At 71.7% G+C, this 55,948-nt stretch carries 53 protein-coding genes and 2 pseudogenes (2 of these 55 only partly in view); 29 read left to right on the top strand and 26 right to left on the bottom strand.

Annotated features, from left to right (window positions below; translation table 11 throughout):
* The 5 genes in view from ACIA5C_RS33730 to ACIA5C_RS33710 are tightly spaced (at most 53 nt apart) and all read left to right on the top strand, a layout consistent with a single transcriptional unit that may run on beyond the window.
* Window positions 1–887: the 3' portion of a phosphatidylglycerol lysyltransferase domain-containing protein gene (locus ACIA5C_RS33730; protein WP_396062253.1), read on the top strand. It extends 763 nt beyond the left edge of the window; 887 of the gene's 1,650 nt are visible here — the last part of the coding sequence; its start codon lies beyond the left edge, outside the window; its stop codon occupies window positions 885–887.
* A complete protein-coding gene (locus tag ACIA5C_RS33725) occupies window positions 884–2,209 on the top strand; it encodes a hypothetical protein (RefSeq protein ID WP_396062251.1) in 1,326 nt (441 codons plus the stop codon). The genes ACIA5C_RS33730 and ACIA5C_RS33725 overlap by 4 nt, the downstream gene beginning before the upstream one ends.
* Window positions 2,206–3,255, top strand: a complete 1,050-nt coding sequence (locus ACIA5C_RS33720; protein WP_396062249.1) for an alpha/beta hydrolase — start codon at window positions 2,206–2,208, stop codon at window positions 3,253–3,255. Before ACIA5C_RS33725 ends, ACIA5C_RS33720 begins: the two co-directional genes overlap by 4 nt.
* Before the next feature lie 53 nt (window positions 3,256–3,308).
* Window positions 3,309–4,499, top strand: coding sequence for a cytochrome P450 (locus ACIA5C_RS33715; protein WP_396062247.1), 1,191 nt, complete (start codon window positions 3,309–3,311; stop codon window positions 4,497–4,499).
* Window positions 4,496–4,690, top strand: a complete 195-nt coding sequence (locus ACIA5C_RS33710; protein ID WP_396062246.1) for a ferredoxin — start codon at window positions 4,496–4,498, stop codon at window positions 4,688–4,690. The genes ACIA5C_RS33715 and ACIA5C_RS33710 overlap by 4 nt, the downstream gene beginning before the upstream one ends.
* A gap of 783 nt (window positions 4,691–5,473) precedes the next feature.
* Here the strand turns inward: ACIA5C_RS33710 and ACIA5C_RS33705 are convergent.
* Window positions 5,474–6,223: a DUF2267 domain-containing protein gene (locus ACIA5C_RS33705; protein ID WP_396062244.1), complete on the bottom strand. Its 750-nt coding sequence runs from the start codon at window positions 6,221–6,223 to the stop codon at window positions 5,474–5,476.
* A 171-nt stretch (window positions 6,224–6,394) separates the two neighbouring features.
* Between ACIA5C_RS33705 and ACIA5C_RS33700 the strand changes: the two genes are divergently transcribed.
* Window positions 6,395–6,706, top strand: coding sequence for an STAS domain-containing protein (locus tag ACIA5C_RS33700; RefSeq protein WP_396062242.1), 312 nt, complete (start codon window positions 6,395–6,397; stop codon window positions 6,704–6,706).
* Here ACIA5C_RS33700 and ACIA5C_RS33695 read toward each other — a convergent pair.
* The 8 genes from ACIA5C_RS33695 to ACIA5C_RS33660 all read right to left on the bottom strand — a co-directional run bounded on the left by ACIA5C_RS33695 (window position 6,681) and on the right by ACIA5C_RS33660 (window position 14,963).
* Window positions 6,681–7,409 (bottom strand): copper homeostasis protein CutC, encoded by a 729-nt coding sequence (locus ACIA5C_RS33695; RefSeq protein ID WP_396062240.1) that lies wholly within the window; start codon window positions 7,407–7,409, stop codon window positions 6,681–6,683. The two genes, ACIA5C_RS33700 and ACIA5C_RS33695, sit on opposite strands and share 26 nt — an antisense overlap.
* 18 nt (window positions 7,410–7,427) lie before the next feature.
* Window positions 7,428–9,113, bottom strand: a complete 1,686-nt coding sequence (locus ACIA5C_RS33690) for a methyl-accepting chemotaxis protein (protein WP_396062238.1) — start codon at window positions 9,111–9,113, stop codon at window positions 7,428–7,430.
* A 102-nt stretch (window positions 9,114–9,215) separates the two neighbouring features.
* Window positions 9,216–10,466, bottom strand: a complete 1,251-nt coding sequence (locus tag ACIA5C_RS33685; RefSeq protein ID WP_396062236.1) for a styrene monooxygenase/indole monooxygenase family protein — start codon at window positions 10,464–10,466, stop codon at window positions 9,216–9,218.
* A 23-nt stretch (window positions 10,467–10,489) separates the two neighbouring features.
* A complete protein-coding gene (locus tag ACIA5C_RS33680) occupies window positions 10,490–11,053 on the bottom strand; it encodes a GTP-binding protein (protein WP_396062234.1) in 564 nt (187 codons plus the stop codon).
* Between the two features lie 16 nt (window positions 11,054–11,069).
* The gene (locus tag ACIA5C_RS33675) at window positions 11,070–11,435 is read right to left on the bottom strand and encodes a DUF742 domain-containing protein (RefSeq protein WP_396062232.1); all 366 of its coding nucleotides are present in this window, start codon (window positions 11,433–11,435) and stop codon (window positions 11,070–11,072) included.
* Window positions 11,436–11,449: 14 nt separating this feature from the next.
* Window positions 11,450–11,896 (bottom strand): roadblock/LC7 domain-containing protein, encoded by a 447-nt coding sequence (locus tag ACIA5C_RS33670; RefSeq protein ID WP_396062230.1) that lies wholly within the window; start codon window positions 11,894–11,896, stop codon window positions 11,450–11,452.
* A gap of 8 nt (window positions 11,897–11,904) precedes the next feature.
* Window positions 11,905–13,080: an ATP-binding protein gene (locus tag ACIA5C_RS33665; RefSeq protein ID WP_396062228.1), complete on the bottom strand. Its 1,176-nt coding sequence runs from the start codon at window positions 13,078–13,080 to the stop codon at window positions 11,905–11,907.
* Between the two features lie 338 nt (window positions 13,081–13,418).
* Entirely contained in the window at window positions 13,419–14,963 is a 1,545-nt protein-coding gene (locus ACIA5C_RS33660) for a beta-N-acetylhexosaminidase (RefSeq protein WP_396062226.1), read from the bottom strand.
* Between the two features lie 736 nt (window positions 14,964–15,699).
* On the opposite strand from ACIA5C_RS33660, the gene ACIA5C_RS33655 reads away from it, so the two are divergent.
* From ACIA5C_RS33655 to ACIA5C_RS33630, 6 genes and pseudogenes are all read left to right on the top strand, one after another.
* On the top strand, window positions 15,700–15,831 hold the full coding sequence (locus ACIA5C_RS33655; RefSeq protein ID WP_396062224.1) for a hypothetical protein: 132 nt from the start codon (window positions 15,700–15,702) through the stop codon (window positions 15,829–15,831).
* Window positions 15,832–16,428: 597 nt separating this feature from the next.
* A complete protein-coding gene (locus ACIA5C_RS33650; protein WP_396062222.1) occupies window positions 16,429–19,071 on the top strand; it encodes a glycoside hydrolase family 48 protein in 2,643 nt (880 codons plus the stop codon).
* Between the two features lie 55 nt (window positions 19,072–19,126).
* The gene (locus ACIA5C_RS33645) at window positions 19,127–19,672 is read left to right on the top strand and encodes a DUF5565 family protein (protein WP_396062220.1); all 546 of its coding nucleotides are present in this window, start codon (window positions 19,127–19,129) and stop codon (window positions 19,670–19,672) included.
* Between the two features lie 145 nt (window positions 19,673–19,817).
* A pseudogene (locus ACIA5C_RS33640) lies at window positions 19,818–20,693 on the top strand (putative Ig domain-containing protein); the annotation flags it as partial.
* Window positions 20,673–22,589: pseudogene (locus tag ACIA5C_RS33635) on the top strand (ExeM/NucH family extracellular endonuclease); the annotation flags it as partial. The pseudogenes ACIA5C_RS33640 and ACIA5C_RS33635, both read left to right, overlap by 21 nt.
* Window positions 22,584–22,904, top strand: coding sequence for a carbohydrate-binding protein (locus ACIA5C_RS33630; RefSeq protein WP_396062292.1), 321 nt, complete (start codon window positions 22,584–22,586; stop codon window positions 22,902–22,904). The pseudogene ACIA5C_RS33635 and the gene ACIA5C_RS33630, both read left to right, overlap by 6 nt.
* 285 nt (window positions 22,905–23,189) lie before the next feature.
* Here ACIA5C_RS33630 and ACIA5C_RS33625 read toward each other — a convergent pair whose 3' ends face one another.
* The 3 genes from ACIA5C_RS33625 to ACIA5C_RS33615 are packed head-to-tail and all read right to left on the bottom strand — an operon-like array spanning window position 23,190 to window position 25,785.
* A complete protein-coding gene (locus ACIA5C_RS33625; RefSeq protein WP_396062218.1) occupies window positions 23,190–23,762 on the bottom strand; it encodes a GerMN domain-containing protein in 573 nt (190 codons plus the stop codon).
* The gene (locus ACIA5C_RS33620; protein WP_396062216.1) at window positions 23,759–25,111 is read right to left on the bottom strand and encodes an ATP-binding protein; all 1,353 of its coding nucleotides are present in this window, start codon (window positions 25,109–25,111) and stop codon (window positions 23,759–23,761) included. Before ACIA5C_RS33620 ends, ACIA5C_RS33625 begins: the two co-directional genes overlap by 4 nt.
* Entirely contained in the window at window positions 25,108–25,785 is a 678-nt protein-coding gene (locus ACIA5C_RS33615; protein ID WP_396062214.1) for a response regulator transcription factor, read from the bottom strand. Before ACIA5C_RS33615 ends, ACIA5C_RS33620 begins: the two co-directional genes overlap by 4 nt.
* A 153-nt stretch (window positions 25,786–25,938) precedes the next feature.
* Between ACIA5C_RS33615 and ACIA5C_RS33610 the strand changes: the two genes are divergently transcribed.
* Complete coding sequence (locus ACIA5C_RS33610) at window positions 25,939–26,241, top strand: STAS domain-containing protein (RefSeq protein ID WP_396062212.1); 303 nt, start codon at window positions 25,939–25,941, stop codon at window positions 26,239–26,241.
* On the top strand, window positions 26,238–26,615 hold the full coding sequence (locus ACIA5C_RS33605; RefSeq protein WP_396062210.1) for an STAS domain-containing protein: 378 nt from the start codon (window positions 26,238–26,240) through the stop codon (window positions 26,613–26,615). The genes ACIA5C_RS33610 and ACIA5C_RS33605 overlap by 4 nt, the downstream gene beginning before the upstream one ends.
* Before the next feature lie 314 nt (window positions 26,616–26,929).
* Here ACIA5C_RS33605 and ACIA5C_RS33600 read toward each other — a convergent pair whose 3' ends face one another.
* A complete protein-coding gene (locus ACIA5C_RS33600) occupies window positions 26,930–28,180 on the bottom strand; it encodes a collagen-like protein (protein ID WP_396062208.1) in 1,251 nt (416 codons plus the stop codon).
* 166 nt (window positions 28,181–28,346) lie between these two features.
* On the opposite strand from ACIA5C_RS33600, the gene ACIA5C_RS33595 reads away from it, so the two are divergent.
* Both ACIA5C_RS33595 and ACIA5C_RS33590 read left to right on the top strand, forming a co-directional pair.
* Window positions 28,347–29,465 (top strand): sensor histidine kinase, encoded by a 1,119-nt coding sequence (locus ACIA5C_RS33595; protein ID WP_396062206.1) that lies wholly within the window; start codon window positions 28,347–28,349, stop codon window positions 29,463–29,465.
* Window positions 29,444–30,091, top strand: a complete 648-nt coding sequence (locus ACIA5C_RS33590) for a response regulator (protein ID WP_396062204.1) — start codon at window positions 29,444–29,446, stop codon at window positions 30,089–30,091. Before ACIA5C_RS33595 ends, ACIA5C_RS33590 begins: the two co-directional genes overlap by 22 nt.
* A 489-nt stretch (window positions 30,092–30,580) precedes the next feature.
* On the opposite strand, the gene ACIA5C_RS33585 is transcribed toward ACIA5C_RS33590, so the two are convergent.
* Together ACIA5C_RS33585 and ACIA5C_RS33580 are read right to left on the bottom strand one after the other, a co-directional pair.
* Window positions 30,581–31,150 (bottom strand): alpha/beta fold hydrolase, encoded by a 570-nt coding sequence (locus ACIA5C_RS33585; RefSeq protein ID WP_396062202.1) that lies wholly within the window; start codon window positions 31,148–31,150, stop codon window positions 30,581–30,583.
* A gap of 144 nt (window positions 31,151–31,294) precedes the next feature.
* Entirely contained in the window at window positions 31,295–31,663 is a 369-nt protein-coding gene (locus ACIA5C_RS33580; RefSeq protein WP_396062200.1) for a VOC family protein, read from the bottom strand.
* A gap of 25 nt (window positions 31,664–31,688) precedes the next feature.
* On the opposite strand from ACIA5C_RS33580, the gene ACIA5C_RS33575 reads away from it, so the two are divergent.
* Entirely contained in the window at window positions 31,689–31,985 is a 297-nt protein-coding gene (locus ACIA5C_RS33575; RefSeq protein WP_396062198.1) for a hypothetical protein, read from the top strand.
* 123 nt (window positions 31,986–32,108) lie between these two features.
* On the opposite strand, the gene ACIA5C_RS33570 is transcribed toward ACIA5C_RS33575, so the two are convergent.
* Window positions 32,109–32,477: a hypothetical protein gene (locus ACIA5C_RS33570; protein ID WP_396062196.1), complete on the bottom strand. Its 369-nt coding sequence runs from the start codon at window positions 32,475–32,477 to the stop codon at window positions 32,109–32,111.
* Window positions 32,478–32,641: 164 nt separating this feature from the next.
* Here ACIA5C_RS33570 and ACIA5C_RS33565 point away from each other — a divergent pair, with 164 nt between their 5' ends.
* Window positions 32,642–34,492 carry a hypothetical protein gene (locus tag ACIA5C_RS33565; protein ID WP_396062194.1) on the top strand — a complete coding sequence of 617 codons (1,851 nt, stop codon included), beginning with the start codon at window positions 32,642–32,644 and terminating at the stop codon, window positions 34,490–34,492.
* Here the strand turns inward: ACIA5C_RS33565 and ACIA5C_RS33560 are convergent.
* The 3 genes from ACIA5C_RS33560 to ACIA5C_RS33550 all read right to left on the bottom strand — a co-directional run bounded on the left by ACIA5C_RS33560 (window position 34,489) and on the right by ACIA5C_RS33550 (window position 38,257).
* Window positions 34,489–35,280, bottom strand: coding sequence for a hypothetical protein (locus tag ACIA5C_RS33560; RefSeq protein WP_396062192.1), 792 nt, complete (start codon window positions 35,278–35,280; stop codon window positions 34,489–34,491). The two genes, ACIA5C_RS33565 and ACIA5C_RS33560, sit on opposite strands and share 4 nt — an antisense overlap.
* A 96-nt stretch (window positions 35,281–35,376) precedes the next feature.
* Window positions 35,377–37,191 (bottom strand): family 16 glycoside hydrolase, encoded by a 1,815-nt coding sequence (locus tag ACIA5C_RS33555; protein WP_396062190.1) that lies wholly within the window; start codon window positions 37,189–37,191, stop codon window positions 35,377–35,379.
* A gap of 208 nt (window positions 37,192–37,399) precedes the next feature.
* The gene (locus tag ACIA5C_RS33550; RefSeq protein WP_396062188.1) at window positions 37,400–38,257 is read right to left on the bottom strand and encodes a helix-turn-helix transcriptional regulator; all 858 of its coding nucleotides are present in this window, start codon (window positions 38,255–38,257) and stop codon (window positions 37,400–37,402) included.
* Window positions 38,258–38,306: 49 nt separating this feature from the next.
* Here ACIA5C_RS33550 and ACIA5C_RS33545 point away from each other — a divergent pair, with 49 nt between their 5' ends.
* From ACIA5C_RS33545 to ACIA5C_RS33535, 3 genes are read left to right on the top strand one after another with little or no spacing between them, the layout of a single operon-like run.
* On the top strand, window positions 38,307–39,080 hold the full coding sequence (locus ACIA5C_RS33545; RefSeq protein ID WP_396062186.1) for an alpha/beta fold hydrolase: 774 nt from the start codon (window positions 38,307–38,309) through the stop codon (window positions 39,078–39,080).
* Window positions 39,077–39,808, top strand: coding sequence for an MBL fold metallo-hydrolase (locus ACIA5C_RS33540; RefSeq protein WP_396062184.1), 732 nt, complete (start codon window positions 39,077–39,079; stop codon window positions 39,806–39,808). The genes ACIA5C_RS33545 and ACIA5C_RS33540 overlap by 4 nt, the downstream gene beginning before the upstream one ends.
* A 35-nt stretch (window positions 39,809–39,843) precedes the next feature.
* Entirely contained in the window at window positions 39,844–40,305 is a 462-nt protein-coding gene (locus ACIA5C_RS33535; RefSeq protein ID WP_396062182.1) for an SRPBCC family protein, read from the top strand.
* Here ACIA5C_RS33535 and ACIA5C_RS33530 read toward each other — a convergent pair.
* Window positions 40,279–41,625, bottom strand: coding sequence for a serine hydrolase domain-containing protein (locus ACIA5C_RS33530; protein WP_396062180.1), 1,347 nt, complete (start codon window positions 41,623–41,625; stop codon window positions 40,279–40,281). The genes ACIA5C_RS33535 and ACIA5C_RS33530 overlap by 27 nt on opposite strands.
* Before the next feature lie 131 nt (window positions 41,626–41,756).
* Between ACIA5C_RS33530 and ACIA5C_RS33525 the strand changes: the two genes are divergently transcribed.
* From ACIA5C_RS33525 to ACIA5C_RS33505, 5 genes are all read left to right on the top strand, one after another.
* Window positions 41,757–42,140, top strand: coding sequence for a tautomerase family protein (locus tag ACIA5C_RS33525; RefSeq protein WP_396062178.1), 384 nt, complete (start codon window positions 41,757–41,759; stop codon window positions 42,138–42,140).
* A gap of 216 nt (window positions 42,141–42,356) precedes the next feature.
* Window positions 42,357–44,102: an MOSC domain-containing protein gene (locus ACIA5C_RS33520; protein ID WP_396062176.1), complete on the top strand. Its 1,746-nt coding sequence runs from the start codon at window positions 42,357–42,359 to the stop codon at window positions 44,100–44,102.
* Window positions 44,103–44,165: 63 nt separating this feature from the next.
* Window positions 44,166–46,502, top strand: coding sequence for a hypothetical protein (locus ACIA5C_RS33515; protein WP_396062174.1), 2,337 nt, complete (start codon window positions 44,166–44,168; stop codon window positions 46,500–46,502).
* 490 nt (window positions 46,503–46,992) lie between these two features.
* On the top strand, window positions 46,993–47,889 hold the full coding sequence (locus ACIA5C_RS33510) for a LysR family transcriptional regulator (RefSeq protein WP_396062172.1): 897 nt from the start codon (window positions 46,993–46,995) through the stop codon (window positions 47,887–47,889).
* Between the two features lie 62 nt (window positions 47,890–47,951).
* Window positions 47,952–48,428, top strand: coding sequence for a VOC family protein (locus ACIA5C_RS33505; protein ID WP_396062170.1), 477 nt, complete (start codon window positions 47,952–47,954; stop codon window positions 48,426–48,428).
* Here ACIA5C_RS33505 and ACIA5C_RS33500 read toward each other — a convergent pair.
* Both ACIA5C_RS33500 and ACIA5C_RS33495 read right to left on the bottom strand, forming a co-directional pair.
* The gene (locus tag ACIA5C_RS33500; RefSeq protein ID WP_396062168.1) at window positions 48,394–49,110 is read right to left on the bottom strand and encodes an SDR family NAD(P)-dependent oxidoreductase; all 717 of its coding nucleotides are present in this window, start codon (window positions 49,108–49,110) and stop codon (window positions 48,394–48,396) included. The genes ACIA5C_RS33505 and ACIA5C_RS33500 overlap by 35 nt on opposite strands.
* 22 nt (window positions 49,111–49,132) lie before the next feature.
* Entirely contained in the window at window positions 49,133–50,254 is a 1,122-nt protein-coding gene (locus ACIA5C_RS33495) for a 5-methyltetrahydropteroyltriglutamate--homocysteine S-methyltransferase (RefSeq protein ID WP_396062166.1), read from the bottom strand.
* A 38-nt stretch (window positions 50,255–50,292) separates the two neighbouring features.
* Here ACIA5C_RS33495 and ACIA5C_RS33490 point away from each other — a divergent pair, with 38 nt between their 5' ends.
* On the top strand, window positions 50,293–51,015 hold the full coding sequence (locus ACIA5C_RS33490) for a sulfite exporter TauE/SafE family protein (RefSeq protein ID WP_396062164.1): 723 nt from the start codon (window positions 50,293–50,295) through the stop codon (window positions 51,013–51,015).
* Window positions 51,016–51,033: 18 nt separating this feature from the next.
* On the opposite strand, the gene ACIA5C_RS33485 is transcribed toward ACIA5C_RS33490, so the two are convergent.
* A complete protein-coding gene (locus ACIA5C_RS33485; RefSeq protein WP_396062162.1) occupies window positions 51,034–51,609 on the bottom strand; it encodes a TetR/AcrR family transcriptional regulator in 576 nt (191 codons plus the stop codon).
* 54 nt (window positions 51,610–51,663) lie between these two features.
* Here ACIA5C_RS33485 and ACIA5C_RS33480 point away from each other — a divergent pair, with 54 nt between their 5' ends.
* Both ACIA5C_RS33480 and ACIA5C_RS33475 read left to right on the top strand, forming a co-directional pair.
* Window positions 51,664–52,107 (top strand): SRPBCC domain-containing protein, encoded by a 444-nt coding sequence (locus tag ACIA5C_RS33480; RefSeq protein WP_396062160.1) that lies wholly within the window; start codon window positions 51,664–51,666, stop codon window positions 52,105–52,107.
* A 239-nt stretch (window positions 52,108–52,346) separates the two neighbouring features.
* Complete coding sequence (locus ACIA5C_RS33475; RefSeq protein WP_396062158.1) at window positions 52,347–53,267, top strand: TIGR03619 family F420-dependent LLM class oxidoreductase; 921 nt, start codon at window positions 52,347–52,349, stop codon at window positions 53,265–53,267.
* 10 nt (window positions 53,268–53,277) lie between these two features.
* Here ACIA5C_RS33475 and ACIA5C_RS33470 read toward each other — a convergent pair whose 3' ends face one another.
* The 3 genes in view from ACIA5C_RS33470 to ACIA5C_RS33460 are tightly spaced (each overlapping or abutting the next) and all read right to left on the bottom strand, a layout consistent with a single transcriptional unit that may run on beyond the window.
* The gene (locus ACIA5C_RS33470) at window positions 53,278–54,603 is read right to left on the bottom strand and encodes a GH1 family beta-glucosidase (protein ID WP_396062156.1); all 1,326 of its coding nucleotides are present in this window, start codon (window positions 54,601–54,603) and stop codon (window positions 53,278–53,280) included.
* A complete protein-coding gene (locus ACIA5C_RS33465) occupies window positions 54,603–55,754 on the bottom strand; it encodes a sugar ABC transporter permease (protein WP_396062154.1) in 1,152 nt (383 codons plus the stop codon). Before ACIA5C_RS33465 ends, ACIA5C_RS33470 begins: the two co-directional genes overlap by 1 nt.
* Window positions 55,751–55,948 carry the end of an ATP-binding cassette domain-containing protein gene (locus ACIA5C_RS33460; RefSeq protein ID WP_396062152.1) on the bottom strand. It continues 564 nt past the right edge of the window, so 198 of the gene's 762 nt are visible here — the last part of the coding sequence; its start codon lies off the right edge, out of view; the stop codon is at window positions 55,751–55,753. The genes ACIA5C_RS33465 and ACIA5C_RS33460 overlap by 4 nt, the downstream gene beginning before the upstream one ends.

Here is a 55,948-nt window from a genome sequence, read left to right as displayed (position 1 = left end):
TCGTGGCCTACCGCGTGGTCAACGGGGTGAGCCTGGCCTCCGGCGACCCGATCGGGCCCGAGTCGGCATGGCCCGAGGCGATCGCGGCCTGGCTCACCGACAGCGCCCGCCACGGCTGGACCCCGGCCGCCCTGGGCTGCGGCGCGGCGGCCGGCCGGGCCTACCGGAAGGCCGGCCTCGACGTCATCGAACTCGGCGACGAGGCGGTCGTCGATCTGACCCGCTTCACCCTCGACGGCCGGCCGATGCGGTCGGTGCGGCAGGCGGTCAACCGGATGCAGCGGGCCGGATACACCTGCGAACTGGTGCGCCAGCGCGACATGTCGCCGGCCCTGCTGCTCGGCGTCATGCAGGCGTCCGACGCGTTCCGGGAAGGCTCGGTCGAGCGCGGCTTCTCAATGGCCTTGTCGCGCATGGGCGATCCGCGCGACGGGGACTGCCTGTGGGTGCTGTGCCGCGACGGCGACCGGCGGCTGCGGGGCCTGCTGCGGTTCGTGCCCTGGGGCCGCGACGGCTTCTCGCTCGACCTGATGCGCGGCGACCGGACCGCCGACAACGGGCTCACCGAGCTGATGGTGGTCTCCGTGCTCTCGGCCGCGGGCGAACTGGACATCCGCCGGGTGTCGCTCAACTTCGCGGTGCTGCGGTCGGTGTTCGCGCGCGCCGAAGACCTGGGAGCGGGCCCGGTGCTGCGGATCTGGCACCGGATCCTGAAGTCGGCGTCCCGGTTGTGGCAGATCGAGTCGCTCTACCGGGCCAACGCGAAATACCAGCCCGACTGGCACCCGCGCTACCTCTGCTTCCCGGTCGCGCGCGACCTGCCCCGCATCGCGATCGCGGTGCTGAGCGCCGAAGCCTTCCTCCCGTCCCGTAAGTCGGCCGCATGAGGCTGACCGGTCTGTCCCTGATCTCCGTGACCGCCCTGCTCGCCCTCCTCGTCATCGCCGGCACGGTCCTGCTGTGGTCGCGGTTCGGCCGGTGGCGGCTGCTCACCCGCACCGTGGGCGTCGTGCTCGCCGAGGCGCTGGTGGTGCTCGCGGTCGGCCTGGTGGCCAACCGTTCCGAAGGGTTCTACCCGTCCTGGCAGGCCCTGCTCGGCGACACCGGAACGGCGTCGTCGACGGCGACGGTCGCGGCCGGCCGCCTCGACGCGTCGCTGGCGAACGGGCAGTCGAGCCTTCCCTGGAAGCCGGACGCCCTGCCGTCCTGGCACCTGGCCGGGACGCCGACCGTGTTCCTGCCCTCCGACTACCGCGGCCGGCCGTCGACCACGTACCCGGTGGTGCTGGTGCTGGCCGGGAGCGCGGCCGAGGCGGTCACGGCGGCCTCGGGGCAGGCCGACGGGGTGGTCACGGTCTTGGCGACGCCGACGGTCGCGACCACCGTCGCGGCCCTCGGCGAGATCGGGGTTGCGCTCGGGGAGGACGTGCGGGTCACCAGGTACGGGTGGGGGCTGGTCGCCTCCACGCGTACGGCGGCACTCGCGGCCGGCCTGGTCGACGCCGTCCCCGGGCGGTTCGCCGGGGAGGCGCTGATCGGCTCGGGGGCGCGCCCGCACGGGCCGGCGGCCTTCGCCACGGTGCGGATCGGCCCCGCGATGTCCACGGCGCCGGGGGTCTCGCCGTCGGTGAAGCCGCCGCGACCGGGCAAGTCGTCCCCCGCGGGGAAGGGTTCCCAGCCGGGTAAGTCCACGCCGTCGGGCAAGGTGCCGCCGTCGAAGAAGCCGTCCACGCCCGCGGGTAAGCCGACTCACAAACCGAAGACGACGCCGCGTAAGCCGCTCCCGCCCGGCAAGCCGAAGGTGCCGGCGAAGCCGACGCTGACGGTGCCCGCGACCACGCTGACCGCCCCGGCGGGGTCGCTGTGGGTGGTCGCCACCCGGTGGGCGGCCGAACAGACCAGTCAGCCGTTGCAGCCAGCGGTCCGGCTCCCGGTGGGTGCCAACTCCGCCGGCGGGCCTCCGCCCAGCGCGCCCCCGAGCGGTGGAGCCCCGGCGGGCGGCCACCCGAACGGCCGGCACGCGCCGCACGGGCACTCGACGGGCGGTCCCCCGGGCGGTCCCCCGGCGGGCCTGCTGTCGGGTGGCGCGCATGCGGCGGGCCGTCCGGGCCGTCCGACGGCCGCGCTGGTCCCGGGCGTCGATCAGGCTACGGACGCCCCGGCGGTCGGCTCGACGTCGGGCGGAGCGAGTTCGGTGGGTGGGCAGTGAGGATCGATCAGCCGGGGCTGGTGCTGCTCGGAGCCGTGGCCGTGCTCGGCATCGCGGTTCTGCTCGCGCTCACGTGGGACCGGCGGGGCAAGATCTGGCGGTCGGCCCTGATGGCGGTCAGCGTGCTCGTCGTCGCCGCAACGGCCGGACTGCAGCTGAATCGCATGACCGAGGCGTACCCGTCCTGGGCGGCCCTCGTCGGCCAAGCGCCGCGGCACCCGGCGCAGGCCGAAGCGAAGCTCGCGGACGGTGGTGGCGCCGCGTCCTCGCCCGAGGTGAGCGGCGGCAGCCGGATGGTCACGCTGACCGTGCCCGGGCCGGCGAGCGGGCTCAACCTGACGATGTACGTCTATCTTCCGGTCGGCTACGCCCAGTCGCCGCGGACCGCGTTCCCGGTGATCGAGGCGACGCACGGGTACCCGGGCACCGCCGTGACCTGGGTGCGGAAACTGCGGGTGCAGCACTACCTGGACACCGAGATCGCCGCCGGCCGGATGGCGCCGACCGTGGTGATCTTCCCGATGCAGACGCCGCGGGCGCTGCTCGACACCGAATGCACCAACCTCGTGCACGGGCCGCAGACCGAGACCTACCTGACGACCGATGTGCCGGCCTACGTGCGCGCACACTTCCACGTGCGGACCGACCGTGGCGGGTGGGGGCTGATCGGCTACTCGGCCGGCGGCTTCTGCACCAACAATCTGCTGCTGCGGCACCCCGACCGCTATGCCGCCGGGGCGAGCCTGTCCGGCTACGCCTCGCCGGGGATCGCGGTCGGCGACGGGTCGGAGAAGACGTACAACAATCCGGCCTGGCGTCTGCAGCACCTGCCGCAGCCCCCGGTGTCGCTGTTCCTGGCCTGGGCGAACGACGACAAGACGACCCGGCGCGACTCGCTGCGCCTGGCCGCCCTCGCCCACTCGCCGGTCCAGGTGACCACCGCGACCGTCGCGCACGGCGGCCACAGTCACGCCGTCTGGGAGCAGATGGAGGCGCCCGCGTTCGACTGGCTCTCGGCCCATCTGGCACGGCCGGCGACCTCCTGAACCGAAGTTCTTCACTTAAGGTGGGGTTTTGACTACCCACAGTGGAGGATGCGATGTCGTTGCCCGCCCTCCCGCTCCCGCGGGAATGGGAACTGCCGTTCGACCCGCCCCCGTCGTTGACCCGGCCCGGGTCCCACGTCGTCAAAGTCGCGTGCCCGACCGGGCTGACCGCCTGGCTGGTCTCCGACTACGCGGGCGTGCGGGAAGTGCTCGGCGACGGCCGGCGGTTCTCGGCCCGGCCCGGACAGGCGTCGCACATGCTGACCGCCTTCGACCCGACCTCCGAACCGGACGGCTTCACCCGCATGGACGGCCCGGAACACGTGCGGATCCGGCGCAACTTCGCCCCGCAGGTCTCCCACGCCCGGCGGCTGGCCGAGCTCAAACCGCTCGTCGAAGACATCACCGACCGGGCGATCACCCGGATGCTGGCGTCGCCGCAGCCGTTCCCGCTGCACACCGCGTTCTCCACGGCGATAACGACCGAGGTGATCGCCGAGCTGATCGGGGTGCCGCCCGCACAGCGTCACCTGCTGCGCGACGCGGCCGGGGCATTGTTCACGACCACCACCACCGCGGCCGCCCTTCAGGAGGCGCTCGAACCGCTCTTCCGCTACCTCTACCAGGCGGTGGCGTCCCGCCGGGCCGCGCCCGGCGACGACGTGCTCAGCCGGATGATCCGGCAGGGCGAGACCAGCGACCGCCCGCTCACCGACGCCGAACTGGTCGACATGAACGCCGCCCTCCTGATCGCCGGCTTCGACACCACCGCCTCGATGATCACGTTCGGCCTGGTCGCCCTCCTGAACACGCCGGGAGAATGGGACAAGCTGGTCGCCGACCCGGCGGTGGCGGTGCGGGCCACCGAGGAACTGGTGCGCTACCTGGGCGTGGGCACCGGCCTGATGCGGCAGGCGACCGAGGACACGAAGCTCGGCGGGCAGGAGATCCGGGCCGGCGACTACGTGGTCGTGTCCGTGCAGGCGGGCAACCGGGACGCGGCGCTCCACCCGGACGCCACGGTGCTCGACATCGCCCGCAAACCGGGGCCGCACATTGGTTTCGGGCACGGAGCGCACGCCTGCGTCGGCCAGCAGGTCGCCCGGATGGAACTCAACACGGTGCTGGCCGCGCTGGCGACCCGGGTGCCGACGCTGCGGCTCGCGGTGGGCATCGAGGAGATCGAGTGGAAGCGCGACACCGTGGTCCGCGGGCCGGCCGAACTTCCGGTGGCGTGGTCATGAAGGTCACGGTCGACCGTGACCGCTGCATCGGGGCGGGCAACTGCGCCCTGCTCGCCCCGTCGGTCTTCGACCAGCGGATGGACGACGCGGTGGTGGTGCTCCTCGACTCGTCGCCGCCGGACGACTCTCGACCGGCCGTGCAGGAGGCGGTGGATCGGTGTCCGGCGGCTGTGATTGCTTTACAGCCTTGACTCGAAACGAGTGGGCGTTGTCCACAAGGGTGGGTTGTCCACAGGGGCGCTTCGCAAGATCGGCGCTTTCTCGAGAGAATTGAAATCGGGGGAGGGCCCCGGCGGCTGGGGGCATCGGGGCTGGGTGCAGCGGCTCGGCTGGGCCGGCTCCGCTCGGCTCGGCTCGGCTCGGCTCGGCCGGGGCGGCTGGGGGCGGCTGGGCTTGGGCGGCCCAGCTAGGGCGGCCCAACTAGGGCGGCCCAACTCGGGCGGCTCGGCTCAGGCGGTTCCGCTCGGGCGGCCCAACTCGGGCGGTTCCGCTCGGGCGGTTCCGCTCGGGCGGTTCCGCTCGGGCGGGTCGGCTCGGGCGGTTCCGCTCGGGCGGGTCGGCTCGGGCGGTTCCGCTCGGGCGGCTGGGTTCAGCGCCGGTGGCTTCGGGCAGCCGGCGCAGAGTGGGTGGCTGGCTTGGGCGCGGGTGATAGGGCGGCCTGGTCAGACGGGCGCGGTTGTCGGCTGGTTCGTCGAACCGGCGGCGGCGATGGTCGGCGCCTGCACCAGGCCTGCGGTCGCGACCGGGTCGGCGGGCGGCCGGCTGGCTGTGGCTGCGGCCGCGGAAACGGATGACTGGGCGGTGGAGGCCGCAGCGGAGACGACGGCCGGGCGGGTGCTCGTCGCTGTGACGGGCACGATGGCCGGGTGGGTACATGGGGCCGCGGCGGGGCTTACGGCCGGGCGGGTGCCTCAGGCCGGGGCCGTGGCCGCGGGTGGCTGAGGTTGCGGCGGGGCTACAGCCGGGCGGGTGCCTCAGGCCGGGGCGGGGGCCGTGGCCGGGCGGGTGGCTGAGGTTGCGACGGGGGCTACGGCCGGGCGGGTGGCTGAGGTTGCGGCGGGGGCTACGGCCGGGCGGGTGGCTGAGGTTGCGGCGGGGGCTACGGCCGGGCGGGCGGCTGAGGTTGCGGCGGGGGCTACGGCCGGGCGGGTGGCTGAGGTTGCGGGGGCCGTGGCTGGGCGGTTGGCTGCGGTTGCGGCCGGAGCGATGGCCGGGCGGGTGGCCGAGGTTGCGGCCGGCGCGGCCGGGCCGGTTGCCGGGGCCGCCGGCGGGCGGATGTGTGCGGGGCTTACGCGGATGATGCGGCGTGGGGCCGGGTTGGTCTCGTCGGCCGTGATCGGGGCGCGGCGGGCGCACAGGAGCGGGCGCAGGTCGGCCTCGACCAGGTGGGCGAAGCGGGCCGGGGTGATGACGCGGCCGGTGGCGTTCAGCTCCTCGAGGATGATCCGCGTGGTGAAGGCGGCGTCCGGGCCCTCCATGAGGAGGCGCGCGGCGATGCCGGCCAGGAAGGTGCGGGCGTCGGGGCGGGCCATCACTGAGGAAGCCGAGTCGCGGACCAGGTGACGGACGGGGTCCGGCAGCTGGTCGGTCAACAGGTGGAACGCTCGGGGGGAGAGGAACTCCCCGAGTGCCTCGACCACGGCGCAGACCGCGCGGCGGGCCTCGTTGCGGCCGTGAAGCCGGCCACGGTGCTGGACCCGGGCGAGAAGATCCTCGTCGTTCACCTGGTTGCGTCCTCCCCCTCGAGCAACGACCGCGGGCCAGGGTTACCCGCGAAAGTGACACCCAAACGGGAGAATCGCGGCGCATTCGGCAAACAGGAGAAGGCGGCTTGGCGGCCGGCGGGCAAAACGGGAGGTAGCCTGGCTGCACCATCACTTGTGGACGGGCCTGACATGACGCGTGTCACCCTCGTGGATTCCCGGGGCGGCTGGTGCCGGCTGCGGGCGGTCGGCGAGTTCGATCGGGACGACTGCGATCAGTTCGCGGCCGCGACGCGGGTCGCGCTGGCCGGTTACTGCCGCGAGGTCGTCGTCGACCTGGCTGAGGTCACGTTCGTCGACGCGGCCACCGTGGGCGCTCTCCTCGCTTGCCGTGCGAGCTCGGTCGCGAGCGGCTGCGACTTCCGGATCGCCAATGCTCGCGGCGTGGTCGCGCGGGTGCTGGAGATCGCCGGCGTCGTCACTGCGGTGCCCGCAGCGCGGTGACGAACCGGGCCGCCTCGGCCTCGTCGGTGGTCTCGAAGCCGTTCTCGCCGGCGCGGGCGGCCGTGCCCAGCGTGACGCCGACCGTCGACGGGACCGTCCGTTTCGCCGAGGCGTGGATGGCCGGCACGCCGGTCCGTACGATCTTCTCGACGTCGTCGGGGCGGACGCCGCCGCCGGCCATGATCTCGATGCGGTCGCCGGCCGCGGCGACCAGGTCGGCCAGGGCGGGGAGCGCGTCGGCCACCGAGGCGGCACCGGCCGAGGTCAGGATGCGGCGTACCCCCAGCGCGGCGAGGGTGCGCACGGCGGCCGCCGGGTCGGGCAGCGTGTCGAACGCGCGGTGGAACGTGACGGCGGCGGCGCCCGCGGCGTCGAGCACCCGGCCGACCAGGTTGTCGTCGACGCGGCCGTCGCGCACTCCGCCGATCACCACCCCGGCCACGCCCGCCGCGAGCGCGTGCCGCACGTCGCGCACGATGAGCGCCACCTCATCGGGCGAGTAGTCGAAGCCGCCGAGGCGCGGCCGGACGAGCACGTGCACCGGCGGCATGCCGGGTGTCGCGACCGCCGTCTCGACCAGGCCGAGCGACGGGGTGATGCCGCCGACCGGCAGCGCGGAGCACAGTTCGATGCGGTCGACGCCGAGGCGGGCCGCAACCGTCAAACCGTGCACATCCTGGACAGCGAGTTCGAAGGCGACCATCGGGGACGAGTATATAGATCATTCCAATGCGGCGAGCCGGTCGATGGCCTGGCCGACCTGACCGGTCAGCGCGCCGATCGTCGCGGCCTGGTCGGCGGTCAGCGAGCGCGCCTGGAGGGTCGTCCGGCCGATCTCCTCGATCGCCTCGGTCATCGTGGTCGTGATGCGGACGACCGCGCTGACGTCCTCGCCGAGCCGGTCGAGCGTCGCGGTGATGGTCTGGGTGGAGTCGGCGGTCGTCGCGGCCAGCCCCTTCACCTCGCCCGCGACGACCGCGAAGCCGCGGCCCGCCTCGCCGGCCCGGGCCGCCTCGATGGTCGCGTTGAGGGCCAGAAGGTTGGTCTGCCGGGCAATGGTGCCGATGAAACGGGCCACCTCGTCGACCTTCTGCAGGCTGTCGTGCAGCGTGCCGACCGCGGCCCCGGCCTCGGTGTTGCCGGTGAGCAGCCGGTCGGCCGCCGTGCTCACGTCGCCGACCTGGGCCTCGATGCGGCCGGCGGCGACGCCCACCGAGGAGGCGCGGGCCGAGACGTCGGCGAGCTGCTCCGCGATCAGCGCCGACGTCTTCCCGACCAGCCGTCGCGCCTCCTCCTGGGCCTGAAGTTGGGCGGCGATCTGCCGCTCGTGCGCCTCCAGCGACTGGGCGGCCCGCGACGCCTGTTCCTGTTCGAGGCGGCGCTCATTGGTGGCGATCATGTCGAGCATCTCGTCGATCGCGTGCCCGAGCGACGCGATGTCGTCCGACCCGCTCGCACCGATCCGCATGCTGCGGTCGCCCGAGGCGACGATCTGCTCGGTCGTACGCCGGAGCGGCCGCACCCGGCGGCGGACGGCCCGCCGGGTCGACCAGGTCAGCCCGGCGACGAGCAGGATGGCGGCGACGGCGACGAGGCCGAAGAGCTTGTACGCCGTGCCGGTCGCGGCGGCGTGGATGGGCCGCGGCCGCACCGACTCGAGAACGAGGGTGCCGCCGTCGACGGTCGGGATGCTCGCGTCGAGCGCCATCCGGTCGCTGCTCAGCGACGTGGTCCGCACCGGGAACGTGCCGACCAGACTGGTCAGGTCGGTGTGCGCGACACCGCCCGTCCGCGGCCCCCCGACCAGGCTGAGGGTCAGCCCGATCCGGCGGCCGAGGCTCTGCAGCATGGCCGGGGTGAGCTGTTCGAGCAGCACGAAGCCGCCCGACGAGCGGCCGGAGCCGCTGCTCGGGAAGGTGCCGAGGCCGCAGAAGAGATAGGTGGCCACGACGCCGCAGGTGGCGACGCCGGCCCCGGCGGCCGGGTCGTAGAGGCGGCGCAGCAGGGCCGGGTCGGAGAGCGCGGCCGGCAGCGCGCCGTAGGCGGGGGCGCCGGTGGTCAGGCCGCCGGCGATCAGCGTGCCGTCGGCCGCGACGCCCAGCACGCCGTCGAGGTGGTTCACGGTGTGTTGGGCGTCGGCCGGGAAGTCCTCGGCGAACGCCGCCGGGTCGCGGCGGGCCAGGTCCTGGTACGCGTCGTCCCACACGGCGTTGGTCGCGCCGAACCCGGTCAGCAGCCGCGCGTCGGCGTCGAGGCCGATCCGGATCCGGTCGGCGTCCTGCGCCACCTGACGCGCCTCGAGCCCGTCGAACGAGCCGGTGGCGACCTGGCGCAGTACGAGAAACCCGGCGCCGCAGGCGAGCAGCACGGCGAGAATCGGCGCTGTTCTCCGGGCAATTTTCGGCATGCCCGGCTAATCGTCAGACCAACGGAGCGTCTGAGTGTCAGCCGGGTTAGCCACGTCACGCGACGGGGCCACGCCTGAAGAATCGGCGGGAACGGGGGGCCGTCAGGCCGCGCCCACCTCGGCCAGATAGGCCGCCGCCTTGTCCGGATCCATCAGCCAGTTGCCGAAGTCGTTGGGGTCGGAGAAGCCGTTCGCGAACCGCCGGGCGACCTCCTGGTTGCCGGCCGCCGCTCCCAGCAGCTGCTGCACGTGCGGGGGCAGTGGCTGGAGCATGGCGTTGGTCCAGCCGGTCACCGCCGCGCCGTGCGCCGTCCAGAAGCCTTCGAACGTCGCGTTCATCCACGTCTCGTCGAACGGGTGGGTGCCGCGGGCCAGGATCGACTTGAGGTAGAAATCGGCCGCCTTCGCCGCCGTGTTCGACCCCTGGCCGGTGATCGGGTCGTTGGCGATCACCACGTCGGCCAGCCCCAGCGCGAGCCCGCCGCCCGGCAGGTGGGCGACCGGCCGCCGGATCGTCGGCGTGTAACGGCCGTGCAGCGTCGCCTTCGCGTCGGTCAACTCGACCGCGGCCGCCCGGTCGGAGACCCAGGGCAGATATTGCCGGATCAGGTCGAGGGTGATCTGCAGGTGCACCTGGGGCGCCATGCGGCCGGCCGCGTCGGCGTAGCGGTCGAGCGGGCCGCCCGGCACCGCCTCCCAGAACAGGATGTCGCACGGGCCGCTGTTGGTCAGGCCCGGAATCACGAAGAGCTCGCCCAGCCCCGGGATCGCATGGAAACCCACGTGGGGGACCGGCCACTTCGGGTCCGGCGCGAGGCCGTGCACGTACGAGACGGCGAGCCCCCGCTGCGGCGAGGTGAAGACCGAACGCTCGTCGTCGCGGTCGAACATCGCCACCAGCTCGCCCTTGCCGGCGGCCACCACCGTCAGGTCGTAGCGTCCCAGCTGGGTCAGGGCGTCGAGGTCCTGGGTGGTGACCGAGTTGTAGATCACCTCGACGCCGCGGTCCTCGGCGTCGATCAGCCACTGGGCCATCTTGACCCGCTGGTCGACCGACTGGGCGGGCGCGTCGAGCGGGCACGGCGCGCCGAACGCCAGCTCGCCCGGCGGCGCCGACAGCACCACGTGCAGGCCCTGGATCTGGGGTGTCTGCTGCTGCCACTGGTCGAGCTGGTAGGCCCTCTCCGCCGCGAGCGAGAGGTCGAACATGGCCTGCGTCGAGGTCGGCCAGCCGGTGCGGATCTCGTCGGGCGTACGGGCCGACATGAGCGTCACGTCGTAGCCCTCGGCTCGCAGGCTGAGCGCCAGTTGCAGGCCGGCCTGCCCGGCTCCGACGATCAGGATGTTGCGCAAGGTTGTGCCTCCAAATTTGTTTCTCAGTGGGCCGCGATGGCCAGCGGGCCCACTCGATCCCGTGCGTGGTCGACGACGGCGAGCAGGGCCCGCGCCACGTTGCGGCTCTCCCGTACGTCGGCCGCCAGCAGCGGGACGTGTGCGGGCAGGCTCAGGGCGTCCCGCACGTCCTCCAGCGCATGGGTCTGCACGTTGTCGAACAGGTTGACGCAGACCACCCACGGCACCCCGGCGTCGTGTTCGAAATAGTTGACGGCCGGGAACGAGGATTCGAGATTGCGGGTGTCGACCAGCACCAGCGCGCCGACCGCCCCCCGGACCAGGTCGTCCCACATCGGCCAGAACCGGGGCTGGCCCGGGGTGCCGAAGAGGTAGAGCACCAGCGCGTCGTCGATGGTGACCCGGCCGAAGTCCAGCGCCACCGTGGTGGTCGTCTTGCCGGTGCCCGGGTCCAGCCGGTCGGTGTGTTCGGTCGCCGCGGTCATCCACGACTCGGTCTTGATCGGCGGTATCTCGGAGATGGCACCGACCGAGGTCGTCTTGCCGACCCCGAACCCGCCCGCGATGACGATCTTCGCGGACGTCATCTGCCGATACGGCACGTCAGGTGAGCTTGAGAAGCCCGGCACGAAGTCTCTCCAGAAGTTGGACGTCCTGTTGGGGGGCCGACATGCGGCGATCGTCGTGGATCACTACCTGGCCGAGTTTGAGCAGGTCACCGATGAGCACCCGGGTGACGCCCAGGGACAGGCCGCTGAACGCCGACAGCTCGGCGATCGAGCACATGTCCTGGGCCCGCTCGTAGAGCCGCCGGGTGGCCGGGGCCAGGCTCGCGGCCAGCAGCGGGTCGAAGCGGTTGCCGGTCGAGATCAGCGTGTGGATCAGGAGTTGGTGCCGGCGGCTGCTGTTACGCGCCCGGCCGGTCATGTACGGGCGCACCTTCCAATGCGGCCCGTTCCACGTTGCCATGGTGCATGCTCCGATCAGTGCGCCGGCTGGGGCAGGGTGCGTTGGTGGAGACCGTGCCGGATCTCCGGGGTGAGCGCGTGCCCGACCGCCTGGCTGAACCGGGTCATCGCGTAGCCGAGGCCGGCCAGCTGGGTCTGCGGGGTGGCCGCCACGATCAGCGCGGCCACGAATTCGCCCGCCTGGTCGTCGATCCGCAGGAACGCCAGGTGACCGCCCGGATAGCGCACGCTCAGGTTCTCCGGCGCCGCGCCGAGCCGGAACACGTGCCCGAACTGGCCGGTGATGCTGAGGAACCCGGACGCCAGGGCGGCGGCGCTCTCGGCCCGGTCGCGGTCGAGGTTGCCGGCCGACGCCAGGTGCAGGCCGTCGGCCGAGACCAGGACGACGTACGTGATGGTCGGGACCTCGCTGGTGAGCTGGTCGATCAACCAGGAGACGTCGAGCTTGCCGTATTCAGTCATGACGGTCCTCAATTCGAGAAATGCGCGCGGGCGGCGTCCACGCCGGAGTTGAACGCGGCGGCGTCGTCCGGCCACGCGGTGGTGTGCGGGACGGCCGGGATCACCGGCTCGGGTCGCGGCGGCTCCGAGCCGCGCACGCTGGCCGGCACCCGCCGGGGCATCGGGGGAGCGGCCGGCCGGAGGGTCTGGGCCGGCATGGTCTGACTTGGCATGGCCTGGGCAGGCATGGCTTGGGCCGGCAGCATCATCGTGGGCTCGGCCCCCACCGCCGGCTGTTGCGTTGGGATCATGGGGCGGGGCCGGGGCGAGGGCGGCGCCATGCGGGCGGCGGCCGAGTTCTGCGCGTGCCGCGGCGGCAACTGCTGGGCGGGCAGCGACGGCCGGGCCCCGTGCGGGACCTCGCAGACCAGGTCGGCTCCGATCAGCAACATCGCCACGGTGCCGCGGGGGCGGCGCGGGCTCAGCCGTACGCGGAGACTCCGGTGCCGCCGCGTGAGCACCGCGACCACCGGAAGCCCGACATGGGCCGGCTGCAGCTCGCCGCCGTCGGCCCGGCCCTCACCGGAGAGCACGTGGTCGAACCACGGCACCTGGGCCGGGTTGAGCCCGATGCCGCTGTCCTCGACCCGCACCAGCACGTCGCCCTCGCCGGTCAGGTGGGCCGAGACGTTGACCGGCTCGTTGGGCGGCGAGTACCGGTCGGCGTTGTCGACCAGTTCGGTGAGGATCCGGATGACGTCGTCGGCCGCGACCGCGGCCACCGCCAGGTCGACGATCGGCCCGAAGTGCAGCCGCTCGTAATGCTCGGCCGGCGCACCCGCGGCGCGCACCACGTCCTGCAGGGTGGTGGTCTGCTGGTCGGGGTCCTCGACCGCCTCGCCGGTGAGCACCCGCAGGTTCTCGGCGAGCCGGCGGGTGCGGGTGACCGCGTGGTCGATGCGGAACAACAGGTTCTTGCGCTCCGGGTCGGGCTCGGACTCCTCGGCCTGCCCGATGTAGTGCACCGCCTCCCAGGTCAGCGTCAGCAGCCGCAGCGCGAACTCGCTGGCGATCGGCCGCCACGGGTCCGGCAGGGGGAACGGGGGCGGGGCGACCGGCGGCGCGCTTTCGGCCTCGGCGGGCCGGTCCGGCTCTCGCGGCGGGCTCGGCTCGTCACGACGACGCCATCCGCGTATCCAATTCACCCTATCGATCCCCCTTGAGGCGCCAGTACTCCTGGTATCCGTTTAGTGCCGGGAAGCGCGAGGTATCAGCATCTATGCGGGTTGTACCCTACACGCCCGATTGTCCCGTGGCCATCGGGGCTTCACCTGCGGAAACGCGCTTCACCCGGCCGTCCGTCGCGCCTGGCGTGTCCACGCCGGACGACCACTCCGGCCATTCTGGGCAGGAGACCGACATGAATCCGGCCCGGTTTGTGCGACATCCACGATCCGGCAGCGGATTCACCCCGATAGGTGACTTGCGCATCGGGCCGGCCCCGCTGTCGATCAGCGGAACCGGCCCGGGCGGAACGGGTGAACTATGACCAGTCGATCTGGGGCGAGCGGTAGAAGTTGACGCCCTGGCGGTCCCAGCGCGGGCCGTACGAGCCCAGCCGCGCCCGGAACGAGTCCCAGCTGTAGGTGGCCGACCAGCCCAGTTCGGCGATGGCGGGCAGGCGTGGGAACGCCATGTACTCGATGTCGGCGAGACTGCGCAGGGTTTCCGACCAGAGCGGCGCCTCCACCCCGATCACCGCCGAGGCGGGCACGCCCGCCACCCGGGTGGCCGGGTCCCAGCCGTACGCGTCGTGCACCTCGATCAGCGCCGCCCAGTCCTGCCCGAGCGGGGTGTCCTCGGTGTACTTCATGTCGAGGTAGGCCTGGTTGGCCGGCGACATGACGACCCTGGTGCCCGTCTTCACCGCCGCGACCAGGTCGGCGTCGGTGTCGTCGGTGCCCCAGAACTGGGCGACCGCCTTGGACGCGGCGGGCGCCTGCGCGATCTGGTGCCAGCCGTACGCGATCTTGCCGTACTTGGCGACCAGCGGAAGCACCCGCTGCTCGAACGCCAGGTAGTCGGCCGGGGCGGTGGCGTGCGCCTCGTCGCCGCCGATGTGGATGTACGGCCCTCCGGTGAGCGCGGCGACCTCGCGGATGACGTCCTCGGCGAACCTGTAGGTCACCTCCTTGGAGGTGCAGAGCGAGCTGTAGCCGACCTCGGTGTCGGTGCGCGGCGGCGGGGCGACGCCGTCGCAGGTGAGTTCGGGGTACGCCACCTGGGCGGCGTTGACATGCCCCGGCATGTCGATCTCGGGAACGATCGTGACGTAGCGCGCGGCGGCATAGCGCACCAGATCGCGGTAGTCGGCCTTGGTCAGGAAGCCGCCGCCGACCCCGTCGACGCCGGTGCCCGCGCCGCCGCTGACCTGCGTGAGCTTGGGCCAGGAGTCGATCTGGATGCGCCAGCCCTGGTCGTCGGCCAGGTGCAGATGCAGGTAGTTCACCTTGAACCGGGCGATCTCGTCGATGTACTGCTTGACCTCGTCCGGCGTGTGGAAGTGCCGGGCCTCGTCGAGCATGGCGCCGCGGTAGGCGTACTTCGGGTAGTCGGCGATCGTCCCACCGGCGACCGCCCAGTCGACCTTCTGAGGGGTACGCGCGTCGATCGCGGCCGGGAGCAGCTGACGCAGCGTCTGCACGCCGTCGAACAGCCCCTCGGCGGTCGCCGCGCGAATCGTGATCCGGTCGCGGGTCGAGGTCAGGCGATAGCCTTTCACGCCCGGACCCAGCGACAGCGCAATCACCGGCGTACGGGAAGAAGCGCGACCGACAGTCGGCAGCCGGAACCCGGTGGCGGGTTTGAGAGCCTCCCCGAGCCGGTCGGCGACGGTGCGCGCGGCGGGCGGCGCCTCGATGACGGTGCGCGGGGTGAGCCGGAAGGGAGCCCCGCCGGGGTGCACTTCGACCGGCGCGGGGATGACGTTGCCGAGCGGCACCGTGGAAGGCGCCGCCTGGGCCGGGGCCGCGGAGGCGGCCAGCGGCAGGCTGACGGCTGCGAGGAGTACGGCAAGACGGTGACCCATGCCCCGACGCTACATACAGACCCTTCTATATGTGAAGTGACTTGCCTGATCCAGCTCGGCGGCCCGCGATCCGCGCCGCTTCACGGGTCACGCTAAGTAGCCGACCAGCTCATTGCCAGTGCCATTTCTCGCGCGCTGCCGTCAAGCATCCGGAACCGATTCTCCAAGCCATTTCGAGTGGTGCGGTTCAGCGTTTACCGGACCGTTGTTTGCGGCAGGGTGGCGCGTGACTGCGTGGCCTCAAGCGATGGTGCATGACGCCGCTCGGGAGGTCGGCCGGCGCTCCGTCCGGAGGCGGGACGGTTCGCGAGCCCGGAGAAGCTTCGCCCGCCGGGCCCGGGACGCGGCGGGGTCGCCCCGGCGGTTCAGGTCCGGCCCTGCGGCGAGCGGGCGAACATCCTGCCCGACGGCCGGCCTCGTGGCCTTCGGCCGTGGGTGGGGCCCCGCTACCTTCGGTCGTCGGCGTGGTCGCGCGCGCCTCGGTCGCGGGCGGGACGGAGTCGGCCAACGGACCGTCTGCCCTGGTCGCAGATTGGGTCCTGGCGGTCGTCGGACCTGCGTCGGCTCCTGACGAGACCTTGTCGGCTGCCGGCCCGTCGGCGCCGGCCGCGGCTGAGATCGCCACTGCGGCCAACTCGCTCGCGCCCGTCATCGCGGATGAATCAACGGGTGTCAGTGGCCCGCTGGTGGTCACTGCCGAGGGCGGCTGGTCGGGTGCCGGCGGGCCGGGCCGGCGGTGCACGAGGAAGCCGTTCTGCGACACCAGTTCGCCGTCGCGCAGGCGGCGGGCACGCACGGCGTGGCGCTGTTCCAAACCGAACGCGCGCCGCCGCTCATGGTCGCGGCGGAATGCGTCACCCTGCGGTGAATGGTTGCGGCGTTTGGTGCGGTCGCGCATAGCGGCGGCTTCCGCTCGGGAGAACAACTGTAATTGCCGCATGCCCTATTATCCCGAGCATTCATCATCGGCGCTAAGCATCCGATCATGCCAAATTCCGGACTACCCCGTGTAACGGGCGCGCGGGGTGCAGCGTAGTCAGGGATTCTCGTGACCCGGTGATCGTCCGACATCGGACGAGGCCGCTGGGCCGCTGGTCTTCAGGCGAAGGCCGACAGCGTTCATCCCGTGCCGCCCTCTCCGATCCGGCTGCGACCTGCGACTACCACCGCGTGGGCCGCATCCTCGCGGCCACCATGGCGGGATCGCCCCACTGCACGACAGTCGTCTGGCCGGCCGGGTGCTGGAGACCCCGCGGGCCTACGCCATCGGCGGGCTGTGCACCGGAAACATTCTAAGTTCGCGCTGGGGTCCGGCACCCTTGTCTCTGGGAGCGCTCCCATGCAATGATTCGCATCGATGTTACATCGACGTTTCGGACGTCAGGGGACGCCACGGCTGCCGCTCCCAAGCATGGCCGTGCCGGGGTCGGTGGCATCGCCCAGAGATCCCATCTAGGAGGATTTGATGGCTCCGTTGTCCCGGAGAGGGTTCGTGTCAGCGGTCGGCGGCACGGTGGTCGGACTGGCCGCCAGCCCGAGCATCGCCGACGCGGCCGTGGGCGGACCCGCGACTCGCGCCGCAGTCGCGGCGGCCACCGACGAGTACGCGCAGAAGTTCCTGGACCAGTACAACAAGATCAAGGCCGGCGGCTACTTCAGCCCGTCCGGAGTGCCCTACCACTCAGTCGAGACGCTGATGGTCGAGGCGCCGGACCACGGCCACGAGACCACCTCCGAGGCGTTCAGCTACTGGATGTGGCTCGAGGCGACCTACGGCCGGGTCACCGGGGACTGGGCGCCGTTCAACAACGCCTGGGCGGTCGCCGAGAAGTCGATCATCCCGCAGACCATCGACCAGCCGACCAACGCGTCGTACGACGCCAGCAAGCCCGCGTCGTACATCCCGGAATGGCCGGACGTGACGAAGTACCCGAGCGCGATCGACACCTCGGTCTCGGTCGGTGCCGACCCGATCGCCGGCGAGCTCAAGTCGGCCTACGGCACCTCCGACATCTACGCGATGCACTGGCTTATGGACGTCGACAACGTCTACGGCTACGGCAACAAGGCCGGCACCGGTGACGAGCAGGGCCCGACCGCCTCCGGCCCGTGCTTCATCAACAGCTACCAGCGGGGTTCACAGGAGTCGGTCTTCGAGACCGTCCCGCAGCCGAGCACCGACCTGATGAAGTACGGCGGCACCAACGGCTACCTGGACCTGTTCGTCAAGGACAGCGCCTACTCCAAGCAGTGGAAGTACACCAACGCTCCGGACGCCGACGCGCGCGCCATCCAGGCCGCCTACTGGGCCTACCGCTGGGCCGGCGCACAGGGCAACGCGGGCTCGATCTCGGCCTCGGTGGCCAAGGCCGCCAAGATGGGTGACTTCCTGCGCTACGCCATGTTCGACAAGTACTTCAAGAAGATCGGCAACTGCGTCGGCGCGTCCGCCTGCTCGGCCGGCTCCGGCCGCAACTCCCAGCACTACCTGCTCGGCTGGTACTACGCCTGGGGCGGCGCGGAGCCGGGCGGCGGCTGGGCGTGGCGGATCGGCGACGGCACGGCTCACCACGGCTATCAGAACCCGGTCGCCGCGTACGCCCTGTCGGCCGAGACGGCTCTGGCCCCCAAGGGCTCGACCGCCAAATCGGACTGGGCGACCAGCCTGACCCGGCAGATCGAGTTTCTCCAGTGGCTGCAGTCGCCGGACGGCGGCATCGCCGGCGGCGCCACCAACAGCGTGGACGGTCAGTACGGCACCCCGCCCGCGGGCACCCCGACCTTCTACGGGATGTTCTACGACTGGGAGCCGGTCTACCACGACCCGCCGTCCAACAACTGGTTCGGCATGCAGGTGTGGGGCATGGAACGCTGGGCCGAGTACTACTACCTGACCAAGGACGCCAAGATCAAGCCGATCCTCGACAAGTGGGTCAGCTGGGTCTCGGCGAACACGACGGTAGGCACCGGCGGCACGTTCTCGATCCCGTCCACGCTCTCCTGGACGGGCCAGCCCGACACCTGGAACGCCGCCAGCCCCGGCAGCAACTCCGGCCTGCACGTCACCGTCACCGAGTCGGGCACCGACGTCGGCGTGGCCGGCGGCCTGGTGAAGGCGCTGCTCTACTACGCCGCCGCGACCAGCAACACGGCCGCGCAGACCCTCGGCAAGAACCTGCTCGACGCCCTGTCGGCGCACGCCGACACCAAGGGCATCGCGATCGCCGAGACCCGCGCCGACTACAGCCGGTTCAACGACAAGGTCTACGTCCCGTCCGGCTGGACCGGGAAGATGCCGAACGGCGACACGATCAACTCGAGCTCGACGTTCCTGTCGATCCGCTCGTTCTACAAGAGCGACCCGGACTTCGCGAAGGTCCAGGCGTACCTGAACGGCGGCGCCGCGCCGTCCTTCACCTACCACCGGTTCTGGGCCCAGGCCGACATCGCGATGGCGTTCGCCGTCTACTCGGAGCTGTTCGGCGGGGGCGGCACGACCAACCCGCCCGGCGACACCACGGCCCCGAGCGCCCCGACCGCCCTCAAGGCCACCGCGTCGGACGCCACCACAGTCGCCGTGACCTGGACCGCCTCGACCGACAACGTCGCCGTCGCGGGCTACCTGATCTTCCGGGGCGGCACCCAGGTCGGCACCTCGACCACGACGTCGTACACCGACTCGGGGCTGACCGCGTCGACGGCGTACTCGTACACCGTCAAGGCCCGGGACGCCGCGAACAACATCTCGGCGGCCTCCTCGGCGGTCAGCGTGACCACGCCGGCCGGCGGCGGAGGCACCGGCGGCGGCACGGTGACCGCGACCTACCACGTCGACAACGACTGGGGTAACGGCTTCACCGCCACCGTCACGGTCAACAACACCGGCACCGCGGCCATCAAGGGGTGGAAGGTCACCTGGACCTACGCCGGCAGCCAGAAGGTCACCAACTCCTGGAACGGCACGGTCACCCAGTCCGGCGCCGCGGTCACGGCGACCAACGTGGGCTGGAACGGTGCGATCGCCCCCGGGGCCTCTGCTTCGTTCGGCTTCCAGGGCACGTACTCCGGCAGCAACGCGGCACCCACGTTGACCGCAACCGGAAGCTGAACCACCGGGCGGGCAAGGGCTGAAAAGCCCTTGCCCGCCCTGCTTTGATGAACGCGTGAACAAGATCCCCACGGTGTTCCGGCGCGACCCGGCCGACCGCCGGCGCACCCTCGACGAGGTGCACCCGGACTGCCGGTGGGTGCTCGACGGCGAGGGCACGCCGACCCGCAAATACGACGGCACCTGCGTCCTCCTCGACTCCGACGGCGTGTGGTGGGCGCGGCGCGAGGTCCGGCCCGGCCGCCGGCGGCCGCCGGGCTACCGCCCGGTTCAAACCGACGAGGTCACCGGCAAGACGGTCGGCTGGGAGCCGATCGCCAATTCCTCGTACGCGTCGTGCCATGTCGAGGCGGTCGCCGACGGCCGCGTCCGGCAACCCGGCACGTACGAGCTGGTCGGGCCCCGCATCAACGGCAACCCGGAGAACGTGCCTGCCCACCGGCTGGTGCGGCACGCCGACGCCGACGTGCTCGACGCCCCGCGCGACTTCGCCGGCCTGCGGGCCTGGCTGCTGGCCCACCCCCAGTTCGAGGGGATCGTCTGGCATCACCCGGACGGCCGCCGGGCCAAGCTCAAGCACCGCGACTTCGCGAACGGCTGAGCCCCACCGGGCCGGCCGAAGGTGCTCTAGCCTGACATGCACCGTTCAGGTTTCGTCCTCCGTGGATCCGCCCCTCGGCGCTTAGCGTCCGCAAGGCCGGCCCGCGATCGCCGGAGCCGTGTTCACGCATAGAAGAGGGGCGCTCATGAGGCGACTCACCATAGGGGCCTTGTTGCTGACGCCAATGCTGGCGGCCTACCCGCTGTCCGGCACTCCGGCGTTCGCCGACACGACCGGAAACGGCCTGGTCATCAGCGAGGCCTACGCCAACGGCGGCTCGTCCGGCGCGAGTTTTCAGAACAAGTTCGTCGAGCTCTACAACCCGGCCGGCGCCGCCGTCGACCTGTCCGGCGACACCCTGCAATACCGGGCACCCACCAGCACCGTCGTCCCGAGTGGATCGCAGGTGTTCGCGCTGGCCGGCTCGGTCGCGGCGCACGGACACTTCCTGATCCAACTGCCCGGCAACGGGGCCACCACCAACCCGGGCGCGCCCCTGCCGGCCGCCGACCTCAGCACCGGCGGCAGCGTCAACCCGGGCGCGGGCGGCGGCACCCTCTACGTTGCCGCGAGCACCTCCGGCGTGCTGCCGACCGACGCCTCGGTCGTCGACCGTGTCGGCTGGGGCACCAGCAACGCCCCCGAGGGCAGCGCGGCGACCGGCAACACGCTCGTGCTGAGCTACCAGCGCTCGGCCACCGGCGCCGACACCGACAACAACCAGGCCGACTTCACGACCGCGACGCCCACGCCGCAGAACGCCGCCTCCGACGGAGGTGCGGCAACCGTTTCGGTGACCGGCCCCGGAACCCAGCACTTCACGGCGGGCACGGCCATCAGCCCGGTCACCCTCGCCGCCACGGGCGGCTCCACGCCGTACGCCTGGAGCGCGACCGGTCTCCCGGCCGGCCTGACCCTGTCCCCGGGTGGGGTTCTCGCCGGCACGCCGAGCGCGGCCGGCTCCGCCACCGTGACCGTCACCGCGACCGACGCGAACGGGGTGAGCGGCAGCGCGAGCTTCGGCATCGAGGTGGCCTCGACCACGAGCGTCACCCCGATCGCCGCGATCCAGGGCACGAACACCGACACGTCGCCGCTGTCCGGCCAGACCGTGACCACCGAGGGCGTCGTCACCGCGGCCTACCCGACCGGCGGCTTCAGCGGGTTCTTCCTCGAGACCGGGGGAGCGGGCGGCACCACCGACGCCACCCCGGGAGCCTCCGACGCGATCTTCGTCTTCGGGTCGGTCCCGGCCGGACAGGTGAGCGTCGGCGAGAGCGTCCGGGTGACCGGCAAGGTGTCCGAGTTCCAGGGCGAGACCGAGATCGGCAGCCCGGCCGTCACCGAGCTCGGCGACGCGTTGCCGCCGGTCAGGGCCGGCGCGCTGCCCTGGTCCGACCTGGACACGGCGGCCGGGAAGGAGTCACACGAGGGCGAGCTGCTGGCGCCTTCGGGCGACTTCACCGTCAGCGACAACTACGACGCCAACTTCTACGGCTCGTTCACGCTCGCCGCCGGTGACAAACCGCTGCGGCAGCCGACCGACGCGGGCCGGGCCAACAGCGCCGAGGCGCAGGCCACGGTGGCCGACAACGCGGCCCGCACGATCACGCTGGACGACGGCTCGAGCACCAACTTCAGCTCGGCCGCCAACTCCGGCCGGCCGCTGCCCTGGCTGACCACGACCAACCCGGTGACCATCGGCGCCAAGGTGAGCTTCCACCAGCCGGTCATCCTCGACTACCGCAACTCGCTGTGGAACTTCCAGCCGACCGCGCAGGTCACCGACGACGGCGCCGCGGTGGCGACGTTCAGCGACCTGCGCACCGGCAACGCGCAGCCGGCCGACATCGGCGGCAGCCGCCTGGCCACCTTCAACGTGGAAAACTACTTCCCGATGACCGGCGCCGCCTACACCGCGGCCGGGCTGGGCACCTGCACCTACTACGACGACCGGGCCGGCCACCACATCACGGTCAAGACCTGCACCGGCACCGACGGCAGCGCGGGCCCGCGCGGCGCGGCCGACGACGTCAGCTTCGCCCGCCAGCAGAGCAAGATCGTCACCGGCATCAACCGGCTCGGCGCGAGCGTGGTCTCCCTCGAGGAGATCGAGAACTCGGCCAAGTTCGGCGAGCCGCGCGACACCGCACTGTCCGGCCTGGTCGGCGAGCTCAACGTGGCCGCCGGCGCCAACATCTGGGCGTACGTGCCCTCCCCGGCCGCCGACCAGCTGCCGCCGCTCGACCAGCAGGACGTGATCCGAACCGCGTTCATCTACAAGCCGGCCGACGTCTCGCTGGTCGGCCCGTCCACGGTGCTCACCGGCGACTCGGGCGCCGGGCAGCCGTTCTCGATCGCCCGGGAACCGCTGGCCCAGGGCTTCAAGAAGGTGGGCGCCGCCGACTCGGACGCGTTCCTGGTCGTCGCCAACCACTGGAAGTCGAAGGGCTCCGACGGCGCGCCGCTCTACCCCGGCGACGCCGAGGACACCTCGTCGCCCGCCGCCGACCAGGGCGCCTTCAACGAGACCCGGGTGCACCAGGCCGAGGACGCGAGCGCGTTCGCCGCTTCGCGGGCCGCGGCCATCGGCACCGGCCGCATCTTCATGGTCGGCGACTTCAACGCGTACACCCACGAGGACCCGATCGAAACCCTGTACGCGGCCGGCTACACCGACCTCGGCAGCAGGTTCGACCCGGCCGAGCAGACCTACTCGTTCGACGGTCTCGAAGGCTCGCTCGACCACGTGCTGGCCAACCCGGCCGCGCTGGCCCTGGTGACCGGCGCCGACGTGTGGCAGATCAACGCACAGGAAGCGGTGGCCTACGCGTACAGCCGCTACGACTACAACGCCACCCTGCTGTTCAACGGCAGCGACCCGTTCGCGGCCTCCGACCACGACCCGGTCGTGGTCGGGCTCAACCTGCCGTCCACCCCGGTCGCGCCGGCCTGGAAGGCGACGACGGTCTACAACGCCGGGAACACGGTGACCTACCAGGGCAAGAGCTGGCAGGCGCTGTGGTGGACGCAGAACCAGAAGCCGGGCGACGTGAACGGCCCGTGGATGGAGATGGCGACGGCACCCGACGGCACCGCGCTGTGGACCGCCTCGCGCATCTTCACGGCCGGTGACGTGGCGATCTACCAGGGCAAGAAGTACGTCGCCCAGTGGTGGACCCGCAACCAGAAGCCGGTCGACTCGGCGTACGGGCCCTGGAAGCTTTCCTGACCGGCCGGGCCGCCCCCGATCATCGGGGGCGGCCCGTCCCGTCGGTCCGTTCGTTCGGTCCGGGGGCCGGTCGGCGGTGGCGGCCGCGACCGGCCGTGCGGGGCGCCGGTCGGACGGCGCGGTGGGTCGCGCCGCCCGACCCGGTTGCCCGCGCGGGGCCGCCCCGGTGCAACCGGGCGACCACCGCGCGGACACCCTGGGGAGGGGGCAGTCCCGGCGAAGATCTTCGAACAGGGTTATGGCACGTGCCCCGCAGTTGTATGACGGTTGCGTGACAAAGCCAGCTCAGGACCGTATGAGCTCGGCGTAGTCGGCGATGGTCAGCGGGCCGGTCGACAGCGAACCGTCGCCGCGGGGCACCGCCAGCGTCTGGCCGTCGCGGGTGAACGAAACCGTGCCCACCTCGGCGCCCTGGCTGGTCAGCGTGCAGACGATCTGGGCGTAGGCGAGGGCCTCATCGCTGCGGGCGCCCGGCACCGGCGGGGCGCCGATCTCCACCGCGGCCCGGCGCTGACTGACCGACGTGGAACCCACCCGCATCTGGGCGAGCGCGCTGGTCAGGCCGTCCTGCTGCTCGGCCCGGGTCGGCCCGGCGACCAGATCCTGGACCATCTGAGCGGGGGAGCGGGGTGCGGGCGTACGGCGGACGACCCGCACGAGCCCGCCGTCGCCGACCAGGTAGAGCCGCTCCACCGCGGGCCCGAAACGGTCCGGGGCGGGCGCGTCCGACCCGTACGCGACCTGCGAGCGACCGAGGTCGCGGGGCTGATCGTCGGCCGGGACGCCGCAGCCGGCCAGCAGGAGGACCGCCAGCAGGGCCAGCCTTCCCCGCGGTGGCGTTCCCGCCGGTTTTTTCATGGGAGGCATCCTGGGAGGTCTATGCGGAAGCGGGCCCCGCCACCCGGGCGGTCGAGCACGCTTGCCGTGCCGCCGTGAGCCCCGGCATGCTGGGCGACCAGGGCGAGCCCCAGCCCCGTACCGACGCTGTCGCCGCGCGTGCCGGCGGTGCGCCCGCGCACGAACCGGTCGAAAATCACCGCCTTGTCGGCCGGGCTCACCCCCGGCCCCTCATCGTCGATCTCCAGGAAGCCGGCCTCGCCGGTGAGCGCCAGCCGGACGGCTGTCGCGCCCCCGCCGTACGCCCCGGCGTTGTCCAGCAGATTGCCCAGCATCTGCTCGAAGCGCCGCCGGTCGACGCACCACTCCGTGCCGCCCTCGGCCGTCACGAGACCGTCACCGAGGCCGTGCTGCCGGCACACCGAACGGGCCAGTTCGGCCACGTCGACCGGGGTGCGCTCGGCCGGCTTGTCGCCCCGCGAAAGCATCAGCAGGTCGTCGACCAGCTGCTGGAACCGGGCAACCTCCGACGTGACCAGCCCGGCCGCGGTCGCGCTGCGCTCGTCGAGCAGCCCCCGCCGCCGGTCGAGGACGCTCGCCGCCGCCGACAACGTCTGCAGCGGCGACCGCAGCTCGTGGCTCACGTCGGCGGCGAACCGGCGGTCCCGCTCGAGCCGGGCCGACAACTCGTCGACCATGTGGTTGAACGACGTGGTCAGCCGGGCCAGATCGGGTTCCTGAGCCGGGTCGAGACGGGCGTCCGAGACCCCGTCCGCGATCTCCTGGGCGGCCTCGGCGACCCGCACCAGCGGCCGCAGCACGTAGCGGCTGGCGTACCAGCCGAGCGCGGCCCCGCCGAGCGCCGTGCCCAGCGCGACCGCGGTCAGCACGATCGTCAGCACGCGCAGGGTGTGGTCGAGCTCGGCCAGCGAGTCGACCTCGTAGAAGACGGTGTCGGGCGCGATCGGCAACGCCACGACCAGGGTCGGCGTGCCGTCGGCGCGGATGCGCTGGACCGCCGGGGAGCCGTCGGCGGCGCGTTGCTGCAGAACCGCCGGCACCGAGCCGCTGATGCCGGAGTCGGCGCTGCGCGCGTACCACTGGCCGTTGCGGTGCACCAGGGCGCGCCGGGTGTCGCCGGTGTCGAGCGAACGCAGCACGGAGGCGACGTCGGGATTGTTGCTGGCGGTGATGCCGGAGCGTACGACCGCGGCGTCGTAGTAGGCCGCCCGGACGTTCGTGCTCTCCCGCTCGTCGAGCAGCGAGCGGCGGGTGATCTCGTACGAGACGAAAGCCATCGTCGCGGAAAGCGCAAGCGCGCCGGCGGCGAAGCCGGCGATCACCCGGACCCGCAGGCCGGCGCGGCTCATCGCGCCAACTTGTAGCCCAGGCCGCGGACGGTCACCAGATGCCGGGGCGCGCTCGAATCGGCCTCGATCTTCTGGCGAAGGCGGCCCACGTGCACGTCGACGAGGCGCTCGTCGCCGCCGTCGTAGCCCCACACGCGCCGCAGCAGCTGCTGCCGCGACAGCACCCGGCCGGGGTGGTCGGCGAGCTCGCAGAGCAGCTGGAACTCGGTGCGCGTCACCGGCACCCGCTGACCGGCCAGCCGCACCTCGCCCGCCTCGGGGGAAACCTCGAGCTCACCGAACCGCAGCACCGGCACCGCGTCCGGCGCGGCGGTGCGCCCGCGCCGCCGCAGCGCCCGCAGCCGGGCCGTCAGCTCCTTGACCGCGACCGGCTTGACCAGGTAATCGTCGGCGCCCGCCTCGAGCGCGGCCACGATGTCGTGGGTGTCGTCCCGCGCGCTGATCACCACGATCGGCACGTCGTCGGTGCGGCGCAACTGTCGAATGCACTCGAAACCGTCGATGCCGGGCAGCATGAGATCGACCAGGACGGTGTCGGCGGGCTCGGCACGCTGCGCGGCCAGGCCCTCCTCGGCGGTCGGGGCGCCGGCCGCGGCGTACCCCTCCTCCTCGAGCGCCAGCACCAGCGAGAGCCGGATCCGGTCGTCGTCCTCGATCACCAACACGGCGGACATCGCCCCATCCTCCCCGGCCCGGCACCCGACCGGCGAGCCCCCGCGGGCGGGTGACCGGAGTGTCACGGAACTGTCATATTGCCGCGGATGCTCTGCCACATCTCCCGGCCAGAGTTTGGTGCGCAATGACCGTGCCGTCCGGGAGGAGGTCTGATGCCGGAGATCCCCGAAGCTGTCGTGATCGTCACCGAGGGTCTGGAAGGTCCCGCGGTGGAGCGCTGGGCCCGGCTGATCGCCGAAGCGGTCGCCCTGCACCCGGCCTCCCTCATCATCGACCTGCGCGCCTGCCCACTGGTGGACGCCGCGGCGATAGCGGTGCTGCTCCGGGCGCACCGCGGCATGGTCGCCGCCGGCGGCAGCCTGACCCTGCGCTTCCCACGCGACAAGGTGCGGCGCACGCTGCGCCTGGCCCGCCTCGACCAGGTCTTCGAGGTCGACGCCGGAGTCCCGGCATGATCGAGCTGACCACGACCGGCGACAGCGCCCTGATCCGAGTGCACGGCAACCTCGACGCCACCACGGCCCCCGACCTCCGCGACGCGCTGTGCTGGGCGGTCGACCGGCACCCCGGCGTGGTAGTCGACTTGGCCGGCTCGCCCCGAGTCGACCCGGCCGGTCTGGGCGTACTGATCCGCGCCCACGGCCGAGCAAAACACCGCGGCGGAGTGCTCTGCCTGGTCGCACCGTCCCGCTTCGTCCTGACCGTCCTGCACACGATGCACGTGGACGGCGTCTTCCCGATCTTCGACGAGTGCATGACGGCGCTGCGCTGGGTACGAGCCGAGACGTCAGCCTCAGCAGCCGGCGCCTCAGTGCTCAATTCCCGCTGAGCGCCGCCTTCGACGGCAAGCCGGCGTGCGGCAGAGGGTTCGTCCACGGCGCAGCAACGCTGCGCTCGATGGGTTGTCGCGCGGCGCAGCGGGCACGCGCCGGTTGGGTGGTTCCGCGGCTGGGTCGGCGCGCGCTGACTGCGGGGTCTCGCTGCGTGGTCGGTTCGCGCTCACCGCAGGGGTGGCACGAGGTGGCAGCCGCCGAAGCGTGGGGAGACGACGGAGCTTTCGGCCGGTTCGCCGCCATGCGGGTCCGCGGCGCCCTGCCCCGCAGCGTGGTCGGCGCGTGCTGGGTGCATGGTTTCGCTGTGCAGTCAGCCCTCGCTCACGTCCGGAGCGACATCGGGCGTGCGCATTTTGCGCGCGACCCAGTAGAGCAGGCCGATCGCGGCGAGCGCGTAGATGACATGGCTGACCAGGTCGATCGCGAAGCTGGCGCTGTGCGCGGTGAAGGCGGCCCAGGAGTAAGTCAGCAGCGTGCCCCCGGCGATTCCGAGTCGCTGCTCCGGACCCCAGCCGACCCGGCGCGACCAGCGCGCGGTCAGCACCAGAACGATCGCGGGCCCGACGAGAAAGGCGGCGACCGCTGCGGACCAGACGGGCATGATCAGTCCCGCTTTGAAGATCAGTCCGCCGACCAGCGCGACCGTGCCGGTGACCCACCCGCTCGGCACGCCTCCGCGACTCAAAGCCCCGACGCTGTTCCCGGCCCGGCCGTTTCCCTCGGTCGCGTTGGTTTGCTCGGTCGCGTCGGTTTCCTCTGGCGCGCCGATGTCCCAGGTCATGCGATCACCCCGGGCCGGACCGCGTTCGTGGGGGGCGTTGCGTTGGCCGGTGGCGCCGCGTTGGCCGGTGGCGCCGCGTTGGCCGGTGGCGCCGCGTTGGCCGGTGGCGCCGCGTTGGCCGGTGGCGCCGCGTTCGTGGGTAGCGCTGTGTTGGCCGTGCGCGCCGCGTTCGCCGATGGCGCCGTATTCGTCGGCCGGGGCCGGCTTCGGTAGCAGGAACGCGACCGCGACCAGCACCAGGACGGCCGCGACGGTGCCCAGACGTTGCGGCCCGCTCGCCATCCAGTTGTGGTTGAGCTGGAGGTTCGTGTTGTAGACCGCGAACGAGCCGACCACGAACAGCACTGCCACCACGGTCAGGCCCTTCCAGCCCAGCCACGGCCTTATGCGCCGGGCCGGCGTCGCCTCCTCGACCAGCGCGACCGGCACGCTGACGCTCCAGTACGTGTGCAGCGAGACCACATAGACTAGCCACAGGACGCCGTGACCCTGATCGAGCAGGTTTTGATCGAGGTAGTGCGGGTTGAACAGCGACTGCGTGACCAGGCCCTCCTCGAAGACCCCGTAGGCGAGCCCGAGGAGGATGATCGTCGGCCATCCGCGCCCGCCGCGCCGAGTGAACTCCCTGATCAGCAGGGCCGCGCCGCCGTACATCGGGGCGAACACCGCCACCAGGAAGATCGTCACGATCGGGAAGTCTCCGAGGAAGAACTCACCGACCAGCGGGGCCAGGAAGAAGAGCGCGAGCACGGGCGACAGCCGTTGCAGCAATCGGGGCATGCCGATGAAGTTAGGGCTTGGGCGCGGCTCGCCGCGTCGGCGCGGGAATCGATTCTTGTCCTCCGCCCAGGGGATGAGAAGGCGCCCTTCTCCACCCCCGGGTGGAGACCCAGCATCGGTCCAGGCGGCGACGCGAGCGTCGCGCCTCCGGCCGTACGGTGTCCCGGTGCCCGATCTCAGAAGGCCCGATCTCCGAAGGCTTGCGCTTCCGGCCGGCCGGGCTGCGACCCTGGTCGCCTTGGCCGCCCTCGCGGTCGTCGTCGCGCTGCCTCAGCACCGCCTTCCAGTGGTGGCTGCTCTGGTCGTGAGCGTGGGCGGGGCGGCGTACGGCCTCCGCGTCCCGCCCGATGCATGGAAGCAGCGCCTGATCGGGCTGCTCTTCTTCGCGGCCGGCGGGGTCGCCCTCATCCTCGTCGACGGCCAGGCGCCGGGATGGCTGGCGTGCGGCGCCGCGATCATCGCCGGGCTGGCCCGGCTGCCCCAGCGGGTGGCTCTGTCCTTCGCGATCGCGGTCGCGGTCGCGACCTGCCTGGCCCCGCTCGCGCGCGGCGACCGCGACGAGGTGCCGGCGATGGCCGCCGCGTGCGCGGCTGCCTTGATACTCGGGCTGATCATCGGCGACGTCCGCACGCGCGCGGTCAACGCGGAGCGACTGCTCGCCGCCGAGCAGGCCGCGCAGGAGAGCAGAGCCCAGCGCGACCGGTTCGCCGAGCGGCAGCGCATCGCCCGCGAGATCCACGACATCCTCGCGCATACGCTGTCGGCCCAGTCGGTGCAGTTGGAGGGCGCCCGGCTGCTGGTGCAGACGGAGGCGCCGGCCGGCGACGTGCTGCAGCGCATCCGGGCCGCGCAGCGCCTGGCCCGCGACGGTCTCGAGGAAACTCGGCGGGCAGTGCAGTCGCTGCGCGACGAGATGCCCCCGATCGACACGACGGTCCGCCGCCTGGCCGACGAGGCCGGTGCGCATTTCCGGCTGGTCGGACAGCCCTGGCCGCTCGACGCCCCGGCGGCTCTCGCGGTCGAGCGGACGGTCCAGGAGGGACTCACCAACGCCCGGAAACATGCGCCCGGCGCGGCGGTCACGGTCGACGTCGCGTACGGGAAGGAGAGCGTGACCGTCGCGGTGAGCGACACCGGATCGGGTTGTCCACAGGCCCCGGAAAGTGCGCTGGGAGGTGGGTATGGTCTGGCGGGCATGCGGGAGCGGGCGGCGTTGATCGGGGCGCGGCTCGATTCCGGGTTTCACGGGGAGGGTTTTCGAATATGCCTGACGGTGCCGCGGTGAGCGTGGTCATCGCCGACGATCAACGCATGGTGCGCGAGGGCATCCAGTTGATGCTGTCGCTGGTTGGCGGGGTCGACGTGGTCGCCTTGGCAGCCAACGGGGAGGAGGCGGTGGCGGCGGTCGCCGAGCACGACCCCGACGTGGTGCTGATGGATCTGCGCATGCCGGTCTGTGACGGGGTGTCCGCGACCGAGCGCATCCGTTCGGCGCATCCGCGCACCCAGATCGTGGTGCTGACGACGTTCTCCGATGACGAGGAGGTGCTGGCCGCCTTGCGCGCGGGTGCTCGGGGCTATCTGACCAAGGACGCCGGAGCCGAGGAGGTCACCCGGGCGATCTCCCGCGTCGCGGCCGGCCATGCCGACCTCGACCCAGGTGTGCAGCGACGCCTGCTCGACATGCTGCCGTCGTTCGTCAAGGCGCCGCTGGCCGAGCCCCTCACCGATCGCGAGACCGACGTCCTCCGCCTGATCGGCGCAGGCCTGTCCAACAGCGAGATCGCCGTGCACCTTCAGGTCAGCGAGTCCACGGTCAAGACCCACGTCAACCATGTCTTCGCCAAGATCAAGGCCCGCGACCGCGCCCAGGCCGTCACCTACGCCTTCCGCAACGGCATCGCCAGCTAGGCAGCCCACTGTGGGGCTCGCGCTTGCTCCCTCGCGGCCGGACGGCAGATCGGCCGTAGCGAGGTTCGCGCCTGCGGGAGTCGCGCCCTGCAGGTCGGCAACTCGGCGCGTTTGCGCTTCGGGGCCTGCAGGGCGGCGCTCAGCCCTTCGTGGTCAGGCGGCACCTTTTTGGGTCAGCCGGGGTCCTTTGCCGTCGAGCGGGCTTTCCGGTCGGGCGGGGCGTTTGCGGTCGGCCGGGGCCTTTGCGGTCACACTGGGCGGTGCGGTCACCCGGGGCCTGCGGTCCGGCGGGGCGTTTGCGGTCGGCCGGGGCCTTTGCGGTCACACTGGGCGGTGCGGTCACACCGGGCCTGCGGTCGGCCGCGGCCTTTGCGGTCGGCCGAGGCCTTGCGGTCACACGGGGCCTTTGCAGTCGGGCGGGGCCTTTGCGGTCCGGCGGGGCCTTCGCCGTCGGGCGGGGGCCTTTGCGGTCGGGCGGGGCCTTCGCGGTCAGGCGGGGCCCTTTGTGGTCAGACGGGCCTGTAGGCCGGCGGCGAATGCGCGCGGATCGGCCAGGTGCGGCCACGTCGGGGTCTGCTGGGGCCAGCTCTTGTAGGCGGTCAGCACCTCGGGATCGGCGCGGGGCGTCGCGTACGGCCGGAAGTGCTCGGGGATGTCGGCATGGGCGTCCCCGAGGTCGTCGACCGTGAGGACCTCGTGGGCTGCGAACCGCGCCCCGAACGCGGTGGCCAGGGCGGCGCTCTCGGCGTGCCCGACCACTATCGGCGCCCGGTGCAGGTCCAGTTTGTGCACCAGCTGGGCCAGGTCGTGGGCCAGCTTCGCCGGGTCGTGGTCCTTGCGCGCCGGCGAGTCGCCGTGTCCGGGCAGGTCGGGTGCGAGCACCGTGCAGGTGGTTGCGGCGGCCAGTTCGGCGGCGACCGGCCACCACATCGTCCGGTCGAAGAGCAGCCCGTGCAGCAGCAGCACCGGGCGTCCGAACCTGCCCCAGCGGTCGTAGACCAGCAGGCGCGCCGGTCCGCCGATGGCGTGCGTGGTCCGGCGGGGCGGTTGCGGCTCCATAACCGGTCAACGGTGGTGCCCGCGAATGGATGCGGGGCGACCAGCGGCGACAAGTGCTCGGAGGCGCCGCGCTGCCGGTGGATCGCCGTCGGCGTCAACGGACCGATTAACCGGCGGGACCGACGGCGCCGGTCCAGAAGCGTCCTAGTCGTCGTGCTGGACGACGTTGACGACGTTGCCGTCGGGGGCACGCACCAGGAAACGGTGCACGCCCCACTCCTCGGTCTGCAGGGGATGCACGATCTCGTAGCCCAGGCGCTGCGCCTCCGCGTATGCCCCCTCGACGTCATCCGTGTGGATGGAGACCGCCGCGTCGTCGGCCGCCGTGGCGTCGCTCGTCACCAGCTGGACCTGGGCCCCGGAGCGCGGCGACGTGTAGCGGGCGACCCAGCCCATGTTGAACTCCTCGTTGGAGAGCCCGAGGAATCCGGTGTAGAAGTCCTTCGCCGCGTTCACGTCCGCGACCTTCAGATTGGCCATGATGCGTTTGGCGTGCATGAGCTGATTGTCCACCGAACACACGGTGTACGGTCTCCGCATGCGTCTTCCCACCGCGGCGGTGACCGCAGGCTCCCTGATCGGCGGATGGCAACTGGCCCGTCGCACCGGCGTCCGCCCGCTCGGCGGTGTGGTCCTGGCCGCGGGCGGCGTGCTGGCCGGCCGCGAGTGGGCCCGGCGCACCAGCCCGGCGGTCACGGGTGCGCTCGTCGCGACGTACGTCGGTGCCTTCGCCCTTTCCCACCCGCTGGCCAAGCGCATCGGCGCCTGGCCCTCGGTCCTCGCCGTCTCCGCCGTGACCGCCGCCGCCTCCTGGGCCGCCGCCGACCGGCGCTGACCGCTGCTACGCCGCAACGAATACCGCCTGCCTGAGGCGGGCGGAGCCGTCGGCCCGGCGCTGCGCATCTGCCAGTTCGCCGGCACTGTCAAGCTGCGCCCTGACCGGATGTCACTGCGGCCGTCAGCTCGGCGGCGGACTGACCAGCTTTTCCCGAGCCGCCAGCAGCACCACGATCGTCGCGACCGCGGTCAGCGTGCCGACCGGCAGGTACCAGACGGTGAGCACTGCGATGATCAGCAAGGCCCACCAGGCCCGCCGTGACGAGCTGGACAGCAGCATGGCGACGGCCACCAGCCAGCACACGCCGAGCGCCACGAAGCCGGGCCCGAAATCCATGGGGTCGATGCCGGTGGCATGGATGACGTGGCGCCACGGCCCCGGTGTCGCCGAACCCATGTAAACCCCGGTGGCCAGCACATGAATGCCGTCCACCACCTGGTAGCCCCCGGTGATCAGGGCGAGCACGGTCAAAAGGACGCGGGCCGGCATTTCGGGGAGTTTAGTACCCCGGCGCCCACCGGCCTCGTCCGCGGGGTTTCGTGCCCATGGCGTAGCGGGCCGGGTGCGAAAGGGGGGCGGCATACCTCAAGGCGCGGGCCCGGCTGCCGATCGAGGGACTGAATCTGTGAAATCCCTTGAAAGGTGCTGTCCGGATGCAACCTGAGCAGAACTCGCAGACGTGGGCGTCGCAGGGGTACACGGGCCAGGACGGTTCGGTGCCGCCGGGGCAGCAGCAGGATAACGGCGCATGGCCCGGGCCGGCCGCCGACCCGGGTGGCGCGACCTGGGCCGGGCAGGTCCCGGTCGCCGGGCAGCTGGATCCGGCGGCCCGGCATGGCGCAGCCGGACCGTATGCGTCGCAGCAGCAGCCGAGCGGCCTGTGGCAGGAGCAGAGCGGCGGCCACCAGAACGCGGACGCCCCGCACCCGGGTGGACCGTGGCCGGGTCACGCCGAGCACCAGCAGCTGTCGGCGCCGCCGATGCGCGCGACGGGCAGCTCGTGGCCGGGGTACGCGGCCGAGCAGCTGCCGGCGGCACCGGCGTCGTGGCCGGGGTACGCGGCCGAGCAGCTGCCGGCGGCACCGGCGTCGTGGCCGGGGTACGCGGCTGAGCAGCAGCTATCGGCGGCACCGGCGTCGTGGCCGGGTTATTCGGCCGAGCAGCAGCCGCAGGCGACACCGGCGTCCTGGCCCGGGTACGCCGCTGAGCAGCAGCTGCCCGCGACACAGGCGCCCGCACCGGCTGGATCCTGGCCGGCGCCCGCGGGCGGGCAGCCGATGGCATCGGCTCCGTTGTGGCAGGAGCAAGGGATCGAGCAGCAGCAGATGTCCGGGCTGCAGGCACCGGCTCCGGGTGGGGCGTGGCCGGGGCAGCAGCAGTCGTCCGGATTGCAAACGCCTGCGCCGGGCGGATTCGGACAGGCACAGACGGCTGAGCAGCCGGCGGCTCCGGCCGGATTCTGGCAAGGTCAAGCGGCGGAGCAACATATGTCCGGGCTGCAGACATCGGCTGGGCAGTGGCAGGTTCCGACGGCCGAATACCAGAGCCTGGGAACGCCAGTGCCCGGTGGCCCGCCGCAGCAGCCGGCATCAGCGCCCCCGCCCGATGGGCCCTGGCCGAACCACGCCGGGGAGGCGGCCGGCGCGTCCGGCAGCGGCCTATGGCAAGCCCAGGCCCAGGCCCAGACGCGGACGCCGACCGGCGGCCCGGCACAATCGGCCCGGCCATCGCCGAGCGGACTATGGGCGGCCCAGGCCGGTGGAGCTCATCAGGCGAGCGGACAGCCGGCGCCGCAATGGGCGGCTCAGGCTGGGGCAGTTCCTCAGGCGAGCGGACAGCCCGCACCGGCGTCGCAGTGGGCGGACCAGGCCGGAGGAGCACCTCAGGCGAGCACGCAAGCCGTGCCCGCACCACAGTGGGCCGCCCCACCTGAAACGGCGCCCCACCCGGATGGCGGATGGATTCCTCCCGCATACCCCGGCCCGGGCGACGCCCAGCCCTGGATGGTGCAGTTCAACTCCCAGCCGGCCATCGCCCCCGCGCGGCGCCGTAACCCCTGGAAGGCGGTGGTCTTCGGGGTCGCCGGGCTCGTTGCGGTGCTCGGGGCCGGGGCGGGCGGGGTCAACGCGTACGCGAAGCACTCGGTCTGTTCGACGCTCAAGGGTGAGTCTTCGCAGATGAGCTCGGGTTCGTCGGCGAATGACGACGCCGGGCCGACGGCGGCCGACCTGGCCGAGATGCGGAAGGACGCCGACACGTTGCGCAGCTACGGGCGCATGCTGGTGTTCAGCGGTGACCTGCGGGAGGCCGTCGACGGGCTCGCCGACGACGAGGACCAGTTCGTCGACCTGCTGAAGTCGGTGAGCGCGGACACCGCCGGCGACGAGGCGGCGGCCAAGAAGGCGCTCACCCGGATGGTCACGGTTGCCGGGTCGGTGAACAGCCACGCCCGGCAGGCGCAGGGCGCCTGCGGGCTGCCGGTGACCGGCATTTTGGACGATTAACCCAGGCCGATGGCCTTCTTGAAGGCGTCGGGCATCGGTACGGTCTCGGTCGCTGCCGGGCGGGCGACGCTTACGGGTACGCCGTAGTCGTAGTACGCCGTGTTCAGCTCGCCGGCGCCGCTGAGCACCGAGTTCATGTCGAAGATCAGGGACGTGAGGCGGCCCTGGGGGTCGAGTCTGGCCGTGAACGGTACGGCCTTGAGCTTGCCGGTCAGGCTGCTCGGGAGCTGGGCGGCGCCGTGGCTGAGGTCGGCCTTGCCCGAGTAGGTGCCGTCGGCCGTGCGCCGGACCGCGCTCGCGTCCTTGAGCAGTTTGGCCGCGGAGGCCGCCTGGTTGTGGTCCGGGCTGAGCGGGTTGGTGGCCGGGAGGCCCTTGGTGTCGGCGTGCATCCATTTGCCGGGGGTGGCGTGCAGCGCGTCGGCGCTGTCGCCGGTGACCTGCACGTACTGGTCGGTGCCGAGTTGGCGCACGCTGATCGTGGCACCGTTCTGCAGCAGGGTGTCGATCTCGCTGGTCCGGGCGCTCAGGTCGATCGACCCGGTGGCCTCCTGGCCGAGCGCGGAGAACTTCAGCTTGAACGGCTGCGCGCCGAGCCGCCCGGCCGCGGCGAGCAGGGCCTTGCCCGGGTCGGCGGGCACCTGCACGCTGGGCTGGGCACTCGGCGAGGCGGGCGGGCCGGCCGACGGCGCGGACGCGGACGTGGCCGGGGCCGGGGCCGAGTCGGGTTTGCACGCCGCGAGCGCGAGAACGGCGGCCACACCCACGCCCAGAGTGGTCCACTTCGGCACGGCTGACTCCCATCGTTTAGGCGCCCGAATCTAATCGACGGCCGCAAAACACCCGAGGGGAGTGCCGGGCCGGTGGGTGCCGGCCCGGCGGGGGATCTACGGGGTGACCACCGTGCCGCCGAAGGTGACGGTCAGGTGGCCGTTGGAGGCGAACGACCAGCCCAGGCTGCCCGAGTACGCGGAGCAGCGGGAGCCGTTCGTACCCGTGAAGAACTGGTTGTCGCTGCCGACCGTGCCCACGGTCTTGTCGTTGGAACCGGTCACCGCGAAGCGGCACGACGTGTTGCTGGTGAACGTCGACGTGCCCTCGTCGAACGAGAAGTTGCGTTCGGCGTTGTCGATGCTCGCGTTGTGGGAGATCGTCATCGAGCCGGGGTTGCTGTTGTAGGTGAAGCCGTGGTGGCCGTTGTGGTAGGCGATGTTGCCCTGGATGTTGTGGTTGACCTTGATGTCTTCGCCGCCGAGCTTGAAGCCGTTGCGGTCGCCGGCGTCGTTGACCTGGCCGTTGGTGAGGGTGCCGTTGTTGTACGACAGCGAGTTCAGGATGGTGACCGGGCCGATCGGGCCGGTGTCGGTCTTGGTGTAGAGGTCCCAGCCGTCGTCGATGTTGTTGTGCGAGACGTCGTACTGGAAGACGTTGCCGGAGCCGGCCGTGAGCTTGGCCGCGAAGCCGTCGGCGTCCTCGCCGTCGGAGTCGGCGTTGTCGTGCGATTCGGAGCTGATGATCTGGTTGTTCGCCGGCCACTGGGCCTGCGGGGTGTCCGAGGCGATGCGGGAGATCTGCAGGCCGCTGTCGTGGTTGAAAGCGGTCACGATGCGTTCGATGACGTTGTTGCTGCCGCCGACGAAGATGCCGTTGTCCCCGGCGCGTTGCACCGTGATGCCGTAGACGTGCCAGTAGTTGCCGTTGACCGCGAGGCCGCGGTTGTTGTCGGCTTCGGCCATCGCCGAGAAGTTGAGCACCGGGGTCTCACCGGGGTACGCCGACAGCGTCTTGCGGGCGCTCGACGTGCCGTTGTTGCCGGGTGCGATCGTCACCGTGGTCGATAGGTTGTAGGTGCCGCCGCGCAGGTAGACCGTGCCGCCGGCCGCGATCCGGGTGATCGCCGAGGTGATCGTGGTGGGCGCCGCCTGGGTGCCGGCCGCGCTGTCCGACCCGTTGGGTGCGGCATAGACGGCGCCGGACGTGGGCGGCGTGGTCGGCCCGGTGGTGGGTGGCGTGGTGGGCGGCGTAGTGGGGGGCGTGGTCGGTGGCGTCGTCGCCGGCCCGGTGGTGGGCGGAACGTCGCCGCTGGTGGAAACGGTGACGTCGTCGAAGCCGGCCGTCGCGTACGCGGTCTGCAGTCCGATCCGTCCGTTCCCGGCGACCGAACTGGTGCCCGAGCCGACGGACGTGCCGTCGAACGCGGCACTGATCGTGGAGCCGGAGACCGAGAGGCTCACGGTGTGCCACGTATTCACCGCGACGCTCCGCGACGCCGAGGCGATAACGGTCACGCTTCCGCTGTTGACCGCTTGCAGCTGTACGGCGGAGGCCGACAGCGCCACCCGGTAGAACGTGGTCGAGCTCTTGGCCCGCGCCAGCAGCCCGGCGTAGCCGCCCGACGAGAACGACAGCGGCTTCACCCGGGCCGACACGGTGTAGTCGGTCCACGCGGCGTCGCCGGCGAACTCGCGGGCGTTCTCGCTGCTTGCGTTGGTCTGCCGGAGCGTCTGGGAGCCGTCGCTGACGACCGACCAGGTGCCGCCGGATTTCGACCAGCCGCCGGCGCCCGACTCGAAGTCGGCGCTGAACACGGTGGCCGCCTCGGCGTTGCTCACGAAGACGAACATCCCGGCGGTGACCAGGGTGGCCAGGCCGCCGGCACCGGCCAGGCGGCGACATCGGCGGATGCGAGCTGAGGATGACATGCGGTGTTTCTCCTTGTCGCAAATGGATGCCCGCCGGGAGTGACAGAAGAGCCGAGCCATTGCAACAAATGGCAGAGGATTTGCAATTTCAGATGGCGACGGCGCAGCTGAAGGCGGTATCCGAGGACGGGTATTTCGCTTCGGAATCTTTCACGGGAGATATACGTGAGTCAATGACAACCATTTGCAGGTTTGTTGCAGAAAAGAATTAGAGTGCGCCGGCGATCGCCGCTCGGGTGCGCGCGTCGGCCGGCACCAGGATGCGCAGGCGCAGCCACGGCGCGTGCGTGGGGCGGCTCTGGCCGGACAGCAGGTGCAGGGGCCCGAGCTCGCGGTGCGCGATGTGTTTCGCGGCCGGCTCCATCGCCTGCACGTCGTGCTGCTCCCACCAGTCCCGGAAGTGGACGCTGGTGGCGGACAGCGCGCTGACGAGCGATTCGAAGGACGGGTCGCCGGGGTTCCGCGCGTACTCGGTGCGGAAATCCAGCAGATTGGCCCGGGCGGTCTGCTCCCAGGCGGGCGTGCCGGGCCACGAGTCGTCGGCGAACAGCCAGACCAGCAGGTTGCGGTGCGCCGGCGGCGCCGAGACGAGGTCCGCCATGATCAGCTCGGCGGCCCGGTTGTGGGCGAGCACGTCGAACCGCGGACTCAGGACGAAGGCGACATGCGGCAGGAGTCCGTCGATGAGGGCGGCCGTCTCGTCGTCGACGGGGTCGGAGGCCGGGGAGACCGGGGCCGCGACGCCGGCCAGCAGGAACAGATGCTCGCGCTCGGAGGGCGACAGGAGCAGCGCCCGGCTCAACGCGGACAGCACCTGGTCGGAGGGTGTGACGTCGCGTCCCTGCTCGAGCCAGGTGTACCAGGACAACCCGACCCCGGACAGCTGGGCGACCTCCTCGCGGCGCAGGCCGGGCGTACGCCGGCGGCCCGCGCCCGCCGGCAGCCCGACATCGCCCGGGCGGACCGCCGCCCGCCGGGTGCGGAGAAAATCGGCCAGCTCGGCCCGCCGCGCGTCGGCCGGGCTGCCGGCCGGGGCCGCGGCGGAGGGTGGTGGTCGGAGTCCCACGATCAACCATCATCTCCTGCCCGGGGCCGCGGAAGCCAATCATGGTGCCGTGACCACAACACCAGCCGACATCCGATGGAAGCCGAACCAGAAGGTCCACGAGCTGGACCGGGGCCGGGTGACGGTCGAGGAGCGCGACCGCACCCAGCCGTTCCTCCTGCTGCACGGGGGAGCGGGCCCGGCCTCCGTGCAAGGGTTCGCCGACCTCCTGGCCGCCCGTTGGAACGCCCGCGTCCTCGTGCCGACCCACCCCGGTTTCGACGGCACCCCGCGCGCGGACACCCTCGACAGCGTGCAGGCCCTCGCCGATCTCTACGCCGACCTGCTGGAGGACGAGGACCTCTGGGACGTCACGGTGATCGGCAACTCGATCGGCGGCTGGATCGCGGCCGAGCTCGGGCTCCGGCAGAGCCCCCGGGTCAGCGGCGTCGCCCTGGTCAACGCCGTCGGGATCGACGTGCCCGGGCATCCCATCACCGACGTCTCCGCGCTCACCCCCGACCAGCTGCGCCGGTTGTCCTTCCACGACCCGGAACGCTTCCCGCCCGACCCGGCGCGACGGCCCGGACCCGACCTGGCGGCGCTCGCGGCGTACACCAAGATGAGCATGACCGATCCCACCCTGCGCGACCGTCTCGCCGCCCTGGATCTTCCGGTCCAGGTCGTCTGGGGTGAGTCGGACGGCATCGCCGTGCCGGCCTACGGCCGGGCCTTCGCCGAGGCGATCCCGGGCGCCCGGTTCACGCTGATCCCCGGCGCCGGCCATCTGCCGCAGATCGAGGCGCCCGAGGAACTTCTGGCCGCGATCGGGGCCGCCCGATGAGGGTGACCAGGATCGGACACAGCTGTCATCTTCTCGAGATCGGCGGCCGTACGCTGCTGACCGACCCGTGGTTCACCGTGACGCCGACCTACGACCCGGGCGAGCACGTCGCGCTGACCGTAGACCGGCTGCCGGAGCTCGACGGCATCCTGATCACCCATGAGCACTACGACCACTGCGACCTCGACGCGATCACCAGCCGGACCGACGTGCCGATCGTGGCGCCGCACACCGTGGTGGGCCGGGCGCGCGACCTCGGCTTCCGGGAGGTACGCGAGCTGGAGGCCGGGGACAGCACCGAGTTCGGCGACGTGACCGTGACCGCGACTCCCGGCCTGCACGGTGTGCACGAAGTGACCTACGTGATCCAGGGTGAGGGTCAGACGGTGTTCTTCGGCGGCGACACGCTGCGGATCCCGGAGCTGGACGAGCTGCCCCAGAGGTTCGGCCGGTTCGACCTGGCCCTGCTGCCGATCAACGGGTTGTGCATCCGCCCGGCCGGCCACCGCCAGGTCGTCATGAACGCCACCGAGGCGGCCGGGCTGACGGCCGCCCTCCAGCCGCGGACCGTGGTCCCGCACCACTACGCCTTCACCAGCGGCCGCCTCGGCGACCTGCTGATCACGAAGGCGGAGCGGCAGCCGGTCGCCTTCGCCGACGAGGTTCGCCGGCTCGCCCCGGCGACCGAGGTGCGGCTGCTCCTGCCCGGAGTCCCGCTGACCCTCTGATGCGTATTTGCCGATCGGGCGGGTACACCAGGTCCGTGTCCATCACCGTGCGTACCGTCGACGCCCCGCCCGAGCAGGTTTTCGCCGTCCTGGCCGACGGCTGGAGCTACAGCGACTGGGTGGTCGGCACCTCGCACATCCGCGACGTCGACAAGAACTGGCCCGAGGTCGGCAGCAAACTGCACCACAAGGCCGGCCCGTGGCCGTTGTCCCTGCACGACTCGTCGACCGTCACCGAGATGACCAGAGACCGCCACCTCAACCTGCAGGCCGGTCTCTGGCCCCTCGGCGAGGCCAACGTCGACCTACTGCTCGAACCGGCCGGCCCCGGCCGCACCCGGGTCGTCATGCGCGAGGACTTCGAGAGCGGCCCCCTGCGCGGCCTGCGCAACGGGCTGCACCACCTGGTGCTGCACCGCCGCAACGTCGAGGCGCTGCGCCGCCTGGCCGATCTGGCCGAGCACCGCGAGTCAGCGCGGCATCCGCAGGTCAGCTAGCCGTCCCCGGCCCAGCACCTCCGACTGCCAGGCGGTCGTGCACGTGCCGCCGTCCGGGTCGATCACCACGTGCAGCCGGTGCGGCGTCTCCACGAACATCACGTCGACCAGCAGCCTTCCGCCCGACCAGGCGTGCGCGGTCGCGATCGGCCCATCGACGAACCAGGCATCGGGCGGGCCGAGCCGGGCGGTCACCTCCGGGCCGTCGTCGGTCAGGGAGATTTCGTACGGCGTGAGCCGCACCGACCGCACGGAGCCCGCGACCGGGGTGAACGACCCCCTCGGGAGTTGCCGTTCCGGCGAATCGCCCTCCGGCCGGGGCAGAACCGGCCACTCGAACGGCCACCGCCCGGCCGGCCCGGACGCCGACGTCAGCGCCGGCAGCAGGTGCTCCCACAGGGCCTCGAGCATGCGGTGCATGGCCGGGCTCTGCGCCGTCATCGCGACGACCGCGTCCGCCTCCGGCAGGATCACCATGAACTGCCCGTGTGCGCCGTCCCCGCGGTAGCCGTGCCGGGCCCGCCAGAACTGGAACCCGTAGCCCTGATCCCAGTCCGGCTCGCCGGGCCGGTTCGACGCCACGTGGAACCGGGTGGCCTCCTCGACCCACGACTCCGGCAGCAGCTGCGACCCCTGCCAGCGTCCCCGGTCGAGATAGAGCTGGCCCAGCTTCGCGATCGCCGACGTCGTGGTGAAGAGACCGGAGAAGCCCTGCTCACGGCCGACCGGGTCGGAGAGCCACCCGTACGTCGAGATGCCGAGCGGATCGAAGAGCCGCGGCCGCAGATAGTCGATCAGCGACCCGCCGCTGACCTCGCGCACGATCGCCGCGAGCGTGTTCGTGCACGGCTGGTTGTATTCGAAGTGGCTGCCGGGCTCGAAGGGCGGCGGCAGCAGGAGAAGCCCGAGCGCCATGTCCCCGTCGCCCGCCGCGAGCGCCGCGTCGGCCATGTCGGCGTCGTGCCCGCTCGCCATCGAGGCGACGTCCCGCACCCGGGTCGCCCGCGACCATTCGTGGGTGACCCTCGGCTCCCAGCCCGGAAAGTACGACAGGACTGGCGCATCCAGGTCGACCAGTCCCTCGGCGACCGCGAACCCGAGCGCCGTCGACGTGAAACTCTTGCTCAGCGAATAGAGCAGGTGCGGCCGGTCCGGCCCGTAGGGCGCCCACCACCGCTCGGCGACCACATGACCGTGCCGCAGCACCATCAGACTGTGCAGCTCGACGTCGGGCATCGGCGCCAGCGCGGCGACGAACGCGTCGATGCCGCGGGCGTCCACGCCCTGCTCGGCCGGGGTGCTCCGGGGAAGCTCGTCCATCTGACCTTTATAGCGCTTCGGCATTCGTCATTTCTATGGGGGCGATAGAAAGAAACGAATGCTCTTTTCCGGCGGCCGGTGTTAGTTTCCCGGAGTTGTATTCTTGTCGGCGCACGAAAGAGGGAACGGCAATGCCAGTCACCCGAATCGCGATCCGTCGGGGCAAAACGGCCGAATGGAAACAGGCCGTTCTCGACGGCATCCACGAGGCGATCCGCGAAACCGTGCACATCCAGGACGGCGACCGGTTCATGGCGCTCACCGAACACGGCGAGGGCGAATTCGCGTACGGCGACTTCCTCGGCATCGACCGCTCCGGCGACCTCGTGCAGATCCAGATCTTCTGGGCCCCGAAACCGGTCGAGGCCAAGCTCGCCATGTACCGCGGCATCGTCGAGCGCCTCGGCACGAACCCGGGCGTGCGCCCCGAGGACGTCCTGATCTCGGTCGTCGAGTCCCCGCCCGAGAACTGGTCCTTCGGCCACGGCGAAGCCCAGTTCCACCGGCCCGCCTGACTGCCTACCGGGACGAGCCGGACGTCGAGGCGCTGACGGTCGACGTCACCGACGACGCGGGATCCGGGACGCCGCGTACCTTAAGAAGCAGGCGGCGGAAAACTCGGCCGGCCGCGTCGGCACGCCCGGGGACATCGCGTCGGCGGTATTGTTCGCCATGACCAACTCCTTCCTGACTGGAGTGACCTTGAAGGTCGACGGCGGCGAGCCGCTGACGTGAGCGGCGGCCGGCTCCTCTCGCTCAACGTCGGGCTGCCCAAGGACGTGGCCTGGCAGGGCCGCACCGTGCACACCGGGGTCTTCAAGAGCCCGGTCGACGGCGCCCGCATGGTGCGCCGCCTCAACATCGACGGCGACGGCCAGGGCGACCTGGCCGGCCACGGCGGCGAGATGCGGGCGGTGCTGGTCTATCAGCGCGAGTCGTACGAGCACTGGCAGCAACACCTGCACCGCGACCGGCTCGACTTCGGCTCGTTCGGGGAGAACTTCACCGTCGAGGGCCTGCCCGACCACGAAGTGCACATCGGCGACCGCTACCGGATCGGCGAGGCCGAGTTCGAGGTCACCCAGCCGCGGGTGACCTGCTTCCGGGTCGGCATGCGCCTGGGCGAACCGGCCATGCCGTCGCTGCTCGTGGCCCACCGGCGGCCCGGCTTCTACCTGCGCGTGATCGCCGAGGGGCGCGTCGCGTCCGGCGACGAGATCGTGCGTACCCGGGTCGGCAAGCACGCGTTGAGCGTGGCCCAGATCGATGGTCTGCTCTACCTTCCGCACCGCGACCCGGAGACGCTCCGCAAGGCGGTGACGATCGAGGCGCTGAGCCCGGGCTGGCAGCAGTCCTTCCGCGACATGCTGGCCGCGGTCGAGAAGGGCGGCCCGATCGACACCCCGGCGGTCGGTGTCGAACCGGGCTGGCCCGGCTTCCGCCCTCTCGTGGTGGTGCGCGCGCAGGCCGAGACGCCGTTCGTCACGTCGTTCTGGCTGGGGACACCCGACGGTTCGGCGCTACCGGCGCCGGCGCCGGGCCAGTTCCTGACCGTACGCGTGAGCAGCGCCGGAGACCCGCCTCCCGTCCGCAGCTATTCGATCTCCGGCGTGCCGGACGCCCGGTCCTACCGCATCAGCGTGAAGCGCGAGCCGCACGGCACGGTCAGCGACTACCTGCACGACAAACTGCTGGCCGGGGCGACCGTCGAGGCGGCCGCACCCCGCGGCGACTTCACGCTCGCCGACGGCGACGGGCCGGTCGTGCTGGTCTCGGCCGGCATCGGCGCCACCCCGGTCCTGGCAATGCTCCGGCGGCTGGCCGACCAGCACTCGCCGCGTGAGGTGTGGTGGCTGCACGCGGCCCGCGACCCGGCCGAACACGCGTTCGCGGCCGAGGCGCACAAGCTGCTGGCCGGGCTTTCCCACGCCCACGAGCGCATCTTCTATTCACGCCCGCCCGCGCCGGCGCCCGGCGCCGCCTGGACGGCCGGGAGGCTGACCGGCGACGCCGTGCGGGCCCTCGGTCTGCCGGTGCATGCTACGGCGTACGTCTGCGGTCCCGACGCCTTCATGGTGGCCATGCGCGAAGCCCTGGTGGCAGCGGGCCTTCCCGCCGGGAACGTGCACAGCGAACTGTTCGGGGCGCGCCCACCGATCAACCCGGGCGTGACCGGTGTGCACGTGGTGCCGCCGCACCAGCCGCCCGGCACGCCCGGCACCGGGCCGCTGGTCACGTTCGCCCGCAGCGGCATGAGCAGCCGCGCGTCGGCCCGCTTCGGGTCGCTGCTCGAACTGGCCGAGGCGTGCGACGTCCCGACACAGTGGTCGTGCCGCACCGGCGTCTGCCACACCTGCGTGACGCCGCTGCTCTCCGGCACCATCGACTACACCAACCCGCCGCTCGAGGAACCGGGACCGGGCGAGGTCCTCGTCTGCTGCGCCCAGCCCCACGACGACGTCGTGCTCGACCTGTAGGGGCGATGCCGCATCGGATGATCCGTGCTGTGATTTCTGGTCGGGCGTCGTTACGGTTCGGGTATGGCTGGCCCGGCCGGATGGCTGTTGCGGCGCCGACTCTTCACTATCGGCGTCGCGGTAGCGGTGGCGGTGGCCGGGGCTTCGGCGGCACTGGCCGATCACAAGACCGGGTGGACGGTCGTCTTCGCGGTCGTCGCGGTCGTCGTCGGTTCCTTCGGGCCGACGGTGATCGATCGGTGGGCGGCACACGAGGAAAAGCAGCGGAGGCGGGCCGAGCTCAAGCGTGACGTCGAAGTCAGGAGGACGGGTTCGGCGTCGTGGTTGCTGCACCCCGATCGGCATGTGGTGCCGTTCTTCGGTCGTGCTCGGGCGCTGGCCGAGCTGGAGGCCTGGGCCACCGACCCCGGCAGCCCGGTGGTCCGGCTCGTGACGGGCGCCGGCGGTGTCGGCAAGACACGCCTGGCTCAGCACTTCACGGACCGGCTCGCGGGGTGGGAGGTCACGTCGGCTCACCTCGACGACGAGGAGAAGATCGTCGAGCATGTGACGGCCGGGAACCGGGGCCATCGCCGGCTGGTGCTGGTGGACTATGCGGAGGCCCGCAACCCGGTCGGGCTGGCGCGGTTGTTGTGGGTGGCCCACGAGACCGGCGGGGTGAAGGTACTGTGCCTGGCCCGCCACGCGGGCGAGTGGTGGACAACCCTTTCGAAGAGCTTCTTAGCGCAAGGCAGCCTGCTCGACCAGTTGACCGAGCCGTCCAACGTGCTCGAGCTCGCTCCCCAGGTGGGCGACCAGTCGCCGGGACAGGTCGTCGCGGATGCGGTGGCCGCGTTCGCGGATCGGCTGGGCCGGCCGGTGGTGAAGGTCCCGGACCGCACCCGGGATCCGCAGGCGCCGGTGCTTCAGTTGCACGCGGAGGCGTTGGTCCTGGTGATGGACGGCGGCTACCGGAAGGGTCGGCACGACGTTTTGAGCGAGGTCCTTCGCCACGAAGCCCGCTATTGGCGAGGTGCGGCGAGTCGCGCGCACCTGCCCTCGGTTGAAGATCCGCATTCGGACGCGGTGCTCCGTCAGCTCGTGGGTCTGGCCACCCTGCTCGGCGCCGATGACTCCGGGCAGGTGAAGGCGCTGGTCAAGCGGGCGCCGTTGCTGTCAGATGCGGACGCCGACGCGACACGGCGCTATGCCAGCTGGCTCGGCGATCTATATCCGCTGGACCCGGAAGGCGGCGGTGGCCTCGGAGTGGTGCAACCGGATCTGCTGGCGGAGGCGCTGGCGGTCCGGGTCCTGGAGGAGTGTGAACCCGCTGAGAGAACCCAGGTGTTCACCGTGCTCCGCCCGGAACAGGCGGTGCGGGCATTGACCGTGCTCGGCCGTGCGTGCGCCCACCAGCCGGCCGCCGACGACCTGATCGGCATCGCCCTGCGCGCGGATGTGCCGCAGATGATCGCGGCGGTGGTGCAGGTCGCCGTGCAGTTCCCCGGCCGCTTCACGCGACGGATGGCGGAGTTGGTCGATTCCGCCGACCTCGACTGGTACCAGGCGTGTGAGCTGGCCGGCCGAATTTCGCACCCGACGGTCGAGCTCGGCCGCTTGGCCACCGCACTCACAACCCGGATTGTCGAGCACTTCCCGTCCGCGGCCCCGCCGTCGATACGCGCGTTCTGGGCCAGCTCGAACGCGATCCGGCTCAACGACGTGGGCCGTGGCGCTGACGCGCTCGTGGCCGGGCAGAAGGCCGTCGATCTGTATCAGGAGCTCGCGGCTACGAACGCTGATGAGTTTCTGCCCCTGCTGGCACGAGCGGTGAACAATCACGCTTCACGCTTGGCCGAGGCGGATCAGGAAGAGGAGGCGCTGAGGTTCAGCCAGTATTCCGTCGACCTCCGTCGCAAACTCGTTGTCTCTGACCAGTTCACCTACCTTCCCGACCTGGCCAACGCGGTGATCAACCATGCGCTGCGGCTGGCGAGGGCGGTCCGGGAGCCCGAGGCGCTGGACTTCAGCCAGGAGGCCGTCGGTCTCTACCGGAAACTCGTGACTCCGAACTGCGACAAGTACCGCCCCGAGTTGGCCATGGCGCTGAATAATCATGCGCTGCGGTTGGCCACGGCAGGCCGCCCGAACGCGGTCGCGACGATCCGGGATGCCGTCGGCCTGGGGCGCGAGCTGGTCGGCAAGAACAGGGACGCGCATCTTCCCGTGCTGGCCGCGTCGCTGTGCAATGTCGGCAGTGTTGGCTTCGAAGTAGGCGATGTCGACGACGAGGTCATAGCCCTGACCGCGGAAGGGTTGCGGTACTTCGAGGAGCTCGCCCGGGCAGAACCCGGCGCTTACGCCCGGCGGCGTGACCAAGCAGCCTCGGTTCTCACCGAGCTACACGATTCGGTGGCTTGATATCGACGGGAGAAGTCGCATGAGTGGAGCTCATCGGGTGGCGGGCGGCCGGATTCAGGCTCCGATTACGGGATCGGCACGGCAAGGGCCATTGTCGGAGCGTTGGGTCGGGCGGCTCCTGCCGCCGAGCCGTCGGCCGTCCGGCCGACCTGGCGTCACCTTGTGGTGCGGGACGCCGACCGGGTCGTCGCCGGCATTCGCCGGCCGCGGGCGCTGTACGAGAGCGGCTCTGCGCCACGCTGCCCGCGACGATGTCACCCCGAACAGGGTGGACCGTTGCCCGGTCGCCGAGGAGATCAGGAGCCGCTGAAGCCGCGCTCCTGACGGACCAGGACTTTGCCGTGCGGGTCCCGGATGTCGGTGACGCTCGCGTAGGTGCGCCGTCCCGGTCGTTGTCGGTGACCGGCCGGTCGCGGTCATGCGTCTTTTCTGCCGGCGATCCATGTTTTCGATATCGGCTGCTCGCCGATTCGGGGCTACGATCGCGGCGATGGCCACACTGCGAGCGCTGGAGTGTCTGGTCGCGCTGGTCGAGGCGGGTTCCGTCACCGGTGCGGCGGCCGCGCTGCATCTGTCGCAGCCCGCGCTGTCGCATCAGATCTCGGCGCTGGAGAAGGAGATCGGCACCCCGGTGGTCGAGCGGCTGCCCCGCGGCATCCGGCCGACCGCGGCCGGGATCGCCGTCGCCCAGGAGGCCCGCAGCGCCCTGCACCACGCCGGGCTGGCGGTGACGATCGGGCGCAAGGTGGGTGAGGGCCGGGCCGGCCGGCTGCGTGTCGCCTCGGCCGAGACGATGACGACGTGGCTGCTCACCCCGGCGATGCGGGCGTGGCGGCTGCGGCACCCGGAGGTCGCGTTCGAGCTGAGCGAGTTCTCCAGCGCCGACCGCATGGACCGGTTCCTGGCCGACGGCCACGCCGACCTCATTGTCGGCCCCCGGCCCACGGTGACCGCCCAGCACGTCGAGGTCCTGGGCGTCGAGGAGATGGTCGTGGTGGCCGGCCCGGGGCACCGCTTCGCGGGTGAGGCCGCGGTCGCGCTGGCCGCGGTGGCGAAGGAGCCGTTCATCCACTACGACCCGGAGAACGGCATGTCGGTCTGGGTCGACGAACTGGCCGCCGAGCACGGCATCGGCTTCGACACTGTGCTGCGCACCCGCAGCCCGCGTACGGCGGCCCAGCTGGCGGCGGCCGACATGGGTGTCACGATCGTCCCGGTGTCGGCGCTGCCGGGCCGCCGCGACGGCACGGTCCGCTCCTTCGAGCCGCCGATCCTGCGCGACATCATCGTCACGATGGCCGCCCCGGCCGACGCGCTGAGCCGCCGCTTCGTGTCCGACCTCCGCCGCCGCGGCCTCCCCGACGACGGCCGCGCAACATTCGTCTGAGGAGGAGGAAGCGGAGGCGGAAGAGGTCAGACTCTGGCCGCAATAGCCGCCAGTCTGGGGACATGGACAAAGGAACCGTCACCCCCTACGTGGCCGCCAAGGGCGCCGACCTCTTTCTCGACTTCGTGGAGGCCGTCTTCACCACCGGGAAGGCCGTCCGGATCCGCAACCCCGACGGCACCGTCGGCCACGCCGAGATCCGCATCGGTGACTCGACCGTCATGGTCTTCGACTCCCGCCCGGAGTGGCCGTTCACCCCGGCCTTCCTCAGCGTCTACGTCGACGACTCCGACGCCGTGGTCGAGCGGGCGGTACGGGCCGGCGCCGCCCTCGTCACCGAGGTCGCCACCTCGCGGATCGTGGGGGAGCGCGGTGGCCGCATCAAGGACCCGGTCGGCAACATCTGGTGGGTCCAGACCAGGGTCGCCGAACCCGACCTGTCCCTGTTCGAGGATCCGGCCGAGCTGGCCGTCATGCGCCGTGTGCAGGAGTCGTTCGACCGCGCTATCGCAGGTTCAGGCCCCCGTCGAGCAGAATGACCTCGCCGGTCAGGTAGGAATTGCGGACCAACGAGGAGATCAGGTCGGCGACGTCGTCCGGTTGCGCCGCGCGGCGCATGGGGCTTTGCGTACGCCACAGCTCCTGCGCCTCGACCCACCCGGCGGTGAGCGGGGTGTCGACCAGCCCGGGTGCGACCGCGTTGACCCGGATGTCCGGGCCGAGGGCGGCGGCGAGCAGCCGGGTCACGTGGTTGAGGGCGGCCTTGCTCGCGGCGTAGCCGATCGAGCTGCCCTTGGGCCGCACCCCGGCGTGGCTGGTCACGTTGACGATGCAGCCCTTCGAGGTCCGCAGCGCCGGCGCTGCTGCCGTGCACAGCAGCCACGGCGCGATGAGGTTGACGTCGAGCAGCCGCCGCCAGTCGGCGGCGCTCAGCCCGCCGAGGTCGGCGTGCGGCACCGGCCAGCTGATGCCGGCGTTGTTGACCAGCACGTCGAGCCGCCCGTGGTCGGCCAGCACGCGGGGCACCAGCCCGGCCGCGGCGTCGTCGTCCGCGAGGTCGGCCTGGTAGTAGGCCCCGCCCAGGGCGGCCGCCAGCTCCGACCCGGCGGCGGAGGACGAGCGGGAGTGCACCGCCACCGTCATGCCGTCGGCGGCCAGCCGCCGCGCGGTCGCCGCCCCGATTCCCGACGCCGACCCGGTCACCAGTGCCACCTTCGTCACCGGCTCACGATAGGCGGGCAGCTCAGCCCCAGACCTCCTGGGCCGTCTCGACGATGAGGCTGAGCTTGGCGACCTCTTCGTCGTAGGTCAGGGCGTTGCCCTCGACGGTGGAGGAGAAGCCGCACTGCGGCGAGAGGCAGAGCTGTTCGAGCGGCACATATTTGGCCGCCTCGTCGATGCGCCGCTTGAGCGTGTCCTTCGATTCGAGCTGCCCGCGCTTGGTCGTGACCAGGCCGAGGACGACCATCTTGCCCGGCGGCACGAACCGCAGCGGCGCGAAGCCGCCCGAGCGCTCGTCGTCGAACTCGAGGAAGAAGCCGTCGACCGCCAGCTCGCTGAACAGGGCCTCGGCGACGAAGTCGTAGCCGCCCTCGGCGGCCCACGAGGAGCGGAAGTTGCCCCGGCACATGTGGGTGGTGACCGAGAGGCCGGCCGGGCGGTCCTGGATGGCCGCGTTGATCTGCCTGATGTAGCGCAGGTGCTGGTGCTCGGCGTCGTCGCCCCGCTCGGTGAGCAGGCGCCGCTGCTCGGGGTCGTTGAGGTAGGCCAGGCTGGTATCGTCGAGCTGCAGGTAGCGGCAGCCCAGCTCGTGGACCCGGCGGGCCTGCTCGGCGTACGCCGCGCTCAGGTCGGCCCAGAACTGCTCCTCGTCGGGGTAGACCGCCGGATCGATCGCGGCCCGGCCGCCCCGGTAGTGCACCATGCTCGGCGACGGGATCGTCAGCTTGGCCGTGACACCCGGCCCCACCTGGTCGCGCAGGAAAGCGAAGTCGTCGCCGAAGATGGTCGACTCCAGGCGCACCGGCGACGTGATCGCCAGCGCCGCCGACTCGAAGTCGAGATCGCCCTCGGCGTTGCGGAAGTGGACCTGGATCTTGTCGTCGGTCGGGCGGATGCCGCCGAGGCGATAGATGAAGTCCATGTGCCAGGACGTGCGCCGGAACTCGCCGTCGGTCGCCGACTGCAGGCCCACGTCGCGCTGCATGCGCACGACGTCGCGGATCGCGGCGTCCTCGACCTCCCGGAGTGCGGCCGCGTCGAGGTCGCCGGCGGCGAAACGGGCCCGGGCCGCCAGCAGGTCGGCCGGTCGCAGCAGGCTGCCGACGTGGTCGGCCCGGAACGGCGGCGTGTCGCGGAGTGGCATGAGGGACTCCCTTCGATCGCCCGAGCAGTCTATCGAAGGTGATCCTCCTCGTAGCAATTCCGGCCGGACTTCTGATCGGATCGGTCGGCATCGGCGGCGTCCTGCTTCCACCCGCCCTCATCTGGCTGACCGGCCTCGATCCGCACACCGCCGCGGGAACGGCCAGTTGGTGCTTCCTCTTCACGAGTCTGGTCGGCGTCATCGCGTACGCCAGGAAGGGCGCCCTGCCCTGGCGCCTCGGCCTCCTGCTCACCGCCGGCGCCGCGCCCGCGGCGGCGGCCGGCGCCCTGACCAACGGCATCGCACCGGCCTGGGTCCTGCATCTCGTCCTGGCCGCGCTGACCCTGGGCAGCGGCGTCTACAACCTGCTGCCCCGGCGGCGGGCGAACGCCGATCGGGAGTCGCTGCCGACGGTCGTCGCCGTGCTGGTCGGCGCCGGTGTCGGTTTCGGGTCGGCGCTGACCGGCACGGGCGGCGCGGTGCTGCTGGTGCCGGTGCTGCTGTCGCTCGCGGTCGCGCCGCGGACCGCGGTCGCCGCGAGCCAGCTGATCGGGCTTCCGCTGGTTGCCTTCGCCTGCGCCGCCTACGGCGGCAACGGCCAGATCCGGTACGCCCTGGGCTCGCTCCTCGGAGTCGTCTCCGGAGCCGCGGTCGTGGCCGGGGCGGCGCTGGCCGGCCGTCTCCCGCAGCACCGGCTCCGCCAGGCCGCCTCGGCCACGCTCGTCGTCGTCGGCGTCCTGCTGCTGGTCACGCTCGGCTGATCGACGCCGGCTGTGTGCTCAGCCCAAGCCGTTCCGCAGGGTCTGAGCCGCCCGCCGCACCTCGGCGCGCACCGTCTCGGGCGCATCGGGATGGCGGCGGAGGCTCTCGTACTGCACGCGCCAGAGACCGAGCAGCGCGGCCGCCGCGATCTGCGGTTCGGGGTCGGTGGCGGCCCGGCCGTCGCGGGCGGCCAGCGCCTCGGCCGCCGCGGCCACGAACCGGTCCATCATGTCGTTGCGGTACGCCCGCAGCGACGGCACCGTCTCCAGCAGCGCGCCGAAGCGCCGGTAGCCCTCCGGGTTGCCGGCAAACCCGTCCAGCTCGGCGTCGAGCAGCCGCAACGCTGCGTCGATGGGCGTGGTCGTGGCCGAGGCCAGCGCGGAGCGCAGGGCCGTCGCCGTGCCCTCCAGCCGGTCGAGCAGCAGCGCCTCCTTGGTCGGGAAGTAGTTGAACACGGTTTTCTCCGAGACCCCGCAGGCGCGGGCGACCTCGGCGACCCGCACGCCGTCGAACCCGCGCTCAAGGAACATCCGGGTCGCGGTGTCGGACAGCTGCTGCCGCATCTGCCGCTTCTTTTCCTCGCGCAGGGTCACGCCGAGCATCTTACTGCTACTGTATTTTTACAGCGACAGTAAAAAGGAGCAGACATGAGCGAGTTCCGCATCACCCGCGACTACCCGCACCCGATCGAGCATGTGTGGCGCGTGCTGACCGACCCGGCGCTCGTCCCGCGCTGGACCACCACCGGTCAGGGTGGCCGCCCCGAGGGCTTCGCGCCGGTCGTCGGCACCCGGTTCCGGTTCATCGCCAAGCCGGTGGCCGGTTGGCGAGGGATCGTCGACTGCGAGGTGCTCGAGGTCGACGCCCCGCGCCTGCTGCGCTACTCGTGGACCGGCGACGAGGGCGCCGCGCCGACCTTCGTCGCCTACCGCCTCGAACCCACGCCGGGCGGCACCCGATTCACCTGGGAGCACACCGGTTTCACCGGCGTCGGCGGCTTCTTCATGTGCCGGCTGCTGCGATCGGTGCGGGTCAAGATGCTGACCGTGGGGTTCCCCGCGGTCCTCGACGATCCCCAGCTGCCGGTCTGACCGGGCAAGGTCGTCGTCGCCGCCGGATCCGGCGGCGCCCCTCGTCGTCCTGCTCCACGGCCGGGGGCTCCGACGCGCCCGCACGACGGCCCGCCGCCTGACGAAATCGCCCGGCGTTCGGCCGGCCGAAACTCCCGGCTGTCCAACGGCTCAGCTGCCGGCCGGGCCGACGGCCCCGCTCGCGGCCCGGGCCGCACCCTTCGCGACCGGCTGGTCGTCAAGGGCGCTACCGTGCCCGCGTGACCTTGAAGCTCGGCTTCGGCCTGCCCCAGACCCGATACTTCGGTCCGCGCGACGTGGTGACCGCCGCCCGGGCTCTCGAGGACATCGGATACGACAGTCTCTGGGTGTTCGAACGCATTCTGTTCCCGGCCGACCAGACGGGTCCGCACGGCCTCTACGGAGCCCCCGGCACGCCCTGGCCGGACCGCTACCGCACGGTGGCCGACCCGCTGCTCACCCTGACCGCGGCGGCGGCCGTCACCGCGCGGGCCTCGCTGGGCAGCTGCGTGCTGCTTCCCCCGCTGCACCTTCCGTTCGCGCTGGCCCGCTCGCTGGCGACGCTCGACGCGTTCAGCGACGGCCGGGTACTGGCCGGCCTCGGCACCGGCTGGTCGATCGACGAGTACGCCGCGGCCGCGCCCCGCCCGTTCGCCGAGCGGGGCGCCGCCCTGGACGAGTTCCTCGACATCGCGGCCGCCGTCTGGGGACCCGATCCGGTGGCGTTCGAGAACGAGCGCTACCGGATCGGCCCGGCCGAGGTCGGCCCCAAGCCGGCCCGGAACATCCCGGTCCTGCTGGCCGGCACCAACCGCCGGGCGCTGACCCGGGTCGCCCGCCGGGCCGACGGCTGGCTGATGACCGGCGCCCCGCCCGAGGCCGTCGCGGCCATGCTCGCTCAGCTGCGAGATCTGGCCGCGGACGCCGGCCGGGACCCGAAGGAGATCGGCTGCTACTTCCAGATGGCGGTGTCGAGCCTCACCGAGCGGGGTCTCTACGGAGGTTCGGTGCCGCAGCTGATCGACGACGTGGCGGCCCTGGCCGGGGCGGGCGCCGACCACGTCTTCATCCAGCTCCCGACCGTGACGTCGGGCCTGGCCGAATACCTCGACCACGCCGCCGCACTGCACACCGCGGCGGTCCGCGCCGGCCTGATCTGAGGGCCTTGCTTCACCGGGCGGCGCCGTTGGCCCGGATCAGCTGCTGATACCAGGCGGCACTCCTCTTGGGACGCCGTTCCTGGGTGGCGTAGTCGACGTAGTAGAGGCCGTACCGCACCCCGTAGCCCGACGCCCACTCGAAGTTGTCGAGGAACGACCAGGGGAAGAAGCCGAACAGCGGCACCCCGTTCGCGAGGGCCTCGTGGGCCGCCCGCACGTGGCCGTCGAAGAACGCGATCCGCTCGTCGTCGGCCACCTCCCCGTCCGGCCCTACGTAGTCGTGCAGCGCCAGCCCGGTCTCGGTGACCACCAACGGCAACGACGTATAGTCGCGGTGCACCCGTTCCAAAATCTCCCGCAGGCCGCGCGGGTCGACGCCGATGCCGGTCAGGGTCGGCTCGGCGGGCGGCACGCGCTCCCACCCGCGTACGGGATCGGCGGGCGAGGCACGCACCGCGTGCCGCTCGTAATAGTTGATGCCGAAGTAGTCGAGCGGAGCCGAGATGACCGCGAGGTCATCGTCCCGGACGAAGTCGAGATCTCCGTACTGCGCCACCGCGTCCAGGGGATATTCGCCCCGGAAGAGCGGATCCAGGAACATCCGGTTCTCGTGCAGGTCGAGCCGTCGCGCCGCTTCCTCGTCGGCCGGGTCGGTGGACGCGGCGCGGACCGAGGTCAGGTTGCATGTGATGCCGACCTGCCCGGTGACTCCGCCCGCCCGCAGGGCCTGCACGGCCAGCCCGTGGCCGAGCAGCAGGTGGTGCAGGGCGGTGACCGCCACCCTCTCGTCCCGCAGCCCGGGCGCGTGTGTGCCGTCCAGGTGCCCGACGAACGCCGAGCAGTACGGCTCGTTGAGCGTCAGCCAGTAGGGCACCCGGTCTGCGAGCCGCTGGTGGACCACCTGTACATAGTCGGCGAAGCGGAAGGCCGTGTCCCGGGAAGCCCACCCGCCCCGGTCCTGCAGCCCCTGCGGCAGATCCCAGTGGTAGAGGGTGACCATCGGCGTGATGCCGCGTTCGAGCAGCCCGTCGGTCAGCCGGTCGTAGAAGTCGAGCCCCTTGATGTTGACGTCCCCGTCGCCGGTCGGCAGGACCCGCGGCCACGCCACCGAGAACCGGTAGGAGTTCACCCCGAGCGACGACAGCAGGTCGAGGTCGGCCGGCCAGCGATGGTAGTGGTCGCAGGCGATGTCGCCGGTGTCGCCGCGCAGCACCGCGCCCGGGGTGTGGCTGAACGTGTCCCAGATGGACGGTCCGCGGCCGTCCTCGCTGACCGCCCCCTCGATCTGGTAGGCGGCGGTGGCCGCGCCCCACAGAAAGCCGTCCGGAAAACGCATCACTCTGAACCTCCCCGAGCCAGTCGGCGTCGCCGTGACACCGCGTCGATGACAACCGCGACCACGAGGATCACGCCGGTGGCGATGTTCTTGACCGCGGCCGGCTCGCCCAGCAGGTCGAGTCCGTTCTGCACGCTGCCGACGACGAGCGCGCCGAGGACCGCGTGGTAGACGCGCCCGCGGCCGCCGAACAGGCTGGTGCCGCCGATCACCGCGGCCGCGATCGCGTTGAGCTGCAGCGTGCCGCCGCCGAGCGCGTTCGAGGCGGAGAACTGGCGCGAGGCCTCGATGATGCCGGCCAGCGCGGCGATCGCCGAGATCAGCGCGAACACGACAATCACCGTGCGGCGCACCGGAATCCCGGCCCGCCGGGCCGCCTCCCGGTTGCCGCCGATCGCGACGACGTGCCGGCCGAACGTGGTTCCGGTCATCAGCACGCCGCCCGCCGCGACCAGGCCGAGCAGCAGCACGAACACCCACGGGATGCCGAAGTAGGAGTTGAGCACCCAGGTGATCGCGAGCACGACGACGGCGACGACGGCCACCGCGACGGCTTCCGCCGTCATCGGCGGAACGGTCAGGCCATGCCTGGTGCGCCGGTTGCGCTGCAGGAGGCGTACGCCGGCAAACCCCGCGACGACCGCGACCGCCACCACCCAGCCGAAGCCCGGCACCAGATAGCTGGACGCTATCGACCGGATCGCCGGATCCCGGATCGGGATCTGGCCGCCGTCGCCGACCAGCCACAGCTGCACGCCCTGCCAGACCAGCAGGCCGGCCAGCGTGATGATGAACGACGGGATCCCGGCTGCCGTGATGACCACGGCGTGGACGACCCCGATCACCGCGCCGAGGGCGAGCGCCGTGGCGATGGCGGCCCACGCGGGCCAGCCGTGGTTCGTGATCAGCACGGCCAGGGTCGCCGCGCTCACCCCGGCGATCGCGCCGACCGACAGGTCGATCTCGCCCAGGATCAGCACCATCACCATGCCGACCGCGAGCGTGCCGAGCACCGCGATCTGCAGCAGCAGGTTGGACAGGTTGCGTGCCGAAAGGAAGTTCCCGTTGAGGGACTGGAAGAAGATCCACACCACGACGAGGCCGATCAGCACCGTTCCGGTGCCGCTTGCGGCGGTACGCATCAGCGTCATGCTTGTTCCCCGCCCCGCTCGCGGCTACCCGTGATCGCGGCGACCACGTCGTCGGACGAGTCGGCGTCCGGCGTGAACTCGCCCGCGTTGCGGCCCAGCCGCAGCACGGTGACCCGGTCGGCGACCGCGAACACGTCGGCCATGTTGTGCGAGATGACCACCACCGCCAGGCCGCGGTCGCGCAGCCGCCGGAT

It is taken from the genome of Actinoplanes sp. NPDC051343, from assembly GCF_044455125.1.
Taxonomy (GTDB): Bacteria; Actinomycetota; Actinomycetes; order Mycobacteriales; family Micromonosporaceae; genus Actinoplanes.
Note: the sequence above shows the minus strand (reverse complement) of the source record. Positions and strands in the feature narration are given on the sequence as shown.

Coding starts and splice junctions, on each gene's coding strand:
- ACIA5C_RS33725 (WP_396062251.1), top strand. CDS start 884: ATGAGGCTGACCGGTCTGTCCCTGATCTCCGTGACCGCCCTGCTCGCC.
- ACIA5C_RS33715 (WP_396062247.1), top strand. CDS start 3,309: ATGTCGTTGCCCGCCCTCCCGCTCCCGCGGGAATGGGAACTGCCGTTC.
- ACIA5C_RS33710 (WP_396062246.1), top strand. CDS start 4,496: ATGAAGGTCACGGTCGACCGTGACCGCTGCATCGGGGCGGGCAACTGC.
- ACIA5C_RS33700 (WP_396062242.1), top strand. CDS start 6,395: ATGACGCGTGTCACCCTCGTGGATTCCCGGGGCGGCTGGTGCCGGCTG.
- ACIA5C_RS33695 (WP_396062240.1), bottom strand. CDS start 7,409: ATGGTCGCCTTCGAACTCGCTGTCCAGGATGTGCACGGTTTGACGGTT.
- ACIA5C_RS33690 (WP_396062238.1), bottom strand. CDS start 9,113: ATGCCGAAAATTGCCCGGAGAACAGCGCCGATTCTCGCCGTGCTGCTC.
- ACIA5C_RS33680 (WP_396062234.1), bottom strand. CDS start 11,053: ATGACGTCCGCGAAGATCGTCATCGCGGGCGGGTTCGGGGTCGGCAAG.
- ACIA5C_RS33675 (WP_396062232.1), bottom strand. CDS start 11,435: ATGGCAACGTGGAACGGGCCGCATTGGAAGGTGCGCCCGTACATGACC.
- ACIA5C_RS33670 (WP_396062230.1), bottom strand. CDS start 11,896: ATGACTGAATACGGCAAGCTCGACGTCTCCTGGTTGATCGACCAGCTC.
- ACIA5C_RS33660 (WP_396062226.1), bottom strand. CDS start 14,963: ATGGGTCACCGTCTTGCCGTACTCCTCGCAGCCGTCAGCCTGCCGCTG.
- ACIA5C_RS33650 (WP_396062222.1), top strand. CDS start 16,429: ATGGCTCCGTTGTCCCGGAGAGGGTTCGTGTCAGCGGTCGGCGGCACG.
- ACIA5C_RS33625 (WP_396062218.1), bottom strand. CDS start 23,762: ATGAAAAAACCGGCGGGAACGCCACCGCGGGGAAGGCTGGCCCTGCTG.
- ACIA5C_RS33620 (WP_396062216.1), bottom strand. CDS start 25,111: ATGAGCCGCGCCGGCCTGCGGGTCCGGGTGATCGCCGGCTTCGCCGCC.
- ACIA5C_RS33615 (WP_396062214.1), bottom strand. CDS start 25,785: ATGTCCGCCGTGTTGGTGATCGAGGACGACGACCGGATCCGGCTCTCG.
- ACIA5C_RS33610 (WP_396062212.1), top strand. CDS start 25,939: ATGCCGGAGATCCCCGAAGCTGTCGTGATCGTCACCGAGGGTCTGGAA.
- ACIA5C_RS33605 (WP_396062210.1), top strand. CDS start 26,238: ATGATCGAGCTGACCACGACCGGCGACAGCGCCCTGATCCGAGTGCAC.
- ACIA5C_RS33600 (WP_396062208.1), bottom strand. CDS start 28,180: ATGCCCCGATTGCTGCAACGGCTGTCGCCCGTGCTCGCGCTCTTCTTC.
- ACIA5C_RS33590 (WP_396062204.1), top strand. CDS start 29,444: ATGCCTGACGGTGCCGCGGTGAGCGTGGTCATCGCCGACGATCAACGC.
- ACIA5C_RS33585 (WP_396062202.1), bottom strand. CDS start 31,150: ATGGAGCCGCAACCGCCCCGCCGGACCACGCACGCCATCGGCGGACCG.
- ACIA5C_RS33575 (WP_396062198.1), top strand. CDS start 31,689: ATGCGTCTTCCCACCGCGGCGGTGACCGCAGGCTCCCTGATCGGCGGA.
- ACIA5C_RS33570 (WP_396062196.1), bottom strand. CDS start 32,477: ATGCCGGCCCGCGTCCTTTTGACCGTGCTCGCCCTGATCACCGGGGGC.
- ACIA5C_RS33565 (WP_396062194.1), top strand. CDS start 32,642: ATGCAACCTGAGCAGAACTCGCAGACGTGGGCGTCGCAGGGGTACACG.
- ACIA5C_RS33555 (WP_396062190.1), bottom strand. CDS start 37,191: ATGTCATCCTCAGCTCGCATCCGCCGATGTCGCCGCCTGGCCGGTGCC.
- ACIA5C_RS33540 (WP_396062184.1), top strand. CDS start 39,077: ATGAGGGTGACCAGGATCGGACACAGCTGTCATCTTCTCGAGATCGGC.
- ACIA5C_RS33530 (WP_396062180.1), bottom strand. CDS start 41,625: ATGGACGAGCTTCCCCGGAGCACCCCGGCCGAGCAGGGCGTGGACGCC.
- ACIA5C_RS33525 (WP_396062178.1), top strand. CDS start 41,757: ATGCCAGTCACCCGAATCGCGATCCGTCGGGGCAAAACGGCCGAATGG.
- ACIA5C_RS33515 (WP_396062174.1), top strand. CDS start 44,166: ATGGCTGGCCCGGCCGGATGGCTGTTGCGGCGCCGACTCTTCACTATC.
- ACIA5C_RS33510 (WP_396062172.1), top strand. CDS start 46,993: ATGGCCACACTGCGAGCGCTGGAGTGTCTGGTCGCGCTGGTCGAGGCG.
- ACIA5C_RS33505 (WP_396062170.1), top strand. CDS start 47,952: ATGGACAAAGGAACCGTCACCCCCTACGTGGCCGCCAAGGGCGCCGAC.
- ACIA5C_RS33495 (WP_396062166.1), bottom strand. CDS start 50,254: ATGCCACTCCGCGACACGCCGCCGTTCCGGGCCGACCACGTCGGCAGC.
- ACIA5C_RS33480 (WP_396062160.1), top strand. CDS start 51,664: ATGAGCGAGTTCCGCATCACCCGCGACTACCCGCACCCGATCGAGCAT.
- ACIA5C_RS33470 (WP_396062156.1), bottom strand. CDS start 54,603: ATGCGTTTTCCGGACGGCTTTCTGTGGGGCGCGGCCACCGCCGCCTAC.
- ACIA5C_RS33465 (WP_396062154.1), bottom strand. CDS start 55,754: ATGACGCTGATGCGTACCGCCGCAAGCGGCACCGGAACGGTGCTGATC.